Here is a 55,220-nt window from a genome sequence, read left to right as displayed (position 1 = left end):
GCTCGTCACCGACGCCATCATCCGCGCCCGCTCCGGCATCCGCGACCTGCGCCGCCCCATCGGCTCGTTCATCTTCCTCGGTCCCACCGGCGTCGGGAAGACCGAGCTGGCCAAGACCCTCGCCCGGACCCTGTTCGATTCTGAGGAGAACATGGTCCGCCTCGACATGAGCGAGTACCAGGAGCGGCACACCGTCAGCCGGCTCATGGGCGCGCCGCCCGGATACGTCGGCTACGAGGAGGGCGGCCAGCTCACCGAGGCCGTGCGCCGCAAGCCGTACTCGGTCGTCCTGTTCGACGAGGTCGAGAAGGCGCACACCGATGTCTTCAACACGCTGCTGCAGATCCTCGACGACGGTCGCATCACCGACGCCCAGGGCCGTACCGTCGACTTCCGCAACACCGTGATCATCATGACGTCCAACATCGGCTCCGAGCACCTCCTCGACGGCGCCACCGCCGAGGGTGAGATCAAGCCCGACGCCCGCGCCCTGGTGATGGGCGAGCTGCGCGGGCACTTCCGCCCGGAGTTCCTCAACCGCGTCGATGACATCGTGCTGTTCAAGCCGCTCGGTGAGCGGCAGATCGAGCGGATCGTGGAGCTGCAGTTCGACGAGCTGCGGCAGCGGCTCGCCGAGCGCCGCATCACCGTCGAACTCACCGAGGTCGCGAGGGAGGTGATCGCCCACCAGGGCTACGACCCGGTGTACGGGGCGCGGCCGCTGCGGCGTTACATCTCCCACGAGGTGGAGACGCTGGTCGGGCGGGCCCTGCTGCGCGGCGACGTCCAGGACGGCGCGACGATACGCGTCGACGCCGAACACGGAGAGCTCCTGGTCACGTACGACCAGCAGGCGGGGGACCGGGAAGCGAGGGCGGCGTGAACACCACCCGGACGACGACGGTGACCTGCCCGAACTGCGGGCGCGGCAACCGGATTCCCGTGGCCGCCGAGGGACGGCCCAAGTGCGGCCACTGCAAGCAGCCCCTGCCCTGGGTCGTCGACGCGGGCGACGACGACTTCGCCGAGGTCGCCGAAAACGCCACGGTGCCCGTCGTCGTCGACCTCTGGGCCACCTGGTGCGGCCCCTGCCGCATGGTCAGCCCGGCCCTCGAACAGGTCGCCCGGGACCTCGCCGGACAGATCAAGCTCGTCAAGGTCGACATCGACCAGAACCCGCGCCTCAGTCGGCGGTTCGAGGTGCAGGCAGTGCCGACCCTGCTCGTACTGGACCAGCGCGAGACCGTCGCCCGGCAGGCCGGCGCGGCACCCGCGCACGTCCTGCGCTCGTGGGTCGAGCAGGCGATGGCGCGCCGGCAGACCACTACGGGAGGGTGAAAACGACGGTGCTGAGGAAGACCATCGTCGGCCGCGGCCGATCAGGCCCATGCACGGAAGGAAAACCCTCATGGCCACGATTCCCGACGGGCGCCGGTGCCACGTTCACGAGGTCCTGGTCCGATGAGCACGGCCGAGCACGAGAACGCTGCCGTCCGCGAGACACCTGACCGGTACGGGGCGTTCCCCCGCCTCACGCCGGAGCAGCTCGAGGACCTGACCGCGCACGGCGAGCGCCGCAGGACCGCCGAGGGCGAGGTGCTCTACCGCGAGGGCGAGCCGTTCCGGGAGTTCCTCGCGATCCTCAGCGGGACCGTCGAAATCCTCCACGACCAGGGCGGCCCCGACGAGCAGACGGTGGCGGTCCACGGACCCGGCAGATTCCTGGGCGAACTCGGGCTGCTGGAAGGCCAGGCAGCGTTCAACACCGCCGTGGTGCGCGAGGCCGGCGAGATCCTGGCCGTACCGGTGGAGCGGCAACGCGCCCTGGTCGGCAGCGACCCCGTCCTCGGCGACCTGATCCTGCGCGCCTACCTGGGCCGCAGGTACCTGCTCATCGGCCTCGGTGCCGGCTTCCGGATCCTGGGGTCGTGCTACTCACGGGACACGCTGCGGCTGCGCGAGTTCGCCGCCCGCAACCGGCTGCCCCACCGCTGGGTGGATCTGGAGAGGGACAAGGAGGCCGAGGCACTGTTGCGCCGGTTCGCCATCCGTCCCGAGGAGACGCCGGTGGTCCTCTGGCAGGGTGAGCGGCTCCTGCGCAATCCGAGCAACGCCGAACTCGCCCGGCTCATCGGTCTGCCAGCCCCCTCGCCCGAGAAAGAACGGTGCGACGTCATGGTGGTCGGTGCGGGCCCCGCGGGACTCGCCGCCGCCGTGTACGGTGCCTCCGACGGCCTCACCACGGTCACCGTCGACGCCGTGGCCACCGGAGGGCAGGCCGCGACCTCGTCCCGCATCGAGAACTACCTCGGCTTCCCGTCCGGCATCTCCGGGGGCGAACTCATCGAACGTGCGGTGCTCCAGGCCCACAAGTTCGGCGCCCGCCTCATGGTGCCGGCGGAGGTCAGCGGGCTCGCCCCGCAGGACGACGAGTACGTCGTCACCTTCACGGACGGATCCCGCGCCCGGGCCGGCGCCGTGGTGCTCGCCTCGGGCGTGCGGTACCGCAGGCTCGAAGTTCCCGGCATCGACCGCCTGGAAGGCATCAGCGTCTACTACGCGGCGACGGTCCACGAGGCCGGCCTCTGCCGGGCGGACCCGGTCGCCGTGGTCGGCGGCGGGAACTCCGCCGGGCAAGCGGCGCTGTTCCTCGCCCACCACGCGTCCGGGGTCCACCTCCTCGTCCGGGGCAGCGACCTCAACGCGGACATGTCGCGCTACCTGGTGGACCAGGTGGAGCAGCACCCCAAGATCGAGGTGTTGCTCCACACCGAGGTCCGGGGCGTCGCCGGGGAGGAGCGGCTGGAGTCGCTGACGGTGGAGGACAACGCAAGCAATGAGCGCCGTGAGCTGCGGGCCGCGGCGCTGTTCGTGTTCATCGGGGCCCGGCCGCGCACGGAATGGCTGGGGGGCGTGCTGGCCCTGGACGAGCGGGGCTTCGTCCTCACCGGCGCCGACGCCCAGGTGCTGGCTGACGCGAACCGGTGGGCCTCGCTGGGCCGCGATCCGCTGCTGCTGGAGACCACCCTGCCCGGGGTCTTCGCCGCCGGCGACGTCAGGAGCGGTTCGGTGAAACGGGTGGCCTCGGCGACCGGTGAAGGCGCCATGGCGATCCGTCTCGTGCACGAGCACCGGGAACGAAGGGGAAACCTGGTCACCGCCGACTCCGAGGGACGCCGGCCGGTAGCGGGCGGGTCCGTGTGAACAGCGCGTCACCGCGGCTTCGCCTCTACGCCGGGGCATCCTCTGAACCCTTGCGATCGCGGAGGTGAGCCGAGGAGGATGGTCCAGTCGTGCGGGTGTCGTCGCAGGGAGTTACGGTCGTTGCTCTCCTGGCGGATCCGGACGCACCGACGGACATCGCGGAGCGCATGGCCCGCATACTTCCTGGTCTGCTCGCCGAAAATGCGGGCCAGGCCCGTCGGTTCGACGTCAAGGTGGTCAGTGAGCCCTTCACCTCGGGCGGAAGTGCGGAGGACCGGGACATCGTGGTGGCCCTCACCGACCTTCCGCTGCACTCCCACGGGCGCAAGATCGTCGTCGATCTGCGTCACGAACACGGCTTGGCGCTGCTGTCCCTTCCCTCCCTGGGGGCCCGCGACTGCAGACGAGGGCTTGGCGGGCCGTGGAAGAAGCCGTGCTCGGCTTGGCGGATCCGCAGGCCACCGGGGCTGAGGGGCATCCGCGGAACCAGCCGCTTCTGGGCCCTTTCGCCGCTCGTCTCGCGCCCATCCGTCCGGGCCAGGTCGGTGAGGAGGAGACCGCCGACCTGCGGTATCAGGTAGCGGCCCTGGCCCGTCGCCGGGACCTGCCGGCCGTCCTCGACGGGCACGTGCCGCTCGGCCCGGACCAGGCCGTGGTACGCCTCGGCGTCCGTCCATGCCGGCGGCGTCGTTGGTGGTGGTCGGCGCCGGACACCGCACGGTGCGGGTGCGGCTGAATGACCCGTACGTGCTCCTGGCCGACGTCGCCGAGGGGGAGGACGGGTTGTCCGGCTGGTCGAGCGCTACCGGTCGGGAGCGGGGGGCCTGCGGATCACGCTGGCCTGGCCAGTGAACATGCAGGGCACGGCTGCTCGGCTCGGGGGAGACGCCCACCACGTGCAGGGTGGGGGCACCCCGGCTACCCACTCCGCACGTGTGGGAGGTGCACTTTTTCACACACTGCAATGCGCCGCTCACTACACGCATCCATGTAGACCCTCATGCAGAGATACATGCAGAGATACATGCACGCAGCCATGCAGAGATGCATACGTAGATACCTACCTAGCTGGGTGCCTGCCCATATCCCTACCGGCCTACCTACGTCCGGGGAGGCCGGCATGCGGGCGTGCGCGCCCGTTCGCCTGTGCATGTGAGGGGCCGCAGGGGTGCCCGCAGTCAGGCATGAGGGACCGGACCGCGCACGGGTGGCGGGTCGGGACGGTCGAGGACCTGGCCGCGATGGTGGACGTCGTGCAGCACCTACGCATCGAGCTGACGGGGTGGGTGGGGACTCACCCGCACGACGGAGGGACATGCCGATGCTGCTGCTGTACCCCGCCGCGGGAACCGGCCCGGACCCGGTCAGCCCCGGCCGCGGGCACGACCGCCCCGTGCTGAGCGACGCGCGCACCGCGATGCTCGACCTGTTCGAGACGGGGGGCAGTCGAACACCCTCGTGGGAAGCCCGGTTCTGCAAGGGGCGGAGGGGGTTCCGGTGGCCCTCCACGCAAGCGTTGACCGGACGCGGTTCGAGCGGGTGGGGGTCCTGAACGGGATCCCCGGTCTGAACATGGGCGCGCCGGGCCGGGACCGGCAGGTCCCGTTGACGGGGGAGTGGTCCGCCGCGGCGCGCGTTCGCGGCCAGGCCGCGCTGTTCCTGTCACCGGTCCCGTGGAGTGGCCCTACGTCCCCGCCGCGTGGTGATCGCGAGCTGAACCTCAAGCTCTGGGCCGCCGAAGGGCAGCGCCGGGGCCGGACTCTTACGCGCTGAGTCCCGTCCGAAGGACGCACTCCTACGGCGGGCCTCACCCGCTGCATTGAATGGAAAAAGATTGAAGGAGCAATGGTCCGAAGGTGGTTGGTGAATCGATATACGGAATGGGGAACTTCTCGCGAATGTCTTCGGAATTTAACGGCTGCGTTGAGATCTGATGTTCTTATTTGATGGCATCATGGATCTATGGCTGAGAAGTCTGAGAAAGGCGGGGCGGATGGAGTGCGTCGGCGTTGGCCGATCGCCTGGATTCTCACTACGGCTGGAATCTCCATCTCCATTGCGATCGGCCTTACCGCGATCTTTCTCCTGCGAAGCCCCGCCTCGGCGGGGAAGAGCGACAACGCGCCCACCTCGCCATCAGCGCAGTACGACAAGCGGCACTCGACCGGTGCCAACGCCGCACCATCGGTCCCGGGCGGGTGCCCGATCGTGAAGGCCGGCGGCGTTCCCGCGCCTTCTGGTGGTGGGGTCCCCGCGCCACAGACGGCTCCGGCAGCGCCCCAGGCCCAGCCGCTGACGGCCTATGCGCAGCCCGCGGCAAGCGGGTGGGACCCCGCGTCGGTCTCCGCTGTCATCGCCGCTGTCTCGGGAGCCGCGATCGGTATCAGTGGACAGGTGATCCTGTGGAAACAGCGCTCCCGCGACGCGGTGCGGCAAAGCTGATCGAACGTCGAAGGCTCGGTCTGGGGGGGGGGCTGAGTCCGGCCCTTCGCAACTGGCGCTTCAGCTGGCCAGCGATGAATGCGTTTGACGAGGCGCAAGTATGGGAACAGGCTTCGCGCGGATCTTCCCGATGGCTTCCGTGAACCCGTCGCAGGGCAGGTTCACTTCGTCGGCTCGGTGAAGTAGCGGGAGTCGCAGCCGTTCGGCCGGCGTGAGTACGACGTGTCTCTTTGTGGTGTCGAGGACGATCTTTCTCTTCGTTCGCACCCGGCGGTAGTCAGGGAGCAGCCGGGTGTTCGGGGAGAGCAGTCGCTCGATGAATACGTGTACGCGCACGCGGCCCGCTTGGTGACCATGCCCATCCCGGTGACCCACGGATAGGCCGAGACCGTGGTCGAGTTGCTCGCCCGGGCGAGCAAGCCCGCGGCGAGTCGGCGGTTCTCCCTCCCCCGGCTGAAGCCCGTCGAGTTCTCGCGGAAGGCGTTGGCCCTTGCCTCTACTCCAGCCTGAGAACCGGCTCCGGATGATGAGCTGACCGCCCTCACGTGACCGGCCCGAGGCTGGGATGCGTTGGGCTGTACGGGGTGCGGCTCTGGCCAGCAGGGCCGCGACGGGGGCCGCACCCCGACAACATCAGCTCCCGCGCTGCATCAGCAGCGCGTCCAGCAGGTGCCGGATCGCCCGGCTACGCACTCAGGCCGGGGTCTTGTCGACCCGGCTGACAATGCAGTGCGCGTCGAGGCTGCGCATGTCCTTGTCGCGGGTCGCGGCCGCTTCGGTGAGGGTGCCGGCCGAAGTCTTTCCTGGCGCCAGGATCGGGACGGACACGGTGGGCACCGTCAGGACCTGCTTGTCCGAGGTCCGCAGGACCGCGAAGGTGATGTCGTACTTCGCGTTACCTTCGGAGTTGCCGTTGGTGATGCGATATGTAAGGCGGACGTCGCCGAGGACATCCGACCTTGGTGTGAGCTCGCACTTGTCAATGGTGACATCCTGTTCACCAAACGTCGTGGTGCTCTCGGGTGACGGAGTTGCCGTCGCCTGATTACCATCGTAGTCGCCGCTGTTGTCAGCCGTTCCCGAGCCGCCGCTCGACGCACTGGTACCAGACCCGGAACGGGTGTGGTTGTCGCAGCTGCCGCCGCGGGACCCCCGCCCTCCGGTCAGAGTGACGAGGGCGACGAGGAACACGGCTATCGAGCGCGCATGGCGAGACTTCACTGGATCCCCTGGTGAGTGAACAGACTGTCAAAACCATAATTGAGCACCGCGTCACCTTCGGTCTGCTTGCCGTTCGCAGAGCTGACGCAGGTGTCGCCCGACGGCGTCTTCTCGCCGCCGCACTCGTCAGGCGAACCTTGGAATCCGAACCGGACGAGGGCCGCGCTGATGGCGAGGAAGACGAGGCTCCCGAGGAAGTCCTGCGCGGGGGTGTTCCTTCTGCCTGCTGAGGTCATGACGTACAGCCTTCCGGTCCTAGGCGTGGGCGCCGACCACGAGAGTGGCGCTGACCAGGGGGGTCGTACAGGCCATGCGCCCGGCCATCGGTGACCGGCGGCCACAGAGCGTTCGGCGAACAAGCCCGTCTGGCTGTGGTGGTCGGTCACCAGCGCCGCCTGGCCTCTGAGCGGGATAGATGGCCCGCAGGGGCAGCTTCTGGATCAGCCTGATCAAGCTCTTTGACTGGGGAACTACGCTGGCACTCCTTCTGACCGTTCAGGGAGCAGCGTGCCGCCGTCCTACGTTCATCGCATCACCAAGTACGCCCCTGCCGACCGTGACCAGAACGGCTCCTACACCGGAGCCGAGGGCACGGTCAGCGACCACGGACCGGTCGAAGCGGCGTACCTGGCGGCCATCGCCGCCTTCGCGGAGGCCTCGGACATCGACCGGCTGGAGATCCGCGACCCTGAGGTCACCGTCTTCGGCCACTTCGGGTTGGAGCCGCCGGTTGGGGGGCACGGCCTCGGCGGGCTCTTCCCGCCCGACCTCACCGGCTACCACGACGGGGCCGAGATCTCCCTTCCGGTCGCCCTGGAGCTGGTCCGGGCCATGCTGCGCGAGCGGGGCGCCTGGTGTCGGCTGGAGGCGGACGACGAGTTCACCGTGCACGTCGGGTGGGATCAGTACGTGTATGTGGGCAGCAACCGGCCCTGCGAGGAAGCCGTGGCTCGTACGCGGGAACTCGGCCTCTTCCCGGAACCGCTGACGGCCTCCCCCTACGCGGCTGAGTTCGACGAGGCGGAAGTGACGGAGCCGGCCGACGAGGACTTCTGGACGCGCGTGCGCACCGCGCTTGCCTCACGGCTGACGCTGCTCCTCGAGGAGACCTACGTCCGCAACGCCGCACGCTGGCACCGCCTCACGCCGGACAACTTCGACACCGTGCGCGCCACTCTCGGCCCGCGTGCCCTGCTGACGATCTGGCCCGACCTGACCCCGGACGTCGGGTCGGTACTCGCCGCGCTGCCCGAGGAGGACTACGTGGAGTTCGTCTGGGAAGCGCAGGACAGGACGATCAGCCACGCGATCGTCGACAGCACCGAGTACCAGCAGCTCGCCACCCGAGTGGCCGATGCCCAAGCGGCCTGCGCCCTTCCCCTGTACCAAGACGAACGCCACCCGCTGCTCCGCGCCGTCCTGCCGGACAGCGACGGAGCGCTGCGCGCCCGCTGGTAACCCGGTTCGCGCCACTAACGAGCTCGTGCATGGTTGGCGGTGCGACACTGGCTCGTGATCCCTGATCACGTTTGTGTGGTGGGGAACGGGACTTGTGCACTGATCGTCAGCGACCGGAGGATCACAGGGCTGTCGCCCAATGTGATCGCCGAACTGGTCGCGGAGGTCGGTCCGTTATGGCATGAAGGGCATCAGGCGGGGCTGGAGTCCAGGCCACGTCAGCGGGCCGTCGGCGCCGGCGCGAAGCATCGGCTGGTCTTCATCGATCGGCTCCTGGCCACGCTCGTTCACCTTCGCCACGGTGTCACTCACGACGTACTGGCCTGCTGGTTTGGCGTTGACCGCTCCACGATCACCCGGGCGAGTGGCGAGGTCCGGCCCCTGCTCGCCACCCGGGGCTGCACCATCGCGGCCGGCATCCGGCTCCGCACGCTCGCCGAAGTCATCGACCACCTCGGCGTCAGCGGACAGACCGGGATCATCGACGGCACCGAGATCCGGGTCCGCAGGCCCGCGGCCAGCCGCAATGACCGGGAGAAGTTCATCTCCGGCAAGAACAAGCAGAACGCCGTCAAGGCCATGGTCCTCACCGACGCCGACGGCAGGTTCCTGTTCTGCAGTCCAGCCCAGCCGGCCTAAAGAACTGGCGAGCACTCGCCCGCCACCAGGCCCACGCGAGCACATGAGCGACACCATCCAAGCCATCGCCGGACTGCTCTCACACCAGCAGACCACTACAGGCGGCGGCTGGCAACGACAGTGACCACCAGGTCGAACCTCACCTTTCGACGTTGCACCGCCAACCATGCACGAGCTCGTTAGGGTGTCGGGGCCGTGTCGGGTTGTCCGCTCTTCTCCGGCGATGCACAGTCGGCCGTTTGGGATCGATCCCTGCGGTCATACGGGGTTCCGTAAGACTTTTCCGTTGAGTAGGGAGTGATCAGCTGTGTCTGGTGAGCAGAAGGCCGAGGCGAAGGTCGAGCAGGCCAAGGGCAAGCTCAAGGAGACCGCTGGGCGCCTGACGGGCAACGAGCGGCTGACCGCCGAGGGCCGCGCGGAGCAGGCGAAGGGCGACGCGCGCGAGGCCAAGGAAAAGATCAAGGACGTCTTCAAGCGCTGACCTTCGCGGGCACGGGGCCGGGACCGCATGAGCGGTCCCGGCCCCGCCGCGTTCGCGCCCAGCCGGGAGTCAGTCAGCCGGCGGCGTACGCGGGCTGTCGCAGCTGCGCCTGACCGAAGAGGAGAGCGTAGCCGTCGAGCAGCCGGCCAAGGATCCGGGCGAGGAGGTCGGGGCCGAGCAGGCGGGTGACGACGGCGCCGGTGTCCCAGCGTGCGACGGCCGGGCCGACGTGGGTGCGGGCCGCCTGGTCCTTCACGAAGCCCCAGCCGGTGAGCTGTTCGGTATTGGGGATCTGGGCAGTCAGGGAGAGGGCGGCCTCGACGGGCAGGCACTGCGCGAGGTCGACGCGTTCGTCGCCGGTCAGTTGGCGGCCGAGGGCGCCCAGGACGGTGCGGACCGCCTCTTCGGCGCGTTCGCGGGTGGGGTAGGCGCCTTCGTAGCGCACGCGTTCCAGCATCTGCTCGTAGGTCATGGCGTGGGTGGACTCGTTTGGTCGAGGCTGGTCGTACATGGCTGCGGTTGCCTTTCTTCTCGGAGGGCCGAAACGGCTGAGCGGGTGGGCCGGATGGCCCGGGGTCAGATCGGCTGGGGGTAGCCGAAGAGACGGTCGTAGCCGGGCGGGAGCTGGATCAGGACCTCGCGGGTGAGGACCTCGTCAGCGGCGGCCGCGACCGTGGAGAGGACCGCGCCGATGTCCCATAGGGCCGTCCGCTCGGTGGAGCCCTCGATCCAGGTCGCGGTCGCGCGGACGAACCGCTCGAGTGAGAGCGGTGCTGCGGCCTGCAGCGGGTTCAGCAGTTCGGGAAGCCGCGCGGCAAGCTCGGCTCGACGCTGCCCCCCAAAATGCGCACCCAGTAGGGCCAGGACGACGCGGGCAACGCGGTCGTCCTCATCCGCGGTTTCCTACTCGCCCTGTTCCTGGACGTGGGCCAGGAATGACTCCTGCGCGTCGACATCACCTCACCTCCGGGAACGGGAAGGGGCGAAAGGGGCGAAGGGGTCAAGGGGGGCGGAGGGCGGGGTGCCGAGGGGGAAGGGGCTCTTCCCGCCCTCCGCTACCGACTGATGAGTGAGTGTTCAGCCGAGGATCTGCTTGCAGCCGGACTCGCCGCCGATGCTGACCTTGCGGGGCTTGGCGCGCTCGGCGATCGGAATGCGCAGGGTCAGGACACCCGCGTCGTAATCGGCCGCGAGATGCGCTCGGTGTCGAGGGTGTCGGCCGGGACGATCTAGTGGGAGAAGACGCCTTCCGGGCCATGGGCGACGACACTGCCCGCCACCAGGTCAACCACGCCCAGGTCGAACGCGGCCGCCAGGCCCGCGAGAACTTCGAACGGACCAGCCCCGTCGCACCGGCCGTCAAGCAGATCAACCGCACGGTCGAGTTCCTCGACCTGGTCACCGCCTGCCATTCCTTCGTCGCCGCGGCCGGCCGGGCCGTCCCTGGACTGCGGGACCGCCAGCTGACCGAGGACGAACAGGGCATCGTCCACCAGAACATCGCCAAGGTCAGGGCCACCCTCGACTGGATCGAGAACGCCGTCGACACCGGCAAGGTCGATATGGACGACGAGCTCGCCGCTCTTCTCCGAGGCCAGTAGCCATGCCCCGCGCCTCACGGCGCCGGGGCGACGCCGCTCTGCGACACGCAGACACTCTCCGGTTCGTGCTCTTCGAAGCACGCCCGGCCGGACTCCTCTTCCACCAGCTCACCCGCGCCAGCGACCTCACCCCCAGCCAGGCGAGGGCCGGCCTGGCCGCCCTCAGGGACGTCATCGCAGACCAGGGGTGGCCACCACTGATCTGGAGCAGGTCCGACGGCTACCAGCTCGGAGCCGAATGGGCCGCGCTGGAAGCCTACGAACGAAAGGTGATCAAGGAGAAGCTCACCGAGTTCCGCCGGTTCATCACCGGCACCGTCGCACCCCACGCCGCCGCCCACCCGGGCGACAAGTGGGTCCGCCACATCACCGCCCAGCTCAACTCGATCGAGTCCACCCTCGACCTCGTCAACAGCTACTAACCCTGTTCGCTGCCCGGGTCCCGGCCTTCGGCCGGGCCCGGGCAGCACCAGTTTGAAGGCCCACAACCATGCGCCGACGCCTCTACCCCTCCGACACCACCGACGCCGAATGGGCCCTGCTCGAACCCCTGCTGCCCGTCCCAGCCTGCGAGACCACCGTCGGTGGCCGGCCCGAGAAACACGACCGGCGCGAGATCGTCGACGCGATCCGCTACGTCGTCGACACCGGCTGCAAGTGGCGAGCCCTGCCAGCGGACTACCCGCCCTGGCGGACCGTATGGGGCTTCATCGAACGCTGGGCCGCCCGCGGGATCATCAACCAGATCCGCGATGCCCTCGCGCAACGGATCCGCCGCGACATTGGCAAAGGCCCTCGCGCGGTCGCCACCGTCATCGACTCCCAGTCCGTCAAAGCCGCCGAGACCGTCGGCCGGAACTCACGCGGCTACGACGCGGGCAAAAAGATCAACGGCCGCAAACGCCACATGGTCGTCGACACCCGCGGCCTGCCTCTGCTCGTCATGGTCACCCCCGCCGACCTCCACGACAGCCACGCGGCCAAGGAAGTCCTCTTCCGCCTCCGCCTCATGCATCCCGAGATCACCATCGTCTGGGCGGACTCCGCCTACGCGGGCAAGCTCGTGACCTGGGCAAAGAAGTACCTGGGCCTGACGATCAAGACCGTCAGCAGGCCCAAGGGCTCCTCAGGCTTCGTCATCCTGCCCCGCCGCTGGGTCGTGGAACGAACCTGGTCCTGGATGATGCGGGCCCGCAGACACGTACGCGACTACGAACGGCTCATCCAGCACTCCGAAACGCTCATCACCTGGGCAGCCATCACCCTCATGACCCGCCGCATCACCAAGACGCGCAAGCCCCCAGAGCGATTCTCGCCCATGCTCTGAGCCGGCAGTCAGGAATCGGTGACCTCTGGGCTGACCGGGGGCAGGGCCCAAGGTTCCAGCGTTCCGTCACAGAGCTCGGCCAGGAACTGCACTACTCCACCTTCGTAGTGCCACCAGCCTCCGTTCCGAGACGCGACGGTGACCCGCCATTGCTGCGGGCCGTGCTCGATGGAGCTCCACAAGAACCGGTCGCCCTCGGCTGACTCACCCCAGGGCAGCAAGCCGCCAGGCGCCGGATAAGGGAGGCGCAGGTCGGCGGCATCATCAGAGTCCCACCAGTCCCGATCGTCCCGCATCGCCCGAAGGCGGTAGATCTCCCTGCCCGGATCGGGAAGGCTGACGAGGAGGAAGTCGTCGAGCGCGAAAGCGGGATACCGCTCGGCCAGGGACTTGAAGTCGGCAGGCAAGATGACGCCGAGGCCGCCCTCGATGACAGTCCAGTCAAGCCCCGCGGGCTCCGGCCTTCGGTGATCTACGAGCCCTGGAACAGCACCCTCCAACGTGGCGATCGCCTCGTCAGGATCAAGAATCCTGCGGACCGGTGCCTGAGTGCCGATGAAGTCGTCATCAATCATGGCGAGCAGAGTGCCAGATCGCTCCGACAAGCAGTTCAGCCAGGTCTGATCGCTCTCAGGATGGGCCGCCACCCACAGGCAGGGCACCCCGAGGGCGTCAGACCGTCCGGGCTCGGGCAGCTCCAGATTGCAAACAGGCAGTCAGCTTGCCGTTTAACGCCGTGGCCAGTTCGCGCATACCGTAGGTGCGTGAACTACATCAACACCGAGACCCTTGGGTGGGACCTCATAGGCTGGGACAGTGACGAGCAAGCTGCGCACGTCACCAGCCTCAACCGTGTCGAAATTTTGAGGATCCGGGACCTGTTTCCCGGCCGGGACGACGACTTCCTTGAGACGTTGGTCTACGAGGTGCCGCCCGCTCTGTACGCGGCAATGCAAGGGACCCTTTCGCACCTGGAGTTCCGCGAAGGGCTGGAATACCAGATCGGTGGCTTCCTCCTATAAGTCTGAACTCGCTGGTCCACCCGTGCGTCGGGGCTTGGTGCCGACCTGGTGGTGGGCGGGTCTGGTGTAGGGCTCGCCGGTGGCGAGGACGCGTCCGACGTCATAGCGGATGGCAGGTCGCTGGTTCTTCGAGCCGAGCGGGCGGCCAGGGCCGGGGCGGGTGGGTTTTGGTGCACCGGCTGGATTGCCGGTCTTCGCGCGCAGGTTCCTGAACCCGCGCCGGACCCGGGCAGGGGTGAGTCTGTTCGGTTCCGCCGGCCTCTCCCACGGACGGCGCAGATCACGCGCGAGGGGGCGGGCGAGGCGGAGTTGAGCGTGTGCGGCAAGGACGAGCCAGGTCCAGCGGTGGGCGGCTTGCGAGTCCCGGAGCTTGGGCCGGGTCCAGCCGAGGGTCTGCTTGAGGAGCCGGAAGGTGTGCTCGACGTCGAAGCGCCTCAGGAAGGACTGCCAGCACCGGTCGACGTCCTGCGTGGTGGCGCCGGTGCCAGACCACCACAGCCAGACGGGCTTGTTCACCCCGCCGCTGGGCAGCTTCTCGACCGACAGGCGGATCACGGTGCCCTCGATGACCGGCAACGGCCCCTCGTGGTCGAGCCATGCCGCTCGCCGGGTCAGCCGGGGGTGGAGCCTGTCCCAGGCCTGTGCGGTCGCCGCCCCGTACCGGTCGGTGTTGGTGACGGTCACGGCGGTGACCTCGCCCCAGGTCTCAGGCCGTCCGAAGACGAACTCGCCTCCGTGCTTGGGCGGGCGTCCGCCCTGCGGCGGGCAGATCCACGGCACCGGGACCGGCTTGCGCATCACCCGGTCCGAGCGCAGTCGGCCGAGAACCTCGACGGGCAGGTCGGCCAGGATGTGGGCGATGCGGGGCGCGTCGTAGCCCGCATCCAGCACGACCAAGACCTCTGGATCCCCGTCCCGCCACTGGCCGGCGGCCAGGAGACGTAGGACGACGTCGCGGACTTGCTCGGCGGTGACGGCGGCCAGGTCGGCGCCGGGCTCCAGCCGGATGGCGTCTAGAAGAGCGGTCCACGAAGTCCGGCCCTTCTCCAGCGCGGCGACGATCGAGTACGGCCAGCCGGGCACCATTTGATGCTTGCCCAAGCCCCGGCCGAAGGTATGGCAGAAGGAGCGGTCCGAGGAGGTGTCGGCGTCCGGCCGCAACCACGGCGAGACGTCCACCGCCAGTACCAGCCGCCCGTCACCGGCCCGGGGAAGCGGGACACTGGCCAGTGCCCGCCGCAGCCGTCCGACGTCGATCCGACCGCGGTTGATCCCGGAGTACAGGGCCCCGTGCCCACGCCGATGCTCAGGAGCGAGCGCCAGGTCCACCAGGGTGCGGACCGGACCGTCGGTACACAGCAACGCGTCGCACAGCTCAAACAGGGCATCGCCCCGCGCGGTCATGCACGCGTACAACTCCGAGCGGAACTCCGCCAGCACCGTCAATGCGTCTCGTTGAACCTCGTGCTCGACCAGTCCCACGATCCCGGCCTCCGTACTGCGCTGTCGCTCAGCACAGGATCGGCCCGCGGCGCCTCACACCGCTGGTGAACTGGGAAAACACCGAACAAGTTCGACCCTCGTTCGACGCCGGACCATAAACGACAAGGTCAGCGATTGCAGGGTGCGGTCCTTGGAGGTGATGCGCTTCTTCGCGGGCGCGGCCTTCTTCTCCGGCTGGCCGGCCGCGGTGGTGGCCTGTGTGCCGGTGTTTTTGGGGCTGCGGGCTCGTTCGATGCTGGCGCGCAGGGCTTCCATGAGGTCGATGGTGCCGGTTGCCTTGGCCGCGGGCTCGGCTTTCTCCACCATCTCGCCGGCCTTCTTCGCGTCGATGAGGGCGGTGACCTTCTCCTGGAAAGTGTCTCGGTAGGCCTCGGGGTCCCATTGTGCGGCGAGCGCGTTGATCAGCTGCTCGGCCATCTTCATCTCCTTCTCGGAGACCTTCGTGGTGGCGGGCAGGTCGGGGAGTTCCTTGTGGGGGTCGCGGATCTCGTCGGCCCAGTGGAGTGTGTGGAGGGTCAGGATCCCGAGGGTGTCGTCGGCTTTGAGGGTGACGAGGTACTCGCGGCCGCGCATCACGAAGGTGGCGACGCCGGCCCGGTTCGCCTTGGAGAGCGCCTTGTGTAGAGGGGCGTACACCTTGCCGTACTGCGTACTGCGTACTGCGTACTGCGTACTGCGTACTGCGTACTGCGTGCCGCGGGGGCCGAGGTAGTAGGTCTTGTCGAAGAAGATCGGTTCGACGTCGTCGGGGTCGACGAAGCTGGTGATCTCCAGGGCCTGGGAGCGGCCGGGGGCGATCTCGTCCAGCTCGGCCGGTTCGACCAGGACGTACTCCTCGCCGGTGTCGAAGCCCTTGACGATGTCGTCGAGCTCGACCTCTTTGCCGGTGCGTTCGTTCACGCGCCGGTTGCGGATCCCTGACCTTCGACGCAGGGGTTCGCCGGGAACACATCCCCGACTTCCTGGTGGCCACGGCGGGGGCGACGCCGCTGCTCGATGTCCGCCCGGCGCACCTCGTGAAGGAGTCGCATCTGCCCGGCGGGGCTGCGCCCCGGCGCCGGCCAGGGTTTCGCCCGGCCGGCGCTGGTGGGGGTGCGCGGTTGGCTATCCGTCAGGGGCAGCTGATGCGGGTGTCGCCGGTATCGGTGGTGCAGGTGTCGAAGCCGGAGCCGCCGTTGGCGGTGTCGTTGGCGCTCACGCCGTCGGTGGTGGTCAGGCGGTCGTTGCCGTAGTAGCCCGTGAGGACGTCGTTGCCGCGGTCGCCGTTCATGGTGTCGTCACCGAAGCCGCCGTCGAGGTTGTCGTTGCCCGGGCCGCCGTAGACAGTGTCGTTGCCGAACCCCGCACGCACGGTGTCGTTGCCGGAGAGTGCGCAGATGACGTCGTTGCCGTAGCCACCGGTGAGGGTGTCGGTGCCGGACGTGCCGACGATCGTGCAGCCCCGGGCGTTGTTGACCGAGGTGGTGGCGGTGGCGCTGTTGTCGCCGGTGTTCGGGTCCTGCGGGGAGCCGGTCACGGACGCGGTGTCCCGGAGGGTGCCGGTCGTGCGCGGTTCGGCGGTCACGGTGACCGTGGCGCTCGCGCCGGGGGCCAGGTTGCCCAGGGCGCAGGTCGCGCCCGTCGCGGTGGTGGTGCAGGTGCCCTGGGAGGGCACGGCCGAGATCAGGGTGCCGCCGGCTCCGGAGAGGGAGTCGGTCAGGGAGACGCCCGTCGCGGTCGTCGTGGAGGAGGCGGCGTTGGTCACCCGGACCGTGTACGTCGCCTGGTCGCCGATGCTCACCGTTGCCGTACCGGACTTGGTGACGGACAGGTCCGCCGACTGCGGCGGGGGCGTGGTGCCGCCACCGCCGAGGTAGCGGGCCACGCCGCGGTCGGCGGCGAGGCTGTTGGCCTGGCCGATGACCCCGCCGGCGACGATCTTCCCGTCGGGTTGCAGGGCCACTTGGGAGGCCTGCTCGGACGGGCCGCCGAAGTCGGTCGTCAGTCGGCCGTCGCCGTCGAAGGAGGTGTCCGCGGCGCCGTTGGTGTTGTACCGGGCCAGCGCCCAGTCGCCCGCGTATCGGCCCGCGACAACGATCCGGCCGTCGGACTGTAGGGCGACGTCCGAGGCGTCGGCGATGTCCGGTCCGAAGGTGGTGGTGACCCGGCCGGCGCTGCCGAACGTCGGGTCCAGGGCGCCTCCGGCGGTGAATCGCGCCAGCCCGAAGACGTTGTCATCGCCGGTCGCGACGACGATCCGGCCGTCGGACTGCAGGGCCACGCCCCGGGCCCTGGCTCCGAAGCCGGGGGTCGCCCGGCCGTCGCCGTCGAAGGTGGGGTCGAGGCTGCCGTCGGTGTTGTAGCGGGCGAGCGTGACGCCGCCGGGGCCGGCCCCGGCGACGACGACCCGGCCGTCGGGCTGGAGGGCCAGGTCGGCGGCCGAGGCGAAGGTTCCGCCCGGGAAGGTGGTGACGGCCTTGCCGTCGCCGTCGAAGGCCGGATCCAGGGAGCCGTTGGCGTTCCAGCGGACCACAACCCAGCTCGCGAAGCTCTGGCCGGCCGCCACGATGCGGCCGTCGGGCTGCACGGCCACGGTCATGGCGGTCTCGATCGCGTCCGGGTCGATGTCGGTGACCGCCCTGCCGCCGGTGCCGAAGGTCGTGTCGAGGCTGCCGTCGGGGTTGTAGCGGGCGGCCACCCAGTCGCCGTAGCCGGCGATCGAGGTGGACCCGCCGACCGCGATGATCTTGCCGTCGGGTTGCAGGGCCAGGGCCCTGGCCTCGTCGTTGTTGAAGTCGAAGTCGGTGTTGACGATGCCGTCGCCGCCGAAGGTCGTGTCCAGGCTGCCGTCGGCGTTATGGCGCACCAGTACGAAGTCGCCGCTGGTCTCGTCGAAGTAGCCGTCGCCCACCGTGATGATCTTGCCGTCGGGCTGGACGGCCATGCCCGAGACGTTCTCGTAGCTGGTCACGTCCGTGACGACCTTGCCGTCGCCGCTGAAGGCGGGGTCCAGATCGCCGGGAGCGGCCGCGGCCGCCGTGGGCAGGCCGAGTACGAGCGCCAGGGCGGCTGCGCTGGCGGCTCCGGCGCGCCCGGCCCGGCGCCGTGGGGAGTGCTGGGGCATGCGCGAACCACTTCCGTCCGTCGGTTCCTTGGGTGCCCCAGCTTTCTGGAACACCGGGTCGGGACGGGGCCGCGGCGGGCCGGGGCTGCGCCCACTGGACCGCCGTGTTTCACCCCCAGGAGTGACGGACCGGTCATCCGAACGGCCCGGTACGGGCCCGCCGTCAGCCGTAGCGGCCGGCAAAGGGACCCAGGTGCAGATCAGCGGGGCCTTTTGATGTTGGTTCTCACTGTCACGGAAGTGAGAGAACGGGGCCTGTCCACTGTCGTCGGGTGAGAGACGCGCAGGTAGCCCACCTCCACGAAGGCGAGAGGTCGCATACGCCGGTGCCGGGCTGCGACGTCTTCATTTGTGGTCGCGCATGAAGGTAGGGATCTCGTCGCGGGTCGGGTAGTTCGGCAGGGGTGCCGGCTTGTCCTGAAGGAACGCAGTGATGACGGCGGCGGCTCGGTCGTTGTTGTCGTCGAGGCCGTTCCACATGTGGTGTCCGACTCCGGGCATGTGCTGCGTGCGCTGGATGGCGGGGTCATTGGCGAGGACGGCGGTCGCCCATTGACGGACCTGGGAGGAGCATTCGGAGATCATCAGCATCGCGGGGGTCCGGGACTGGCTCAGTAGCGGTGCGACGGAGGGCGAGTCCTTGACTGTCTGCTGGACGCGGAGGCTGGCGGCGGGGCTGAAGGAGAAGCTCTGTTCGGTGTCCTCGCTGGGGATGCGGTGCGCGTCGCCCGCGCAGTAGGCGGATGCGGTGTCGCTGCCGAGGTCTGCGGCGGTGAAGGCGTTGGCGCCTTCGGCCTGTCCGATCAGTCCGGTGCCGGGGCTGAGGAGCCCGAGTCGCATGAGGCCGAATGCCACGGCGTACCGGGGGACATCCGTCGATCGCGGTCCGGTCGGGTTCGGGGCGAGGCCTTGTGCGGATGCTCGGCCCTTGTGCCCGGTGATGTGTGCGGTGGGGCCGTCCATGGGCCCGGGCTCGGCGATGATCGCCCGGTGCAGGCGTGCGGCGACGCCTGGGTCGGCCAGGGCTCGGGTGAGCACGACTCCGCCCCCGGAGAATCCGAGGATGTCGACCTCGCCCTTGTCCAGGCGGTCGACGAAGGCGCCGAGGTCACGGACCGCCCTGGAGATCGTGTACTGGTCCATGGGGAGCAGGTCGCTTCGTCCGCCGCCGGCCTGTTCGTAGGCGTAAACGTCGTAGCCGTGGCGTGCCAGGAGTTGCAGAAAGGTGTGGTCTTGCGCCGAGATGCCGCGGATGGGTCCTCCGTGGAGGTACACGAACGGGACGGGATGCCGGGGGCCGGGGTTCGCGGGCGGGTAGTGATACACCGCGACCCGGCTGCCCGTGGCCAGGCTCCAGTGCTGAGTGGACACGAACGGCAGCGCGGGCGGATACCGCCGGGCCGTCGGTGCGGTCGGGATGCAGACCGCCGCCGTCAACGCCGCCGCGACGACCACCGGCAGGAACGGCACGAGCCGCGCCGGCCGGGTGCGGTGCCGCCCCCGCCACAGCGCGAGGACGGTCCCGGTACCGAGGGTCGTCAACCACGCCGCGAGCCCCGAACCCGCCCCGTCCGTGAGTGCGATCAGTGCGAGGAAGACGACGACCAGCGCCGCAACGGCGGCCAGGGCCAACAGCAGGCGTCCGGTGAAGCGGACGAGACGTATGGCGGACGTGGGCACGGCGGACCTCCGACAGTTTCAGAACGCTGTTTCAAAACGACGTTATCAGAGGAGGTAGGCTGCTGACCGTGGGTAGGCCCAGAACAAACGACGAGGCCGTCAAAGAGCGGCTTGTGGAGTGCGCGACCGAGATGCTCGCCACCCGTCCGCGGGAGTCCGTCACGGTCCGCGCCGTGGCCACTGCCGCCGAGGCGTCGACGACGGCGGTGTACTCCTTGTTCGGCGGTAAGGACGGGCTGATCCGTGCGGTGCGCGACAGAGCCGTCGCCGGCTTGTTCCAGGACCTGTCGGCGGTGCGGACCTCCGCGGACTCTCTCGCCGACCTCTACGCACTGGCCGTCGCCTACCGTCGTTGGGGGCGTGGCCACAGCCATCTCTACACGGTGCTGTTCGGTGGTGTGCAGTCCTTCGACCCGTCGGGAGAGGCCGGTGCCAGTGACCCGATCCGCCCGCTCCTCGCGGCGATCGATCGCGCCTTGACGGCGTCCGTCCTCGCCGGCGAAGCAACGTCGATCGCCCTGTCGATCTGGGCTGCCCTGCACGGGCTCGTGACTCTCGAACTCGCCGGGGCCCTCGACGCCCCCACGGCCGAGGCCGCCTTCCGCTCGACGATTCACGCCACTCTGCGCGGATGGACGACCCCGGAGGTGTTCCGCAGTCTTCGCCAAACCGAACTCGCCCGGTGACCGGATCAGGGCCGGAATCCAGGCTCTCCCGACCCTGGCTGAAGCTGTGGTGCGTGGTCGGTGAAGACTGGCTGCGTCAGTGACAACCGACTCCAGTGGTGGGCCGGTTCTGACTCCACTGGGGGTATCCAGCCGGACGGCGAGACATCTGCCGGCCACGCACAGGTCAGATGCCTGCTGTACCTGCCGGCTCTCCGGCGACCACGGGCCGCACACGAGTCAGTAGGAGTTCCAGGAACCGCTCTGGCCGTCGGAACGCCGCGAAATGGCTGCAGTCCTCGATCAGCGCGAAGTCCTTGACCGGTGCCTGGACGTCGTCAAAGAAGCGGCGGGCGAGCTCCGGCGGCGTGAGGACGTCCTTGTCTCCCTGGAAGATGAAGAGGGGAAGCTCGAACTTCGTGCCCTCGGCCCAGTCGTCGAACCCGGTGGTGGCCTCAGTGATCTGCTCCGAGATGGTCATGCCCTTGACGAAGCGCCCCAGCTCGCGCAGCGAGTGCAGCGGCGAGAACCACAGGGACCCCATGACAACCTTCTTCATCGTGTCCAGCGTCAGCGGGTCGCTGGTGGCCACCAGCTTGGCGTGCATGGCGCGCTGGCGGGCGGTCCACTGCCGTTCGTCGGGGTCGAGCGCCTCGACTGCCGCCAGTTCCTTGCGCTTTCCGGTCGTACGCAGCCGGGTGAGCAGGGCCTGGTGCACGGAGTCGTCACGGCCGGCGTCGTGGATGTTCTGGTCGGTGCCGATGTATGCGGAGTAGCGTTCGGGGAACTCTCGGGCGAGCCGCAGGCCGAAGGCGCTTCCGTAGGACTGGCCGAGCAGGACGATCTTTTCGGCGCCCAGGCGCACGCGTATGTGGTCGGTGACCTCGATCGCGTCCGCGTGGATCCGGTCGAAGGTCATTTCCCCCTGGCCTTCCGGACCGCTGCGGCCGAGGGTCTTGAGGGCGCCGCGCATGTCCCAGCGGACGATCGTGAAGTGCTTCTCCCAGGATCTCGTGCGTGGTCCGAAGATCGCGGTCGAGGCTCCAGGGCCGCCGTGCAGTTCCAGAACCACCGGGTTGGCCAGATCCTCGCCACGGACCGAAATCCACTGGTCGATGCCGCCGATGCTGACGAAGCCCTGCTCGTCGATGCCGTTCGGAGTGTCGATCTCCATCAGTGAGGCGTTACGGGAACGCTTGATGGCGCGGTGGCCAAGGGCGCCGACCGCGGGTGCGGCAAGGAGGACAGCTGCGGACGTGGCGGCGATGGTGGCGATCACGATGACTCCCTGAAGCGAAACTGTATATGACGTAAGCGGTTGGCTATACGATATAAACAGTAGGGTGAGGTGTCAACGGGTTGCAGCAGAGGCAGAGGAGGCGAAGGTGGCCATGAAGAAGGTCGGGAAGCAGGCCGGCGTGAAGGAGAGCTTCGCGCTGCTGTGGGGCGAGCAGGAGCCGCCGAGCCGGGGCCCGAAGCCGTCCCTCACCGCGGGCCAGATCGCAGAGGCGGCCATCGAGATCGCCGACGCGGAGGGCCTGAGGGCGGTCTCGCTCGCGCGGGTGGCCAAGGAATTCGACGTCACCGCGATGGCGCTCTACCGGTACGTTCCCGGTAAGACGGAGCTCCTCGACCTGATGGTCGACCTTGCGATCGGCCCCCCGACCCCGGTCGCCGGCCTCCCCGGCGGCTGGCGCCCGCAGCTGACCGAGTGGGCCCGGCAGTGCCTGGCGACGTACCACCGCCACCCGTGGATCCTGGCAGCGACCGGCATGCGCCGCCAGATCATGGGTCCTCATCAACTCGGCTGGCTGGACGCAGCCTTGGCCGCGCTGGCCGCGACGGGGCTGTCGGCCGCCCAGCAACACGACACGTTCCTGCTGCTCGTCGGCCATGTTCGCAATGTCGCCCATCAGTACGTCGATGATGACGAGGCGGCGAACGAGGAGTGGGCCCACCTGACGGCCAAGGTCATGGAGCGGGACAAAGAGCGCTTTCCCGCCCTGGCGGCGGTGGTCGCGGCAGGCGGCTTCGCCCCGCAAGGCGGGAATCCGTTGGACTTCGGCCTGGAACGCATCCTTGATGGCGTAGCGGCCCTGATCCCCGGTGACCCGGTTCGGGATTGCCAGTAGGCAAGAACTCACCGGCCAAGCGATCATGCACCCTCCGCTCCGCCCTCCCCGACACGGCCAGGTGGAGTCGGAATCTGCTTCCCGCGCCCCTCACGTCAGATGTGAGGCGGCGGCCTTGCCCTACGGGACGTTCCAAGCAGAGATGACGGGTTGCCCGTCTTCGTGGCCAGGAAGCTGAGAGTGCCCGGATGCGGGTGGCCGAGCAGTCGGCTCGCGGACGCGTCGAGGCCGAGCCAGCGAACGGTGAGCACGCGCGCCAGGTGTCCGTGCGCAACCACAGCGACATCGCCCTCGCTCAGCAGTGGTCGGATGCGGTCCAGCACCGCGTCCGTGCGTGCGGCCACCTGCGCGAGCTCCTCGCCGGGGTGGTCGGCGTCACCGGGAACGACGCCGTCGCGCCACAGGTCCCAGCCTGACCTCGCCTCGCGGATCTGCTCGGCGGTCAGGCCTTCGTAGCCGCCGTAGTCCCACTCCAACAGGTCGGTATCGGGCTTGGCGCCGGTCAAGCCGGCAAGCTCGGCCGTCCGCATGGCGCGGCTCAGCGGGCTACTGAACACGGCAACCAGACGGCGGTGGGCCAGCCTCGGAGCAAGAGCACTGGCCGCAGCCTCGCCCGCTTCGGTCAGAGCCACGTCGGTCCGTCCAGCGTGCTGGCCCGACAGGCTCCACTTGGTCTGGCCGTGCCTGATCACTATCAGCTCACCCATAGCCACGCACACCATTTGATCTTGTGGCACGCCGAGACAGTTTCTTCGCCTTCGCCACCGTGCTACGCGGCGCTTGGTTGTCCATGAGGCCGCAGATGCTGTCCTGATGTGGCGGTGCTTGGTCTGTGCTGGTCAGGCTGGCGTGTGTGGTTCGTGGGGACAGCTTGATGCGGTTAGGTTGCTATTCGGCGTTGGTTCTTCAGTGGTTTGGTGTTTCTTTTTCAGTAGGTTTTGGGTGCTTTGATGTGCAGGTTTGTGGTGATGATGCGGTTCCTGTTCTGAGGGGTCGGCGCTGATTCGTCGCTGAAGAGTGCCGCCGAGTCTGGGGTGGAGCTCGTGCCGAGTCGTAGGCATTGGGCCGGTATGCGTGGTTGGGCGAGGTCTCGTGTTGCCCAGCCGGGTGGGAGCTTGGGGAGCGCGATGAGAGCGTCGATGTCGAGGTTTTCGAGGAGGAATACCTTGAGGTGGCGGCCGTCGATGAGTTCCAGCCGGTGGCCCACGTCCTGGTCTGCGATGAGGCGCAGTGGCTGTCGAAGATGTGGTGTGGATGAGCCGGTTGTTTCGTTGGTGGGGGTTTCTTTTCTTGTGGTGGGTCGTTGGGTTCGTTGGTGGTGGCGTGGTTGTTCAGGTGCTGCCTTGACTGAGCTTGCCGTTTAACCTCCGCTGCCCGTCGGGGCAGGTTCGATCGGCGTAGCGAGGGTTACTTGGGCAATCCATGACCAGGGCTCCGGGGGCGGATCCCAGGTCACCTCGACGGCGGTGTCGTGGACGTCGCGCGCGAGTTCCATGACCATGACTGCCGCAGCGGCTCGCGCGTCCTGCGGGGCGGTGTCGATCGGAATGTCCAGGCGCCCGCAGAGCATGCCGCCTTCCACGGGTTGGATCATGAAGCGCCAGCCTTCCGGTGTCGCCAGCAGGACGATCCCCTTCGGAATGCCCCAGGTGGGGCGCTTCTTCTTCGCGCTCTTGCATCTCACCATGCCGCTATCCAACATCGTCGGGATCGTGGCGACGAACGGGGGCAGGGCTGCTGCCTCGGCGCGGTCTGGTGCCCTTCTTGTGGTGAGCGGGGCGGGCGTAGGGCTCGCCGGTGGCGAGGACGCGTCCAACGGCGTAGCGGGTGGCGGGTTGTCGGTTCTTCGAGCCGACCGGGCGTCCGGGGCCGGGGCGAGTGGGTTTTGGTGCACCGGCTGGCGTGCCCGTCTTCGCGTGCAGGTTCCCGAACCCGCGGCGGACCCGGGCGGGGTGAGTCTGTTCGGTTCCGCGGGTCGTTCCCAGGCACGTCGGAGGTCGCGTGCGAGCGGGCGGGCGAGGCGGAGCTGAGCGTGCGCGGCCAAGACGAGCCAGGTCCAGCGGTCTGCCGCCGCCGAGTCCCGCAGCTTGGGCCGGGTCCAGCCGAGCGTCTGCTTGAGCAGGCGAAAGGTGTGTTCCACATCGAAGCGGCGGAGGAACGCTTGCCAGCACCGGTCGACGTCGGCGGGGCCTGCGCCGGTGCCTGACCACCACAGCCAGACGGGCTTGTTCACCCCGCCGCTGGGCAGTTTTTCGACTGCCAGCCGGATTACGGTGCCCTTGATGATGGGCAACGGTCCCTCGTGGTCCAGCCAGGCCGCCCGTCGGGTCAGCCGGGGGTGCAGCCGGTCCCATGCCTGCGCGGTCGCGGTCCCGTATCGGTCAGTGTTGGTGACGGTCGCCGCGGTGACCTCGCCCCCTACCGGCCGCGTCCGCGGCACCGGAACCCTCGGCTGGACCCGCGCCATGAAGCAGTTCAAAATCCGGTTCGGCGACCGACTCCCCCTCTAACCCACATCAACAGACAGTAACCACGACAGGAACCAGAACCAATGGAGCATCACACCGATCACACACAACCCAGTTGACATCCTCCGCGGCCGCGATGGTGCACGCCGCGGGCATCGCGGAGCACGGCGACGAACAGGCCTGCCGGTGGATCGCGGTGCGGCACGCGGACGACCACATCCACATCGCGGCGACCCTGGCCCGTCAGGACGGCCGGCACCCCCGCGTGCGCGGGGGACATCCTCAATATGCACACCGCCGCCCGCACCTTCGAAGCCCGCTGGGGCCTCACCCCGATGTCCCCGCTCGACCGGACTGCGCGCCGCCGCCCCGTCACCGGCGAGGCCGAGAAAGCCGCCCGCCGCGGCCTGGCGGAGACCCGCCCGGGAGTCCCTGCAGCGCACCGTCCGCACTGCGGCCGCGCTCGCCCACGGCGACACCGATTTCCTCGACCGGCTCCGTGACGCCGGATTCCGCGTGTGTGAACGACGCGACGACGACGGCGCGCTCGTGGGGTACTCGGTCGCGCTGCCCGGCGACCGGGCCGACGGCGGCAGCCGGCCCGTCTGGTTCGCCGGATCCACGCTCGCCTACGACCTGTCCCTGCCCCGCGTCCGCGAACGCGGCCCGCCTCCAGGCCGACACCTCCTGGAAGGACAGCCCGTCCTCCACCGCGGTCGGCCGTCTCGTGGACGCGACCCTGCACTCCCTGACGACCCCGCCCTCGGCGCCGGCCGCGCCCGCGTCCCGCACCCGGGTCTCCCCGGGGGCGGCTCGCGCCCGCTCCACGACCACGCTCGCCGCCGCGGCCCCCGGGCAGCAGGCCCCGACGGAAGCCGCCGTTCCCGCCCACCGGCAGCAGGCCGCACCGGCCAGGGGCGCGGCGGTGACGGCGGTAACTCCCGCACCCGGGCGGTGGGGCTTCCGGGCGGGCGCGGACCGGGTGCGGGCTGCTGGGGGGCGCTGCCGGGCCGGGACCGGATCGGGTTCGAGGGTCTGCTGCTGACCGGCGCGCTGTTCGCGGCCGCCTGGAGGACGGGCCACTTCGGTCTGGTGCAGGCGGACTTCGTCCTGTCGGTCCTGTCCGGCACGGTAGGTGTGGCCACGTTGTACCGGGGCGCCGTGTGGCGGCCGGAGCCCGCCCCACCTGTGGCGGAGCCGCTGGTGGCGCCCTCGGAGGAAGTCCAGAGGCACGCCGCACGCGAGGCGGGCACGGCCACCGGCGCCTGGCCGGGGAAGAACTGTGAGGAGGGGGGAGAGGGATGGTGAGGACGGGGAGGCAGCGCCGGGCCGGTGGCAGCGCGTTGGCGGGGCTCGTGCTGGCCGCGGCCGGGTGGTGGGCGCAGTGGTCCGGGTACGAGGTCGCGGGTATGGCCTTGACCCTGCTGGCCGGGGTTGTGGTGCTGGGCGGTGCGTGGCGCTTGGGCGCCTTGCACCTGCCGCAGACCGCCGAACCGGCGCCGGACGTCCCCGCGTTGGTGCCGCCGCCCTCGGCACGGGCCAAGGCGGACCAGGAGCGTTCGCTGCGGCTGCTGAAGGCGATCGACGAAGCCGCCGACGACGGGACGGTGGGGGAGTGGTCGGAGTTTGAGCGGATCGTGTTGTACGGAGTGGTGGAACTCCCGGGCCGGGCCGGGAGTATCCGCCGCCTGGGCAAGGCTACCCGCGCTCGTGAACGCACGGCAGCGCGTGGTGGAGAAAACCTGACGTCACAAAGGGGGAGTGCGATGTCGAAGACGAGTACCGGGCGGGAGCCGGCCGCGGTGGCCTTCGAGCTGCTGGAGGCGGTGGCGCTGGACGAGGCAGCCCGCGCGGGCGGCGCCCATCCGGCGCCGAACTGGGGGATGTACCGGGCCCTGACGGCCGCGCTGGAGCACTGGCACGACGCGGGGTCGCTGCGCGAGGGCTCCCTGCTGCTGGTGGAGCACCTCGCCGTCGAGCTGACCGCCCACCGCTACCAACAGCTCGGCGACCGGGCAACGGTCCAGCGCTGGCTGGCCGAGTTCGGCGACGACGTCGCCCGCGCCCAGCAGCACGCCCACCCGGCCGGGCCGACCGCGGTGGACATCCTCGGGCACATCGTCGGCGAAGGCCCGACCGTGCGCGGCGGGGGCGGTGTGCGGCTGGCCCGGATCGGCGCCCCGTACCTGCTGTACGTCCGCGACGACCATCAGGTCGAGGACGCCCGCGAGATGGCGCTCACCTTCGGCATGTGGGCAGCCGCCGCACTCGCGCAGCTCCTGCACGACGACCCGGTCCGCATCACCACCTACATCACCACCCGGCCGCGCACGCGGCGCGCGAGCGGTAGCCGGCCCCCGCCAGCCGGCCGGAGCCGGTTCGTTCGCCGGGGGTTCAGCCGGGCATGCCGAGCAGGTTGTCGGGGCCACAGTAAGGACATGGTTCGACGCCTTCGGCGAGCATCCGGCGCGCCTCTTGGTGCTCCAGGGGCTTGCCGACGCCCATCGTGCCCTTCATGCAGGCCTTCCCCGACGCTGCGGACTTCGCCACCGCTCGCGAGCAGACCGTGCGAGCGATCACCGAACTGGCCTGCCGCGCCCAGGAGTCAGGCCGGCTGCGCCCCGGGTTCGTCGTCGACGACCTGATCCTCATGCTCATGGCCCACCAGTGCCTTCACCACGCGCCGCGCCCTGCCCGGCTCGCGGCCTCCCGCCGCTTCACCGCCTATGTGATCGAGGCATCCCGCTCCACCCCCTCCGAGCAAGCGTCCGCACAACTGCCGCCGGCCCCGCACCTGCGGCACGCCCACTCATCCGGCACGTCGTGATCCCGACGCCACCGCAGCCCGGAGTGTCTGCCGACCGGAGCGTCCGTTGCCGGAGGAGCCAGGCTGCGGTCGGCAGGACGGCTGCGGGGCCGGATCCGAGCCGCCGCCCGTACTTGGGGCCGTCATCTGGTCTCGGTGTGCCCGGGCGGTGGTCATCAGCGCGTCGAGGCTGTCCCTGGTCCGCAGCAGCTCGGCGATGTGGGCGGAGAGACGTTCGCGCTCCAGCGCCATCCGCTCCAGCGCGGCATCGGAAGCCTCCTCGCTGGGCGTTTCGACGCAGGGCATCACCTCGGTGATGGTGCGGCTGGACAGGCCGGCGGTGTACATCCGCTGGATGAACGCGATCCGCTCGACCTCGCCTTCCGTGTAGTGCCGCTGCCCGCTGGGACTGCGGGTGCTGGTGAGCAGCCCCTGCTCCTCGTAGTAGCGCACCGACCGGACGCTGACTCCGGCGCGTGACGCGAGTTCCCCGATCCGCATACAGCCTCCCGACCGAATCCCGCGTCACAAGCCCTTGCCCCTGACATCGGTGTGAGGTTCTAGCGTAGCCGTTGCGCCGAAAGTGCGGACACAGCAACAGCTACGAAGGAGTCCTGATGATGAGTCTCTTCAGCAGCTACGAACTGGGCGGCCTCACGCTGCCCAACCGCATGGTGATGGCACCGATGACCCGGGTCCGGGCCGCCGATGGCGGTCTTGCGACCCCGTCGATGGCGGCCTACTACGCCCAGCGGGCCAGCGCCGGGCTGATCGTGAGCGAAGGGGTGCAACCGAGCCTGATCGGGCAGTCGAACCCGGGCACCCCCGGACTGCACACCGACGAGCAGGTCGAGTCCTGGCGCTCTGTGACCGCCGCGGTCCACACCAGCGGGGGACGGATCTTCGCCCAGATTGGCTTTGTTCATGTTCAGCGGTTCTGGCTCAGGTTGTGTGATCTGTTCACAGTGAGTGACCGCTGAACTCCGGGCACGGGCCTGGGAAGTTGCCTCAAAGCGAACAGTGGTAAGAGTGACTGGGCCGACAGTTCGGGGCTGTGAATGAGATCTTGCTCCGGCTGGAGGAGTTGCTGTTCCCGTCGATCGCCAATGTCGCGGTGCTATCGGTCGACGTGAACATCGCGATAGTGCGTGTTGATGTGCGGTGCACCGCCGCGGGCGCTTCGTGTCCGGTGTGCGGGTTATGGTCCGTCCAGGTGCACGGTTCCTACCTGCGGTTTCCCGCTGATGTTCCGAGTGCGGGACGCAGCGTCGTGCTCCAGTTGCGGGTTCGCCGATTCATTTGCGGGAACGCCGAGTGTCGGCGCCGCACGTTCGTTGAGCAGATACCCGGCCTGACCCGAAGGAACGGCCAGCGGACCGAGCGGCTGCGCTCGACCCTGGCCGCGATCGGTCTGGCTCTCGCGGGCCGGGCCGGCGCCCGCTTGGCTAGAGTCGTCGGGGTGCCGGTCAGCCGCAGCACCGTTCTGCGGCTGGTCGACGCACTTCCCGAGCCCGAGGTGCCCACTCCCCGAGTGGTCGGCGTCGACGAGTACGCCACTCGCAAGGGCCGCCACTACGGAACCGTCCTCGTGGACGTCGAAACCCGTCGGCCGATCGATCTGCTGCCTAACCGGGAGTCATCGAGCCTAGCCGCGTGGCTGTCCCAACGGCCCGGCATCGAGGTCGTCTGCCGCGACCGCGCCCCGTTCTTCGCCGAGGGCGCCACCGTCGGCGCCCCGCAGGCCGTACAGGTCGCGGACCGCTGGCACCTCTGGCACAACCTCAGTGAGGCCGCCGAGCGGAGCATCGCCCAGCACCGCCGATGTCTGGGTGTCCTCGTCTCCGAGACGCCTGAACCGACCGAAACGGAGCCCGACCCGGCGGAGGAGTCGTCCGGCTCGCCATGGCCGACCGGCCACCGGTTCGCCGACCGGACACGGACCATGCATGCCACGATCCACGCCCTGGTCGAGGCAGGACACAGCCGGCGTGCGATCCAGCGGCAGCTCGGCATGACCAGCCGAACCGTCAAACGGTACGCGGACGCCTCCAAACCGGAAGACCTCTTCACCGGTCAGTGGCAGGGCCGGACCTCGGTCCTCGACGAGTACAAGCCCTACCTGGACGACCGCTGGCATGCGGGCTGCACCAACGCCTGGAAGCTATGGGAGGAGATCGTGCCACTCGGGTATCAGGGCAGCTACCAGCGCGTTCGCGCCTACATCCGCCAGAAGCGCACCTCCCCACGACCGGTGACAGCCCGCCCACCCTCGCCCCGGACCGTCGCCGGATGGGTCCTCCGGCACCCCGAAACCCTCTCCGAGACCGACCAACTCCACTTGAAAGGCGTCCGGGCCAACTGCCCCGAGATCGACGCACTCACCAGACACGTCCGATCCTTCGCCACCATGCTCACCGAGCGCCAGGGCGAGCGCCTGCCAGACTGGCTCGACGCCGTCAGACAGGACCACCTCCCCAGCCTCCACACCCTCGCCGCGGGCATCGACCGCGACCGCGAAGCCGTCATCGCCGGCCTCACCCTGCACTGGAGCTCGGGCGTCGTCGAAGGCCATGTCAATCGCATCAAGATGATCAAGCGCCAGATGTTCGGTCGCGCGGGCTTCGCCCTCCTACGGAAACGGGTCCTCATGTCGTGATCACCGAACCATGCAGAAGGAACTCGATGGCAGCACCGTCTGCGGGTATGCGAGCCTCCTTGTCCCAGATGCCGATCGAGAAGACTGTGATGACCCGCGACGACGCTCTCAAACAGCTCAACCACATCGCGCGCGAGAGGGCCTTCGGTCGGCACGTCGGGTCTGACCGACTCATCGAGGCAGGGCTGGACGCGCTGATTGCCGGGATTGAGAGTCCCTCCCTCGCCATGCTGGCCGGCCTCCTCCGGAGCGAAGAGCCTGAAGCCTCGGCACTCTTCGACCAAGTGCTGGAGGAGTTGGGGCTGCTCTTCCACCCTCCCGCTGACCCTCGGGCCGCGAAGTGGGCGATGGCCTACTGGATCGCCGGTCAGATCGCCGACGGCTCCCTGGATCCCGCCGCCGGCGCCCACCTCATCTGGGCGGACATCGCCTACGACCTCGGCTACCCCGAAGAGCTGGAACCTCTCGTCCATTGCGCGCACAACCTGGACGGCTGGGAGGAGAGCTGGGGAGTTTCGTTCGGGGAACTCCAGAGCGAAGCAGTGCAGGCAGCGGAGCAGTTCCTCAGCAAGCGGTCGGCCGCAGAAACGGGCTGACCGCCGGTTCATTCTCGCCACCGGGATTGGGCGCCCACTACCTGAACCGTTCACTCAGCGTGGCCGCACCACAGAAGCTGAGCCAGAACCACAACCCGTGAATAAAGCCACGGGGCAGTCCCATTCGTCGAGCGATTCGATCACGACAGGGTGATTGCAAAAGACGCACGTACGCATGCCCTCACCGACCTGCTCTTCCACACACGCTTCATCGCTCATGACAGGTAGAGTGCCACCCGACCACCTTGACCAAAGACATAGGGGCCCCCGCCACGACGGGCGGAGCAGCCTGTCACGCACAGGCCACGCCGAGCCTCGCGGACGGCGAGCTGGTCGGCGGTGAGCTTGTCGCGCCGGCTTTTGGAGTTCGAGACCGATACGCCAAGTTCTGACAGCAGGGACAGACTGAGCTGTCCAGGGTGGGCGGAGCCAGCGTGAAGTGCCGCCGTAGGCGTCCTTGCTTGCTCGGCGCGTCCCGCACACACCGCCTGGAGCTGGAGCTGGAGTGGGTGGTGGTTGCCGCGGTGATGACGGAGGCGACCGTCTGGTCGAACCCGGTTCCGGTGGTGTGCGCGTCGAGGATGAATCGGGCGACGTCGGTAGGGCGGACGTCGAGGTGGCCCATCGCGGCCGCGATGTCCGGCTGGGCGCGGGAGGCCTGGGGCGCGTCGGGCACCAGGCCCTGCGAGGCATCTGGGCCATACCGTCGTCCTGTGGTGCTTGCGGGACCGCATGCGTGGGCTGGCCCGCGGCCGGGCACCAGCGGCAGGTCTGCTTGCCTCGCCCTGCTCCGCCCATGCAGTCGAGTCTGCTGCGCAGGTGTTCAGCCCGCTTCCAGCTCACGCGTCCTCGAGGACGCGGGGGCGGTGATCGCTGTGATCGCGGTGATGGTGCCTTCGACTGTGCCGGAGGCGCCGCTACCGGGCCGGGCGTGGTGCGGACACCGGGCGGGGCGGCGGAGCGGGCACTGCGGCTTCCGTTGGGGAGTTGGGCTGCGGGAGGGCTGGCGGACCCGGGGTGCGATGCGTGCGAGCTTGGCGCTGCAGCACGAGGGCCAAGGCGGGCGAGGTACCGGCCGCGGCTGCAGAGGCCGACGCCGACTCCCGTGTTGCGACGTATCCACAGGTACAAGGGGAACCGAGAAGATGCTGCTCCACCTCGGAGACGAGGCTCCCACCTGCCGGCGCTGAGCGCCCCGGGCCTGTGAGTGCGATCTGCTCTCCTCTGCGGCCGCCGAGTCTCCCCGGGTGGCCGGGCGCCCTGCTGCCCCCGGCGCCGGCGCCGCGGGATACAGCGGTGCCCGCCCCGGGCCCCGGGCGCCTGATCGGGCGCGTTGAGCCGACCGGCCACCGCTACCAGTAACTCGGAGGCAGGGGCCGGCCGGCCGTGGAGTGCCGGATGCGCGAGGTCGGCGATGAGGTGGCCCGCGCTCCGCGGCACGCCGATCCGAGGGCCGGCTGCGGTGGGGTTCCTCGTGCTGGTCATCGGTGAGGGCGTGGCCGTGGGCGCTGCACCACCTGCGTCGGTGATCCAGAGCTGCCACCTGCTGCTCCCGCCGACGACGGGAGTGAGCCCGACGGGCCGGGACGGGTGGCTTCGTTAGTGCAGGTCTGGGATGGGGCTGCCGTCGTAGGTGCGGTGGGAGGGTTCGCTGTGGCCGGTGAGGAAGGCGACGGCGTCGTGTGCGGGGGTGGTGAGGTGGGGGAGTGAGCTGTGGACATCGTCGTTGATGATGCTGAGGGAGCCGCCGATGGTGTCCTTCATCTGTTCGGCCCAGGGCAGTGGCGTGTTGGTTTCGGTGGAGTGGCCGAAGAGCTGAAGGGGGCTGGTGCCCTTGGCGAGCTGTTCGCGCTGGCCGGCGAACGGCCATCCAGAACACTGCGTGATGTTGGCGTTCGTGTAGCCGGCGACGGGGTACTTCTGCTGCAGGGTCAGGGACTGCTGCCAGTGGTTTTCGAAGGTCCGTTGTCCGGTGGCGCCGTTGCAGTTGAAGGCCCTGAGGACGAATTCGAGATCGCCGTCCTGCAGCGGCTGGCCGAAGCCAGAGCCGGGTCCGTTGGTCGGGGAGGGGGCGAGGGCGGGGCGAGGGGTGGGTTCGGGCGCGCGGCCCGCTGAGATCTCGCTCAGCTTGTGGGCATTGCTTGCCCAGTGGGCCCGGGGCGAGGTGAGGTAGGTGTTGAAGGCCTCGGCACTCACGCCTTCGTGAGGGTGGGTTTCGAGCTCGGTGCGCAGGTTCAGGAGCTTCTTCGACACTTGGGTGGCGCTGTCGCCGAGGTGCAGGCGGTCGTGGCGCTCGGCGATCCACGCGGCGAAGTTCTCAAAGCGTCGCTGGGTGGCGGCGACCTGGGCCTCGTTCTCATCGACGGACTGCCAGGAAGCAAGGACGGAGTCGAACACCATCCGCTGCACCCGGCTGTCGAACTGGCTGCGGTAAGAGGCGCCGAGAGCTGTCCCCCAGGAGTTTCCGAGGTAGCTCACCTTCTCCTCGCCGAGGGCCGCGCGGATCCGGTCCATGTCCCGGGCCGCGTTGGGGGTCGTCATCGACTGGCTGAAGGCGGGGTCCTTGCCCGCGCACTCGGCAAGGGCCTGGCCGTAGGCGGCGTCGAGGAGCTTGCTGCGTTCCTTGCCCGTGATGTGGGCGGGGGGCCGGGGGATGGTGTCGGCGGCCAGCTGCGGGCATCCTGGCTTGTCGCTGTGTCCGGTGCCGCGGATGTCGAACCCGATGAGGTCGAAGTGCGCTCCCAGCGCGCGCATCTCGCCCGACAGGACGTCCTTGGGCGCGGTGAGGCCCTCGACCCCTGGTCCCCCGGGGTTGATGAGCAGCACACCTTGGCGCTGGGCGGGGTCGCTTGCCTTGATCCGGGAGATGGCGACCCTGGTGAGGCGGCCGTCGGGGGAGCCGTACTCCAGGGGGACCTCCACCATCGCGCACTCGGTCGCTGTGTCCTTGGCGTCCCACTCCGCGGCGACCTGCGTACACGGCTTCCAGTCCAGCGAGCTGCCGTGCGGGGTGTCGGTGCCCATGGCGGCGTGTGCGAGCGGGGCGCAGGCCAGCGCGAGGGCCACGGCGAACGCGGGTGGGGCGGCGCGCACGGCTCGTCGTCCGGCGGCCCCGACGTGCCGTGCGGGGCTCGGCGGATGCTGCACGTGATTTCTCCTTTGTCGAGGGTCGTCTTCCCCCGCGGGAAGCGGGGGCGTGATGCGGCCGCCGCGATGGCGTTGGCCGTGGGATCAGGCGCCTACGGCGCGGGACGTTCCTGGGCTCCCGGCGCGGTGTTCCTGGGCATCGCGGCCGGGGGAGGTGGGGGAGCCCTGCCCGTGTCCGGGCAGGGCTCCCCGGGGACCCGACGAGGTGGCCAGGACGCCGAAGGTTGTGTGGCGTCCGGTGGCGTCTCGATCAGGTCGGGGTGCTACTTGACGAGTTCCCAGGCGCGGGAGTTGCTGGGGAGGACGTCTGCCCAGCCTGCGTAGCCCGCTGTTCCGTTGGGGTGGCTGTCGCTGTTGAATCCGATGACGCCGTTGAGCATGCCGCCGTTGGGGATGAGGTGGTACTTGTTGGTCTGGTCGGGGGTGTAGCCGATTTCGCGGTAGCGGATGCGGCTCTTGCCACCGCCGGCGTCTTCCAGCGACCAGAACGGGACGTTGTAGGCTTCGCCGCTCTCGGTGAAGCAGGGGCCGGTGACGACTTCGTGGTTGCCGGTGAGGAGCGGACGCAGGCACTTGCCCTGGTCGGGTCCGTCGGATACTTGGATCTGGAACACGGCGGCGTCGCCCTCACCGAACACCATGGGCTTGGCCGGCTCGATGGCGGTGATCTTGAAGTGGGAGCTGAGACCTGCGGCGTGTGCGTCGCTCCAGCCCTCGAGGTGGTGGTTGCCGTCCTTGACCCGCATGTACCAGCCGCTGCTGTTGGCGTCCGGGACCTTGATCCGGAACTCGTCGCGGGCCAGGACGTCCGCGCGCGGCGGGGCACCGGGGTCCTCGCTGCATCCCGCAGCCTTGTACTGGGCGTACAGCACGAGGTAGCCGATGGCCGTGGGGGTGCTGTTGCCGACGACCCCGCTGTTGCCCAGCGCGTTCATCTGGTCGCGGATGGTCGTGCACTTGGCGGGTTCCGCCGAAGCTGCGGTGGCCGAGAGGCCAACGGTGGCCAGGGAGGCCACGACGGCCATCGCCATGGTGGTGGCGGGGAGCCGGTTCGGTCGGTTCGTGGGGCGTGCTGCTCTCATGGGAAATTGCCTCTCCGCTTGTGTTTCAGGATTCGGGGCCGGCGGCTGTGTGCCCCCGGTCAGAGCTCGGGTGGGCTGCCTGGCGCAGGGCGGCGACGTCGTCCTGGAGCGCGGTGATGGTGCGGTGCAGGGCCTGCACGGCGAGGAGGGTGACACCGTTGATGTCGACGCAGTCGATAGCGCTATGGCCCTCGCCCAGGCCGAAGGCCGCTTTGAAGTCCTGCGACATGGGGCCGAGGTGGCGAATGCCCGGGGGCTCCCACGCGTAGCGCCAGGTGCTCACCGGCAGGACGGAGAGTTCGTGCAGGACCTCGTATGCGTTGACGGCCAGGAGAGTCTCCGCTGTGGTCGCCGGGTCTGCGAGGCTGTTGACGGTCAGCCGCGGTGGGCTCGCGCGGGAGGCTGTTCCAGGATCGGCGGGGCTGGTCACGAGCGGGTCCAGTCGGCCGGGAGGATGTCGGTCTTCAGGGTGCGGTCGCTGGGATTGCGGGAGGGCTGACCGGCGGAACCGTCGCCGAGCTGGTCGGTCGAGCATGCTCCGCCGGGGAGGCTGTCCAGGGGACCGCAGGAGGGCTTGGGCTCCTCCGCTGCCCGGAGGCTGAGGTCAGGGCTGGCGGTGTCAGTGCCCCCGGGGATGGAGGCCAGGCCGGCGATCCCGAGGAGAGCAGCACCGGCGCCGCACGCGGCAATCTGAAGGGCTTTCTTCTTCATCGAATACTCCGTCGATACATGTGGGTGGGTCGGGGTGGGTGAGTGCGTCCCCCGGGGCAGGGCACGGATCTGATGTCGGCCTGCCGAGTGCCGAGCAGCCGCGATAGCGCGGCGGGCGAGGCGGCGCGTTGGACTCCCCGGCGCGTCGCGATGACCAGGCGCGTCACGTCGCGGGATGACGCGCGAGCGCACCGAAGGGGAAGGCGTGATGCGGGGGCCGTAGGCGTGACCGGGGCCGACCCGATAGAGCCGTACAGGGCATGGCGGCCCGGGCAGCTGGCGCAGCCTCCCGCACCGGAGCAAGCCCCAGGGCAGCATCGCGCCCTGTCCGCAGGCCGGGCGTGAACGCCGAGGGGTAACTATTCGGCTCCTCGTCTCGCAGCGGTCTCGTGTGATTGAGGGAAGGCGCGGGCACGCGGCGGCGGGATGAATTCGGACGACTACCGTGCGGCGGCGATGGTGGAATCGATCCAGTTCCGGAAGGCCGGCACGCTGCTGTAGATGGTGGGATCGGTACCCACTTCGCCGCCGCTACCGGACGTCGCGCCGGCCAGCGACCAACTGCCGTTTTCGCGCACGAGGGCAGGCCCACCCGAGTCCATGTTGGCCGCGCCACGCCCTCCAACGGAGGCGACGCAGATCTCCTTCACGGCCACCAGGCCGGATTCGTGACAGACTCCGTCGTCGAGTCGGCTGGTCGTGAGCTCGCGCAGGTCGTCCGGCCAGCACGAGGGCCCGGACTGCTGGCAGGTGTTGCCCCAGCCGAGGATGTGGACCGCTTCGCCGGTGTCCGCCGCATGGGCCGCGACGGCGACAGGCTGAGCCGCGGACGGGTTCTTGAGCTTCAGCAGGGCGATGTCACCCCCGTGCACGCCGTCCGGGTGGCGCACATAGCGTTCCACGTCGATGAGTTCACCGCCCGAGGACACTGACGTCGAGCCAATCCGCACCTTCCAGCCGTTGAGCTCGCCGCGCACGCAGTGCCCAGCCGTGACCATCCACTCGGGAGCGATGAGGGTGGCGCCGCACACGTGGTGGTCGGGGCGGGGCGAGTCGGGACGTTGCAGGGACCCCATGAAGGGTGCAGGCGTGGTGGCCGGTGTCCCGTTGATGATGGCGTGCGCTGACGTGACGCTCAGACCGAGCGAGGTGACGGCCATCAAGGCAGCGAGCGAAGCAATTCTCTTTCGGTTCATGAAGTGATCTTCGTGAGTCTATGTTTCTCGCAGTGCAATGCCGCGTTTCACATTCCCATCGGAATGGTTTCAATCCCTGGCGGCGATATGAGGAGAATCCTGGAAGAAAAGACGGTTAGGCCGCCTCCATGTTCGGAGGCGGCCTAGCCGTCACGTTTTCAGTTCTGCCCTGCGGGTCGCGCTCGTCCTACAGTGGATACCAGGGTTCGGCGAGGATTGTGTCGAGGTTTATTTCTGCTCCGCGGCGATTGTCGTGTGAGGACTGGGAGAGGGCTGTGGCGAGCACGCGGCGGATGGCCTGGGTATCGGATTCCGCGCCGAGGACCCAGTACTGGCGTCCGTGGGCCGGCCCGTCGCCGGTGGTACGGACGGTGGCTGCGCTGATGTACCAGAGAGGCATGGGAATCCTGGGAAGTGGTGCGGTTGGGGGATTGCGGCGCCGCGCCCCGGCCGGGGAGGGCCAGGCCGGGGAGGGCCACTGGTCGGCCGCCGATTGAGCTGCTGGTGGCCAGCAGTCCGGGTCGAGGCGATCTGGTCTGCAGCTGTCCGCGGGAGGGGGCCTGCCGCATTCAAGTCTCCGGTAGAGATACGGAAGTACCCGGGTGCCTTTCGAGAGAGGTGAGCCCTCACTTTTGTATCCTTGCGGCCGCAAGCTGATCGGCGGGGCGATAGAGGGACCTCAGTGCCACACGACCCGGACCGGAGAATTCTCCTGCCGCGGATGTGGTATTCGTTGATTTTTGCTGATGGCGTAAGACTTGCCGGGAAATGTGCATCACCTGACGTGCGGGTACCGAAATTTACTAGCGAGATTGCGCTGTGAACAACTGGCGGGGCGGATTACGCGGGGGCGTCGCGCCCAACATCTCCATCGTGTGCATGGCGCGCGTGGCGGGTGGGCAGGGTCAGTGCGAGGGTGAAGCCGCCGGTGGGGGTGGGGCCGGCCGTGAGGGTGCCGTGGAGGAGGGCCGCGCGTTCGGCGAGGCCGACCAGGCCGTTGCCGCCGCTGGGCAGCTCGGTGGACGGCGGGACGTCGGAGTGCGTGTTGCTGATGTAGAGGTGGACGCCGTCGAGTCGGCAGGCCAGCTCGATGACGACCGGTGCGCCGGGTGCGTATTTGGCGGCGTTGGTCAGGGATTCCTGCACGGTGCGGTAGAGGGCGCGCTGCACGGGAGGCGTGAGGGTTTCGGGATACCCGTCGATGCGCAGCTCGACCGGTTGCCCGCGTTCGACGGCGTGCGCGACGAGTACCGGCAGCTGGGTGGCGTCGGGCTGCGGTGCCTCGGGAGGACTCGCGTCGCCCGGGCTCCGGCTCGGGTTGAGGATGCCGAGGACTTCTCGCAGTTCGTCGAGAGCGAGGCGTCCGTCGCTGCGGATCTGTTCGGCGGCCTTGGCGAGGCGGGGGTCAGCCGCGGCCGAGCCGACTTGAAGCGCTCCCGCGGTCAAGACCATGCTGCTGACCCGGTGGGCGACGACGTCGTGCATCTCCCGGGCGATGCGGCTGCGTTCGGCGGACCGTGCGCGTTCGACCAGCAGGCGCTGCTCGCGTTTGAGGCCTTCCAGCCTGGCGTGGGTCGCTCGCGCGAAGTCGTGGCGGACCGCGACGGCGTATCCGGCCACCAGCGGGCTGAGGGTCAGCACGAGCGAATAGGCGGCCTCGCGGGGCAGGGTTTGCGGCAGACTGCCGCGGATCGCGATGAAGTCGGTGACGCAGGCCGCCGCGGCGAACGCGGTCAGGACCCGGGTACGTCGTTCGGCCGTGCCCAGGGTGTACATGGCCACAGCGAGCGCGGCGGGGGTGAACGCGGCCATGTCACCGATGATCACGGCGATGGCGACGGCCCGCGGGTGTTCGCGCCGCCACCACAGCAGCAGACCGACAACGGCCACGACGGGGTAGACGACGGTGTGCGGCAGACCGGTCAGCAGCCCGTTGGGCGCCTCGGCCCAGACGTTGCCGAGGTCGAGGGTGATCGCCGCGAGCATGACCGCCACATCGGTGCGACGGGGTGTCCACGACGATTCGAACGGCACCTTCACCTCGCCACGGTAGGCCACGCTCCCGTCCTGGCAGCGCAACCGCTCCCCGACACCCGGGGGAAGGGCGGAGGGCGGGAGCGGATTGCTCAACGGGCGGGGGCGTGGTGCTGGACCGTAGGGCCGGCGGCGAGGAAGGAGGCCCGGACCTCGTGTCCTCGGCCGGCTATCGGATAGCCCTGCTCGGACGCCCATCGTCGGATGACGGCCTCGGCCGTCTCCAGCCGCCTGCGCGCGGTCAGGATCGTCGGTGCCTGGAGCGTTCCGAGTTTCTGTGCGGCGCCCAGGTAGCGGCCCAGGACGTCGAGGAACTCGTCGTAGCTCTCGGGCGTGAGATCGATCGCGTAGGTGATCCCGTCGAGGCAGAAGGTGTGCGCGGCTACCTCATCGGATTCCTCACCCGTGAGGTCGTCGATCCGCACGATGACGGTCTTCTTGGCCATGTGGGTTGCTGCTCCTTGAAGATCAGGTCGGTTGGGGGAATGCGTTCCCCGTGGGGTGCGTCAGGCCGCGGAGAGCAGCTCGGTATCGCCTGGGTCCGCGCGCCGCGATCGGCGGGACGGGCAGGAGGCGTGGCGGGGGGCGATGCCGAAGGTGCGCAGCCGTTCCTGCTGGCTTTCGCCGCCCCAGGTACCCCACTCGCGCTGCTCTGCCGCCCATTGCCGACAGGGATCCTGCAGCGGGCACGGACCGCACACCGCGCGGGCGCTGCGGGCGGCCTCACCGGAGCGGATGGCGGTGGTGTCGGTGGGGAAGAACACCTCGTCGGGGTCGACACCGGCCCGGGCGCAGGGCAGCACGCCGACATCGGCGGCCGAGGGCACGAACGAGGGAGTGAGCGGCTGCGCCGGTCCCACCAGCGGGCGGGGCGGGGCCGCCTGCGTGCGGACACCGGAGAGCCGGGTGGCCAGACGGGGAGAGATCATTGGGGAGGGCACAGCGCGCGCCTCCTTCCAGGAGAACCAGGGGCTGGTGGGAGCGGGGACAAGAGCAGGTGTGCTCTCTCATCCATGCTCCCGGTGCCCGCGGGCCTTTGAGGGCTGGCCTTCGTCATGCCGGTCCACTGCCGAAGGTCGCCCTCCGGCCGACCAGGTCTGCTACCGCTCGTCGTGGATGGCGATACCCGCCCGGTAGGCGAGGTTCGCCGCCTGGACCCGGCTGGCGGCGCCGAGCTTGTCGAGGATCAGCCCCACCCGCCCCTTGACCGTCCCCTCGCTGATCCCCAGGCCGGCCCCGATCGCCGCGTTGCTCAACCCCTGAGCCAGCAGCACCAAGATCTCGCCCTCGCGCGGCGTCAGACCTTCCAGGCGGCGGCGCTCCTCGGGGGTCAGGCGCGAGGAGCGCTCGCTGAGATTGTCCACTAGCCGCCGAGCGACCTCCGGGTCCAATGCCCAGTGGCCGCGGTGGACAGCCCGAATGGCCTCCAGCAGGTCCGCAGGCGCAGTGTCCTTCAGCAGGAACGCCGCCACCCCGGCCTCCAGCGCTGCGTGGACCTGCCGGTCCTCATGGAACGTCGTGAGTACCACCACACGGGGCGGCTGCGGCAGATCCACCAGGGTCCGCGCCGCCGTCAGCCCGTCCAGGCGCGGCATAGCCAAGTCCAACAACGCCACATCCGGGAGAGCGATGCGCGCCTTCTCCAGAGCGTCGTGGCCGTCCACGGCCTCGGCCACGACGACGATGTCCGCACTGGACTCGATGATGGCGCGGATACCCCACCGAGTAATCGCGTTGTCGTCGGCGAGCAGCACGCGGATGACCACAGGAGATCCCTTCTGAAACAGCACAGCTCGAGAACAGGCAAGAAAGGCGGTCCCAAAGCTGTATAGCGCCAAGATCATGGTGGACAGCGTGAAAGTAAGCAGAAACTGCCATACTCTGACGAAATATCACCCCGAACGGGGTTAAAGAGACAACACGATGGCAGCACCCGCAAGAGCGGGCACACCATGGGTGGGAGCGCGTCATGACCAGTGTGCTGCTCGTCGACGACGACACCGCAGTCCGCACGAGCCTGCGCGACATCATCGAGTCCAGCACCGACCTCACCGTGGTCGGCGACGCCTGGAACGGACACCAAGCACTCGACCTCGCACGCCGCCTCCAGCCCGACATCGTCGTCATGGACATCCGCATGCCCGGCATGGACGGCATCGCAGCCACCCGCGCACTACGCGCCCTGGCATCCCCGCCAGCAGTACTGGTGCTGACCACCTTCGGACACGAGGACCACTACGTCGAACAGGCCCTGGACGCGGGCGCCGTCGGATTCCTCCTCAAAGACACCCCACCCCAGGACCTGGTCCGCGCCCTGCACGCGGTCGCGGCCGGAGCAGCGATGTTCACCCCCGAGCTCACCGACCGGGTGATCGCGGCCGTCACCAGCGATGCGCCGCGCCCGCACTCCACACGGGAAGCCGCACTCGTAGCAGACCTGACTCCTCGCCAGCGAGACGTGCTCGCCCTGCTCGCGCAGGGCATGTCCAACGCGGCCATCGCGACCGCGCTCGGCATGACAGAGGGAACCGTCAAGGGCTACGTCAGCCAAGTCCTCAGCCGGCTGGGCGCCGACAACCGGGTCCAAGCCGCCCGCATCGCCTACCTCGCCGACCTGGACCCCGACCACACCTGACCCCGACCCCCTTTTTCAAGCCCCGGGCACCGCGGTCAGACGGTGACACCGAGCCCACGAAGGTAGGCGACGGGGTCGATGTCGCTGCCGTAACCGGGACCTGTGCGCACCTCGAAGTGCAGGTGCGGTCCCGAGACGTTGCCCGTTGCGCCGGACAGGCCGATCTCCGCCCCGGTGAGCACGTGCTGACCCCGGCTCACCTCCAGCCGGGAGAGGTGGGCGTACTGGCTGTACTTGCCATCAGCGTGCCGGATCACCACCTCGTTCCCGTAGGCGCCCGCGTTCCCGGCAGACACGACCTCCCCCGCGGCCACGGCCTTGACCGGCGTGCCCACCGCCGCCACGAAGTCGACTCCGGTGTGATAGCCGCTGGACCACATGGCACCCGCCTGCCGGTAGGGCGTCGTCACCGAAGCCTGCACAGGAGCGACCGCACTCACGGCCGTACCGATCTCGGACGCGGGCCCCACTGCCTTTGCCACCGCAGCCGGGGCTTGCTCCCCACCGGTGGCTGCTGGAGCGGCCCCGGTGTCGTCGTCCCCGGCCGGTGTGCCGGTCTCCTCCGTGAGGAAGGAGGGGGCGGTGTCGATGGCGGTACTGCCGACCGAGAGCCGGGCGCCCTCGGGCAGGACCAGCGGGTTGCTGCCGATCACCCGCTGGTTGCAGTCGTAGAGGTGCTGCCAACCACCGGGCGTGTGCAGGCGCTCGGCGATGCTACGCAGGCTGTCACCCTTCTTGATCTTGTAGGTGGCCGTCGGGGTGTCGACCGCTTGCGGGCCCTGCTCGGGAGCCCCAACTGCCGCTGCGTCCGCGCCCGCGGCCGGAGCCTGCGCCGCTGTCTCCGAGCCCGCGACTGCAGCCGCCCCCCGGGTGAGGCCGGCCTTGGCCGAACATACCGGCCAGGCCCCCGGCCCCTGAGCGGCCAGAACCTTCTCCGCCACCGCGATCTGATCATCCCGGCTCGTCAGGTCTGCCCGAGGCCCGAACCGCGTTCCGCCGAACTCGGCCCACGTGGCCGCGGTGAACTGCAGGCCCCCGTAGAAGCCGTTCCCGGAGTTGATCTGCCAATCACCGGTGCTCTCACAGTCCGCGACCCGGTCCCAGACCTCAATACTGGCGGCGTGGGCCCCTCCGGCGAAGAAGGACACCAGCGCGGCGGCCGAACCCGTCGCCACGGCGACGGAGCGCCGCACCCACCGGGATATACGGGGACGCAGGGGGGACTCGGGCAGGGTGGACAGCATGAGCAAACTCCGAAATCAAGAAGGGGAGAAGAGGCATCGGTTCCGCGCGCTCGATTCCCAAGCGAGAACAGTGGGCCCTCAGACACCGCACTGCTCACGGACACGACGCCCGCGCGGGACAGCCCGAGGCCAAGGGCCTGAGTCGGGATGCCTCACGCGGTCCTTCCAGCGTGAGGCCCGATCGGGGGCCCCCTTGGTGACTTCCGTCAGCTTCCGCCCCCCACGAAAGTCAATCCCGGCCCGCGCATCGTGCCGCTCCGCGCGCATCCCGGCGCCGTGCGTGCCACGTCACCAGGGCGCCGAGAAGACCCAGCCCTGCGGCGGCGATCCCGAGCACAGCAGAACGCCCCCACTTCGGGCCGGGCGTCGTGTTGGCCGTCTGAAGAGCCGAGGCCCCCGGTGGGCGGGCGGCGGGGTGTTCACCCGCAGTGCGCGCGAACGTCTCGTTCTTCCGTAGATGGGCCAGCGTGAGCAGTGCCTGCTTGAAACAACCGAGCCTGCGCCAGCGCGACGTCACCTCGCGCCGCCGTTCGTAGATGAGCCAGGAAACGTGCTCCACGAGCTCGTGCGGCAGGTCGAGCATGGAAAGATACGGAACCAACAGAGCCCCCGGGCCGTCGGCGGTGTCGAGTGGAATCAACACCGCCAACGACCAGGGGCTCTGCCGTCACCCACCGGCTGACCAGCCCTTTCACTCCTCAGAGACGGGATGAAAGAGGCCCACTGACTTACGCTCTGTTTCCAGCCGCGCGGCCACCACGGTGTTGTTCCACCATCACGCGCACGCAAGTACGATCTGCCCTCGCTGAGCCAGGCCCTGCGCGGTGGAACGGCGCCTGGCCCAGCTCTCCAACGTCAGCCGCTCAGCCTCCGACAGCACCGCCGGCGGCAGCCTGTTATCGCCCATGCCGCCAGTACACCGGACCGAATCCGGCTCTGTCAGGAAAATCCCGAGATCTGAAACAGAACATGCGTCATGGGGCGAGCCCAGAACTCAAAACCAGATCACTAGGTCGGCTGACCCGGCGGGCGGTAGTGGAACCTCTGATCGGAGTTTCCGTCCCAGTGCTCGATACTGAAGTAGTTGTCGCGGTGAGCATTAAGGACGCCTTGAAACCCCCAGTCCAATCCCTTATTGTACTTGTAGGTGTCCAGAGCGTCGTCTTTGCTACCTTCCGACGGAGCAAACCAGATGACGTTCTTGTCATCCGTACATTCCGCCGTGCCTACGACATCACCATGCAAGGGCGCGCCATCCCAGAAGGACAGGCACTTTCCAGCTTCATTACCGCTCTCAATCAGCATCTTGTAAAGGAAGCGACCGCCCTGCGTCGAGCCGGTTGCGATGTAAGAGAAAGTACTTGCCGGGACCCTATTATCGGACGAGTTGCATCCGCTCGGGTTTGACGCCCCCTTGAGCGCCATGAGGGAGTCGATTGCCATCGGCTTGTCCTGCGGAAATCCCATCTGGGCGATGGGCCCACGGCACACACTGCTGTGTGCGGTTGCCTGGAGGGAGAATTCCTTGCCGATCCCGTCGGCGTGAGGGTGGACGCCCGTCTGGTGGTAGGGGTTGGTATCGCCGCCGAGGTCACAGCCCATGGTCTTGGCCGTGATGTAGGCAGCTATCCAGCCTCCGGATGCGGTTGAGGTCCCGTCACCGCTGAGAGGGTTGTAGAGGTGGGCGTCCAGAGTCTTCTTGAGACCGTCGCACGTAAACGTATCCGCAGAGGCGGTCGATGAGGTGGCAGCGATAGCCAAGGGAGCACCAATGGCCGCAGCGAGTGCGATGGTGATCGCTCGATGGCGGAACGAAAACTTCACAGTGTCTTTTCCTTCTTTTTGGCCAGGTTGCGGGTTGATGAGCCGGACTCTTCCGAATCTCAGGCCCGCCTGCCGACGTGTGCGTCACTAATTCTTCCGGTGCCCGCTGGCAGATTTCCCTGACCATCGTCGGGTCGGATGGGTGACTTAGGGCTGTCACCACCGCCTGCAGGGCATGCGGTTCAGGTCTTGGGCCCCGGTAGAGGCCTTCTCCCTGTGGGCACCCGCCGGGGGAGAGAGGAACTTTCGGACCGCCGGTGTACGGGGTGGGCTGGGGGTGCTGGATCCGGCGGCCGTCTACAGGCGCGCCTGTCCGGGCGCGGACGTCCTTCGTGAGCTGGTCCAGGCCCGGGTCGAGCTGCGGGAGACCGTCGCCGCGCTCCGCGCCCTGACCGCCACCGGCCCGCCCGGGGCTGGTGCCCCGGTGTCGGCCGCCACCGTCGTGGAAGAGGCCCTCAAAGCGGTGGCGCGGGTGGATGAGGCGACGGTCCAGGTGATGCGGGAGAGGCGTCCGCGGTCGTGATGCCGAAGAAGGCGGAGACGGGTTCGACCACCGTCGATCTCCTGGACTACCTCTTCGGTCCGGGCGAGCGCGACGAGCACGTCGACCCCCACTTGGTTGCCGCCTGGGACCGGGATCTGCCGTGCCCGGCCCGCACCCCGGCCCGCATGACGCTCGCCGACCTGGCGCTGCTCCTGGACGCCCCGGTGGAGGCCCTGCGCGGCCCGAAACCGGAGGAGCATGTGTGGCACGTTGCGGTCCGTAACGCCCCCGGCGACCGGCTGTTGTCGGACACCGAGTGGGCGCAGGTCGCGGCCGCGATGGTGCACGCCGCGGGCATCGCGGAGCACGGCGACGAACAGGCCTGCCGGTGGATCGCGGTCCGGCACGCGGACGACCACATCCACATCTTGGCGACCCTGGCCCGCCAGGACAGCCGGCACCCCCGCGTGCGCGGGGACATCTTCAACATGCACGCCGCCGCCCGCGCCTTCGAGGCCCGCTGGGGCCTCACCCCGATGTCGCCCCTGGACCGGACCGCGCGCCGCCGCCCGGTCACCGGCGAGGCCGAGAAGGCCGCCCGCCGCGGTCTGGCGGAGACCGCGCGGGAGTCCCTGCAGCGCACCGTCCGTACCGCGGCCGCGCTCGCTCACGGCGACACCGATTTCCTCGACCGGCTCCGCGACGCCGGGCTGCGCGTGCGCGAACGCCGGGACGATGACGGCGCCCTCGTGGGGTACTCGGTCGCGCTGCCCGGGGACCGGGCCGACGGCGGCAGCCGGCCCGTCTGGTTCGCCGGCTCGACGCTCGCCTACGACCTGTCGCTGCCCCGCGTCCGCGAACGCTTCACCCCGCTCGTCACCGAGGCCGACTGGGCGCTCGCCGAGCACCGGATCCGGGAAGCGTCCGAACTCCTGGGCCGGGCCGGGCAGGACGAAGGCGCCGGGGATGTCGCAGCCCTCGGCGACCTCCTGGCCGTCGCCGCCGCGCACGCCCCGGCTCTGGTCCGCGACCGGGTACAGGCGGCGGCCGACGCGTTCGAGCAGGCCGCCCGCGCCCCCGGCGCCCGCTCCCTTGAAGGCCGCGCCCTCGCCGGATGGCGCGCCTCGACCCGGGCACTGGGGCGGGCGCCGCGCGCTGCACGCGGGGGTGGCGCCGCGGTCGTCCTCACGCTGCTGCTCGCGCTCGCTCAGGCGGTGGAGGCCGCCGCCGACTGGCACCGCGCGCAGGAGTACCGGGCACAGGCAAGGGCCGTGGCCGAGGCCGCGGTCCTGCTGCGGGAAGCAGCCGGCCTGACCGGCGCCCCGCCCCCGACGGCGAAGCCGCGTACCGGTCGGGTGGTGCGCACGCCACACCGTGGCCTGCCGACCGCCGCACCCGTTACCGGTGTACCGGCCCGCCCACGCCCCGATCCCGGACGGCCGGGCCCGTCCCGTACGCGCTGACCCTCACCCGAGGGAGCTTCCTGCCGATGACGTACCCGCCCCAGCCCGAGCCGTTCGCCGAAGCCCTCGGGGAGGCCGCGCAGACCGCGGCGATGGCCTACCGGCTGGTGATGACCATCACCGACGCGGTCCGCCGCGCCACGCAGAAGCGCCTGACGGGCAAGGAGTAGGAGCTCGGCGAGGACGCGGCCACGATGGCGCCGGGCTGGTCGGCCGACCAGCTGCGTGGTGTCCTGGACGACGACATCCTGGCCGAGCTGATGCAGGGTGCGGACTGGCCGGTGATGGCCCGCCAGCTCGTCGGTCTCCAGCAGGCCGGAGTCGACCTCGGCACGTTCCTGCCGCAGATGGGCCGCATGACCGCCGCAGTCCACCAGGCCGTCGCCGCGAACATCGCGCGGACGAACGCGGAAGGCACCGACCGGTGGGCTGACCTCCTGACGGCGACGATGCCCGAGGGCCTGGTCCGCGACGCGATCCTCGCTTCCCCGGCCTGGCCGGACATCGCGGCCCAGATGGGTCAGCTCGACGCCAGCGGCATCGACGTCGCCCGGATCCTCCTCGACGCCCACGCCGCGGGGGCCGGCGTCGACTAGGCCGTCGCCGCCGTCACCGCCGCGGCCGCGCCCGCCCCCGCCCCGGTCCCGACGTCGGCTCCGGCTCCGGCCGACGCCCGTGTGCCCGCCCCCGCCGCTGCGCCGGGTACCGCGCCGACGCCCGCGCCCGCCCCCACTCCTGCGGCGCCGGTGCGGGAGGCCGTCGATCCGTGGGCGCCGCCCGCGAGCCGGGACGCGAAGCGCTCCTGGGGACCACTGACCGAGGGCCTGGAAGTGCCCCGGGACCTCGACCTCGGCGACCGCGCGAAGGCCTTGGAGCAACTCGGCGTGAACCGGCTCGGGCACGCCACGATCGTCGGACTCGTCAAGGACGTGCTGCCCGAGACGCAGGTCGGGCTCCTGGTCGGCTCGCGCCCCTGGCCCCTGCTCGCTCACCGCATGAACCAGATCCGCGAACAGGGCGGCCCCGCACTCCTCGGCGCGCACCTGGCCCGCCTGAAGGACGACACCTCCTTCACGGAGGCCTCGGGCGCAGCCGCGGTCGGACGTCTCGTGGACGCGACCCTGCACTCCCTGACGACACCCCCCTCGGAGCCGCCCGCGCCCGCATCCCCGGCGCGGATCCGGGTCTCCGCGGCGGCGGCCCGCTCCCGCTCCACCATCACAGCGACCGCGGCCACCGGGCAGGCGGGCGCCGCCCCGGCCGAACCCGCGCTGCCCGCGCACCGTCAGCAGACAGCGGGGCCCGTGCGGACGTCGGGCCGCGGTAGGTAGCGGATCCGGGAACGGTATGGCCCGAAGAGGGCCTTCGTCTCCCCTATGAGGGACACGAAGGGCCCGGGGTGTTCCATCGTTCCCGTATGAGGGACACGAGCCCCCTATGAGGGACAGGTACCGGCCGGAAGGGGGATTTGCGGTGGTGTGGTCGGGCTGGCAGCGCCGCGTCGGGTGGGGCACGTGCGTGGGCGTGGTCTTGGCGGCGGGGGGCTGGTGGGCGGACTGGTCGGGGTATCCGGTGACCGGTCTCGTCCTGTCGCTGTTGGCCGGCGCCGTGGTGGTGACCGAGGCGTGGCGATCCGGAGCTCTGGAACGGGCCCGCACCGCACCATCGAGCCCGCACGACGCCCGTCCGCGGGCGCGCCCTTCGGTGGAGCGGGCGGACCAGGAGTGCTCGCTGCGTCTGCTGCGGGCGTTCGACGACGCCGCCGAGACGGGGACGGTGGGGGAGTTGTCGGTGCTCGAACGGGTCGTGCTCGACGGGGTGGCGGCGCTCCCGGGCCGGGAGTAGCCGCCGCCTGGGCACGGCTACCCGCGCCCGTGAACGCGCGGGAGCCCGCGGTGGAGAAGACCTGACGTCACAAAGGGGGAGTGCGATGTCGAAGACGAGTACCCGACCCGAGCCGGCCGTGGTGGCCTTCGAGCTGCTGGAGGCCGCGACGCTGGACGAGGCCAACCGAGCCGGCGGCGCCGAGCTGCCGCCGAACTGGGGGATGTACCGGGCCCCGACCGCGGCGCTGGAGCACTGGCACGAGGGCGGGTCGCTGCGCGGGGACTCGCTGCTGCTGGTGGAGCACCTCGCCGTCGAGCTGACCGGATGCCGCTACCAGCAGCTCGGCGACCGGGCGGCGGTTCAGCAGTGGCTGGTCGCGTTCGGCGACGACGTCGCCCGCGCCCAGCAGCACGCCCACCCGGCCGGACCGACCGCCGTGGACATCCTCGGCCACATCGTCGGCGAAGGGCTGGCCGGCCGCGGCGGGGACGGGGCGCGGTTGGCACGGATCGGCGCCCCGTACCTGCTGTACGTCCGCGACGACCATGAGATCGAGGACGCCCGGGAGATGGCGTTGACCTTCGGCTTGTGGGCGGCTGGTGAACTCGCTCAGCTGCTGCACGACGACCCCGCCCGGATCACCGCCTACCTCACCGCTCGCGGCGCGCACGCGGCGCGGGTGCGGTAGCCGGACCCGGCTCGTCCGCTGGGGGTTCAGCCGGGCATGCCGAGCAGGGTGTCGGGGCCGCAGTAAGGACAGGGTTCGACGCCTTCGGCCAGCATCCGACGGACCTCCTCCCGGTCGAGGGGCTTGCCGACGCCCATTGTGCAGTCCCCGGCGTGCACCCGGAGCGCCTTGGGCCCGGTCGCGGTTCGGATCGCTTCGAGCTTCCAGTCCGGTGGCGGAGGCGGCGGCCGGTGCGCCGCCTCGGCGGCGAGCTCCGCCTCCAGCGCGCTGATCGCCCGCTCGGCCACCTTCTGCTGCCACCCCAGCCACGCCGCGACCGCCCGCCAGCTCTCCAACCGCGCCGCGGCGCCGCTTATGAGGACCACGGCTCCGGCTCGACGACGGTGAACTTCTCACCGTTCCACCGCACGAGCAGCTCCCGCACGCCATCGGGCCCGTTGCGGGCCGCCCGGTACAGCTCGATGCGCCCCGCGGTGCTCCACCCGCGCTCCGCCCACTACTGGTGGGCGCTGATCAGGCAGGACAGCCGGATCAGCTCCCGCCGCAGCTCGGCCACGCCGAGCGCGGGACGCACGGCGAGAGCGTTGTAGACACGGGTCTGGCGCCGCTTGAGGGTCGCAGGCGTGATCCGCCCGCCGCCCCATAGGGGCAAGTGACTCGCCCCGCCACCTCTCGGTAAGGATGGCGGGGTCGAGAAGCGCACAACTACGGGGTCGGGATGTCGTCCCAGCAGTCGTCGTGCATGTGCGGCCAGGAGTAGGTCTGGTAGTGCATCCACAGCGCACCGCCGGTCTCCCTGCCGACGACGCCGTCGATGTCGAGACGGCCCTTCGCACGCTGGAAGTCCTCCACCAGGCTCCTGGTCGCCGGCCCGAACTGGCCATCGATCGCGATGCGGCGGCCGAGCCCGGCCTCGTTGAGGAATATCTGAACGCAGGAGACCCCGTAGCCCGACGATCCGTACCGGAGGGTGGGAGCCGTGTGGGCAGCTTGCGCCGTCCCGCTGAGGCCGATCACAGCGGACAACGACAAGGTCAGGCCGGCGGCAACCCGCACGACCCTCGAACCAATCTTCATGTAGTACACCCATCGGGTCAGCACCATGTGAATGCGGTGGCGCTAGGGCGCGCCACCGGCCCAGACCCTACAACAACATGATCATGTCTCAGATTCGATTCTTCGAGCGCGCGATCAGCAGGATGAAGGCATGGCGAGGCATCGTCCCCTCTGTTGGGCATGGACGCTGACCTTCGAGGACGGCGCCCGCTACGAGAGCCTCACCCAGCTACGAGCCCTCGCACGCGATGTCCAGCCGGAAGCGCCGCTCCCGGGCACCTTGAGCAGCGCCGGGCACGCGGGCGCCGGGCGGGGCCGCAGTGGTGCGGCTCAGGGCCGGTGCAGGATGTCGTGGCTGCCGACGCGGCGCCAGATGACGTGGCAGCCGTGGTGGCGCTGACGGCCGTAGGTGAAGGTCGCGCGGCCGTCGGGTGCCCAGGTGAGTTCAAAAACGCCGGGAGCGCCCCCTACGCCCTTCACCCGCAGTCCGGGGCGCAGGCACCCGGTGCGCAGGTCCGGGACGAAGACGTCCTTGACGACGCGGAGGAACCGCCGGCGCTGGCCGGGGGTGAGGCGTTTGAGGTCGGCGGTGAAGGGGGTGAGGGTCTCATAGGTGGGCACGCGCGGGGCCTCCTGCGGGCAGCACGACGAAGCCCCGGCATGGGCCGGGGGCGTGAAGGGGGTCTTCGGGTACGTCCCGCAGAGGTGTCCGGGCTCTGTCTTCGGGCACGTTGCGTGGTGATCGCTGGTGTCGGGCCGGGAAGATGCCGGGTCTCGACGCCCGCGCGCGGAGTACTGCCTTGGCGCGGGCCGCAGCCGACTACCCTGTATGCAACCGGTGCATAGATGATGGGGGTTGCCCATATGTCCAGTTCAGAGGCCCTGCTGCGGTTGACGGTCGCGGCCCTCATGTACGCGACGGGGGAGACGCAGGCCGATCTCGGCCGGGGCCTGAAGCTGAGTCAGGGGCAGGTGTCGCGCAAGCAGTCGGGGGAGTCTGGGGGGTCGTCATGGACGCTGGCCGACCTCGACCGGCTGTCCGCCCACTACGGCATCGCGGTCTCCGACCTGTTCTGCGGGGTGGACCATGCGGTGAAGTGCCTCCCAGCCCGCCGCCGCGCGGCTACGGTCGGCGGGTTGCAGACCACGATCACCCCGTAGGAGGCGCCGTGGACAAGGGCCCGGTGTCGTACTGGGCGTGGACGCTGACGTTCGAGGACGGCGCCCAGTACGCCAGCCTCACGCGGGTGCCCGCCCCCGCGCGCGACGTCCAGCCGCAAACGCTGCTCCCGGGCGTCCTTGAGCGTCTTCAGGGCCAGTGGCCGCGGCTGCGGGGGCACGCGCCCCGGGACTGGTCGGCCGTGGAGCTGAGCGAGAGCGACTACCGGGCGCGGGAGGGCGCGGCCCTGGAGGACATGGTGGGGACCGCCCGGCCGGGCCGCCGGTGCCGTGCACTGCGGTGGCGGCGCTGTTGCTGGGGGTGTGCCTGCTGGTCCTGGCCGTCACGCTCCCCGGCGGCCGGGCCCCGGGTGGGCTGCTGGCGGGGGTGGCGTCCTCGCACTCGTTGTGGGCGGAGGCCGGCTGTTCCTGTGGAGCGCGTTCCGCGGGGATCCGCGGAAGGGCGAGTGAGACGCGGCGCCGGGTCGGCCGTACGCGGTGACCCCCGGCCACGGCGGCGGATCCCGGGATCTCACACAGCCGACCCCGCCCAGTCGATACCGAGTTCGGCCAGCGCCCGCAGTTGCCCGGCGTCCAGCCGGTCGCGGCGCTGGCGCTGGTTGGCCAGCCACACCCCGGTGCGGTGGACCGCACCGGGCAGGTGCTCGACGTGCTGGCGGCCGGGCAGGCCGCCGCCCTCCCGCTCGACGTACTGCGCCAAGGCCAGGATGCCGGTCTCAAAGGCCGCCGCGCCGCGCCCGGACCCTGTGGCCGTCCTGGTCTTCGCGGGCGCCTGGCGGGCCCGTACAACCCGCGCCGGGGTGACCCCGAGCGCGGTGAGCCGGGCCTACTGCTCGGCGTTCAGCTGGGCCCAGTCCTGCCGTTGGACGGCCAGCCACCGGCCGATGTCTTCCCCGTGCCGGGTGACCCCGGCGGTGACGGCCTTCAGGCGGGCGCCCTCGGCGAGGAGCTGGGCGAGGTAGGCGTAGTGCCGTTGCCAGTCCACCGTCCACCCGCGCTCGGCGGGGTTCCAGTCCTCGTCGAGCGCGGCCAGGGCCGCTGCCCGCCGCCCGGCGCGCACCGGGTCCTTCCCGAGCCCGCCGGGCCGGCGGACGTTGGTGAGCCACTGCCCGACCTGGACGTCGAGGATCGCCGCGCCCCGCGGGGCGGCCAGGGTGCCGTGGAGCCGGTGCCAGGCCCGTGCGGCGGTGAGGTTGGTCTCGAAGGCAGCGTCGGCGGTGTCCCACACGATCCCCAACTGCTCCAACTCGGCCGCCCGTTCCCCACTCATCTGCCCGGCGCGGAACGCGCGGCGCTGGTCGGAGAGCCACCGCCCCAGCGGGTACGGGCCCTCGGTGTGCTCGTAGGGCACCTGGAGGTCCCCCTCGCGCTCCCGGTACCGGAACGCGGCCTCCACGCCCCGACGCCAGTCCTGCCGCTCGGTGTTGAACACCTGGTAGCTGATCCACTTCGCGATCAGCGCCGGGTCCCGGGGGGCCGCGAACCGGAGCAGCAGCCGGTTCTCCTCCTCGCCCTCCTCGGGCGGCTTCCCGACCAGCGGCGACGGCTGCACGATGCGCTTCTGGTTCTCTTGGGGAATTGCCAGCATCTCCACGGCACGCTCATCGTGTGCACGAAGCCCATTCAAAACCCGAATAAGGGGGCCATACGACTTCGAAGTGAGAATGTCCTCGGGATTCTCGTCCTCCCGCAAAAAGACGGGAACGATCAGGGTGGCCATTTTCCCTTCCCCCGGCTTCTGCCGTAGGGCCCGGCCGATGGCCTGGACGATGTCGACAGCTGACCCCTTGGGGTCGATCAGGGCCACCGAGTCCACCGCCCGGATATCAACGCCCTCCCCGAGAACCCGACAATTCGCGAGCACGGCGCGCCCGGCGCGGCGGCCGAAGTCGGCGAGGACGCTGGCCCGGTGCTCCGCTTCGTGCTCCCCGCGCAGCCACCCCGTCCACACCTTGGGCGGGTGCCGGACCGGATCCACGGCGTGCAGGCGGGCCGCGACCCGGTCCAGGCCCTCGGCGAAGGCCTGCGCCTCCACGGTCCGGTGGTGGAAGGTGATCGTCGTCTTCAGGTCGTGCTCGGCCATCGCCTCCAGCAGCGTCGTCTGCAGGGCCGCGAGCCGTTGCCCGCGCAGCCGCTCCTCGTGCCGTTCCTCGCTGTAGAGCCGGGCCGGGGTCACGACCGGGTCGACCAGCTCGGCGACGACGACCTGATACCGCGCCAGGAGCCCCCGGGCGATGGCGTCGGCGAGCGACAGCTCGTAGACCACCGGCCCGAACACCCTCGTGTCGTCCATGGAACAGGCCATGTCCTTCGGCAGCCGGTCCCACCGCGACCGCGGCACATACCTCCGCCCCTCGGCCTCCGCCTCCTCCCGCCGCTTTGCCTCTTCACGGCGCCGTTCCGCCGCCTGCTCCAGCTCCTGCGCCCGCGTCCTCGGCGGCCGCTCCGCCCAGATCCGGGGCGTGGCCGTCATATACAGCCGGCGCCGCGCGGGGATCACCTCCTGGCGGTGCACATCCGCCCACGCCTTCCCCGCCGACCCGCTCGTACGGTGCGCCTCGTCCACCACGATCAGGTCGAAGGCCTCCATCGACAGCCCGTACTCCCCGCGGTGCGCCTCGCCGATGACGCCGAGGGAGGCGTAGGTGGCGTAGACGGTGACCGGGCCCCGGCCGTGCCACAGGGCGAGCTGAGGCGCCGACGTCGTCGTGCGGACCTTCAGTCCGTAGAGCTGGGCGTTGTCCTCCAGCGAGCACACCGCGACCGCGGGCCCGTCGTGGCCGGCCGTACGCCACTGCTCGGCGGTCTGGGTCAGCAGATCCAGGGTGGGCAGCAGTACCAGGACCCGCCCGCCCCGGGCCAGCCGGAGCGCGGCAGCGGCGGCGATAAAGGTCTTTCCGGTCCCGCACGCAGCTACAAGCGTGGCCCGCAGACCTGCTTTCGGAATCCGCTTTCCCGGCGGGATATCGAGCCCCCGGACAATCGCCTCCACCGCTTCCTCCTGATGAGGTCGCAGGGTGATTCCACCAGACTTCTGCATCGCTTTCTCCGTCGGATAGAGGCGTCTCGGGCCGGGGGCAGTCACGGGTTTCTCGGGTTGGTACACAGCATCCGAATTCCGCGCACCGGATGCACACCGAACAGCAGCACATCAGAACCGCCGGGAGGGAGTGAAAGGTTTCCCGGGATCCTACACACCTGCATTTGTTCCTGATGTAGACTCGACTCTACCGCGACGACACACCCCCGCGGGCTCGATTCCCGAACCCTCCCCCTCTTTCGGGGGACCCCACGGGCCGTCAGTCGAGTGAGACCGCCACCCCCTTCCGCTGCCAGCCGGGCCCGCTTGCGGGCCCTCGGCCTGGAGGCGAAGCCGGAAGGACGGGGGTGGAAGCGAAGCGGACACCCCAACAGGCCGAAGGCCTGGACCCCGTGAAACGGGGTCACCTCCCGCGCGGAGCGCGGGAGCCCCAGGGCCCGCTTGCGGGCCCGCTCGGGTGGAGCGCAGCGGAACCCGAGCAGTCCGCAGCGCAGCGAAGGACCCCGGCCCGAAGGGCCGGCCCTGGCCCGGCGAAGCCGGGCCCCGCTGAGCGCAGCGAAGCGGTTCTCTCCTACGCGCGCAGCGCGTAGGTACCCGCTCCGCGGG

At 69.7% G+C, this 55,220-nt stretch carries 57 protein-coding genes and 8 pseudogenes (1 of these 65 running past the window's edge); 28 read left to right on the top strand and 37 right to left on the bottom strand.

Annotated elements, in window-relative coordinates:
* The 4 genes and pseudogenes from ACIBEA_RS30630 to ACIBEA_RS30615 all read left to right on the top strand — a co-directional run.
* Positions 1-883: pseudogene (locus ACIBEA_RS30630) on the top strand (AAA family ATPase); its annotated part reaches 755 nt to the left of the window's first position; the annotation flags it as partial.
* The gene (gene trxA / locus ACIBEA_RS30625) at positions 880-1,338 is read left to right on the top strand and encodes a thioredoxin (protein WP_399266435.1); all 459 of its coding nucleotides are present in this window, start codon (positions 880-882) and stop codon (positions 1,336-1,338) included. The pseudogene ACIBEA_RS30630 and the gene trxA, both read left to right, overlap by 4 nt.
* 123 nt (positions 1,339-1,461) lie before the next feature.
* Complete coding sequence (locus ACIBEA_RS30620; protein WP_399266434.1) at positions 1,462-3,204, top strand: FAD-dependent oxidoreductase; 1,743 nt, start codon at positions 1,462-1,464, stop codon at positions 3,202-3,204.
* A gap of 1,962 nt (positions 3,205-5,166) precedes the next feature.
* Positions 5,167-5,646, top strand: a complete 480-nt coding sequence (locus ACIBEA_RS30615; RefSeq protein WP_399266433.1) for a hypothetical protein — start codon at positions 5,167-5,169, stop codon at positions 5,644-5,646.
* 60 nt (positions 5,647-5,706) lie between these two features.
* On the opposite strand, the gene ACIBEA_RS30610 is transcribed toward ACIBEA_RS30615, so the two are convergent.
* From ACIBEA_RS30610 to ACIBEA_RS30600, 3 genes are all read right to left on the bottom strand, one after another.
* Positions 5,707-5,982, bottom strand: coding sequence for a hypothetical protein (locus ACIBEA_RS30610; protein WP_399266432.1), 276 nt, complete (start codon positions 5,980-5,982; stop codon positions 5,707-5,709).
* A gap of 357 nt (positions 5,983-6,339) precedes the next feature.
* Positions 6,340-6,837 carry a hypothetical protein gene (locus ACIBEA_RS30605; protein WP_399266430.1) on the bottom strand — a complete coding sequence of 166 codons (498 nt, stop codon included), beginning with the start codon at positions 6,835-6,837 and terminating at the stop codon, positions 6,340-6,342.
* Positions 6,838-6,863: 26 nt separating this feature from the next.
* Positions 6,864-7,103, bottom strand: coding sequence for a hypothetical protein (locus tag ACIBEA_RS30600; protein ID WP_399266428.1), 240 nt, complete (start codon positions 7,101-7,103; stop codon positions 6,864-6,866).
* A 271-nt stretch (positions 7,104-7,374) separates the two neighbouring features.
* Between ACIBEA_RS30600 and ACIBEA_RS30595 the strand changes: the two genes are divergently transcribed.
* From ACIBEA_RS30595 to ACIBEA_RS30585, 3 genes are all read left to right on the top strand, one after another.
* Positions 7,375-8,325 (top strand): RNA-binding protein, encoded by a 951-nt coding sequence (locus ACIBEA_RS30595; RefSeq protein WP_399266426.1) that lies wholly within the window; start codon positions 7,375-7,377, stop codon positions 8,323-8,325.
* A 141-nt stretch (positions 8,326-8,466) separates the two neighbouring features.
* Positions 8,467-8,964 (top strand): transposase family protein, encoded by a 498-nt coding sequence (locus tag ACIBEA_RS30590; RefSeq protein WP_399266424.1) that lies wholly within the window; start codon positions 8,467-8,469, stop codon positions 8,962-8,964.
* Between the two features lie 307 nt (positions 8,965-9,271).
* Entirely contained in the window at positions 9,272-9,445 is a 174-nt protein-coding gene (locus ACIBEA_RS30585) for a CsbD family protein (protein WP_399266422.1), read from the top strand.
* 73 nt (positions 9,446-9,518) lie between these two features.
* On the opposite strand, the gene ACIBEA_RS30580 is transcribed toward ACIBEA_RS30585, so the two are convergent.
* From ACIBEA_RS30580 to ACIBEA_RS30570, 3 genes and pseudogenes are all read right to left on the bottom strand, one after another.
* Complete coding sequence (locus tag ACIBEA_RS30580) at positions 9,519-9,956, bottom strand: DUF2267 domain-containing protein (protein WP_399266420.1); 438 nt, start codon at positions 9,954-9,956, stop codon at positions 9,519-9,521.
* Positions 9,957-10,021: 65 nt separating this feature from the next.
* A pseudogene (locus ACIBEA_RS30575) lies at positions 10,022-10,378 on the bottom strand (DUF2267 domain-containing protein).
* Between the two features lie 144 nt (positions 10,379-10,522).
* Positions 10,523-10,698, bottom strand: a pseudogene (locus ACIBEA_RS30570) (Hsp20/alpha crystallin family protein); the annotation flags it as partial.
* Here ACIBEA_RS30570 and ACIBEA_RS30565 point away from each other — a divergent pair.
* From ACIBEA_RS30565 to ACIBEA_RS30555, 3 genes and pseudogenes are all read left to right on the top strand, one after another.
* Positions 10,690-11,046: pseudogene (locus ACIBEA_RS30565) on the top strand (DUF6192 family protein); the annotation flags it as partial. The pseudogenes ACIBEA_RS30570 and ACIBEA_RS30565 sit on opposite strands and share 9 nt — an antisense overlap.
* Positions 11,047-11,048: 2 nt before the next feature.
* Positions 11,049-11,468, top strand: coding sequence for a RacP protein (locus ACIBEA_RS30560; protein ID WP_399266417.1), 420 nt, complete (start codon positions 11,049-11,051; stop codon positions 11,466-11,468).
* A gap of 68 nt (positions 11,469-11,536) precedes the next feature.
* Entirely contained in the window at positions 11,537-12,373 is an 837-nt protein-coding gene (locus tag ACIBEA_RS30555; RefSeq protein WP_399266415.1) for an IS5 family transposase, read from the top strand.
* Between the two features lie 8 nt (positions 12,374-12,381).
* Here ACIBEA_RS30555 and ACIBEA_RS30550 read toward each other — a convergent pair whose 3' ends face one another.
* Positions 12,382-12,948 (bottom strand): SMI1/KNR4 family protein, encoded by a 567-nt coding sequence (locus ACIBEA_RS30550; RefSeq protein WP_399266413.1) that lies wholly within the window; start codon positions 12,946-12,948, stop codon positions 12,382-12,384.
* Between the two features lie 189 nt (positions 12,949-13,137).
* Between ACIBEA_RS30550 and ACIBEA_RS30545 the strand changes: the two genes are divergently transcribed.
* Complete coding sequence (locus ACIBEA_RS30545) at positions 13,138-13,395, top strand: hypothetical protein (RefSeq protein ID WP_399266412.1); 258 nt, start codon at positions 13,138-13,140, stop codon at positions 13,393-13,395.
* Here the strand turns inward: ACIBEA_RS30545 and ACIBEA_RS30540 are convergent.
* From ACIBEA_RS30540 to ACIBEA_RS30525, 4 genes are all read right to left on the bottom strand, one after another.
* Positions 13,390-14,877 carry an NF041680 family putative transposase gene (locus ACIBEA_RS30540; protein WP_399266410.1) on the bottom strand — a complete coding sequence of 496 codons (1,488 nt, stop codon included), beginning with the start codon at positions 14,875-14,877 and terminating at the stop codon, positions 13,390-13,392. The two genes, ACIBEA_RS30545 and ACIBEA_RS30540, sit on opposite strands and share 6 nt — an antisense overlap.
* Positions 14,878-14,931: 54 nt before the next feature.
* Entirely contained in the window at positions 14,932-15,813 is an 882-nt protein-coding gene (locus tag ACIBEA_RS30535) for a Ku protein (RefSeq protein ID WP_399266535.1), read from the bottom strand.
* A 196-nt stretch (positions 15,814-16,009) separates the two neighbouring features.
* On the bottom strand, positions 16,010-18,001 hold the full coding sequence (locus ACIBEA_RS30530) for a calcium-binding protein (RefSeq protein ID WP_399266408.1): 1,992 nt from the start codon (positions 17,999-18,001) through the stop codon (positions 16,010-16,012).
* A gap of 345 nt (positions 18,002-18,346) precedes the next feature.
* Positions 18,347-19,681, bottom strand: a complete 1,335-nt coding sequence (locus tag ACIBEA_RS30525; RefSeq protein ID WP_399266406.1) for an alpha/beta hydrolase — start codon at positions 19,679-19,681, stop codon at positions 18,347-18,349.
* A gap of 68 nt (positions 19,682-19,749) precedes the next feature.
* Here ACIBEA_RS30525 and ACIBEA_RS30520 point away from each other — a divergent pair, with 68 nt between their 5' ends.
* On the top strand, positions 19,750-20,367 hold the full coding sequence (locus ACIBEA_RS30520; protein ID WP_399266404.1) for a TetR/AcrR family transcriptional regulator: 618 nt from the start codon (positions 19,750-19,752) through the stop codon (positions 20,365-20,367).
* 166 nt (positions 20,368-20,533) lie between these two features.
* Here the strand turns inward: ACIBEA_RS30520 and ACIBEA_RS30515 are convergent, their stop codons facing one another.
* Positions 20,534-21,625: an alpha/beta fold hydrolase gene (locus ACIBEA_RS30515; protein WP_399266402.1), complete on the bottom strand. Its 1,092-nt coding sequence runs from the start codon at positions 21,623-21,625 to the stop codon at positions 20,534-20,536.
* A 112-nt stretch (positions 21,626-21,737) separates the two neighbouring features.
* Here ACIBEA_RS30515 and ACIBEA_RS30510 point away from each other — a divergent pair, with 112 nt between their 5' ends.
* Complete coding sequence (locus ACIBEA_RS30510) at positions 21,738-22,478, top strand: TetR/AcrR family transcriptional regulator (RefSeq protein ID WP_399266534.1); 741 nt, start codon at positions 21,738-21,740, stop codon at positions 22,476-22,478.
* A 95-nt stretch (positions 22,479-22,573) separates the two neighbouring features.
* On the opposite strand, the gene ACIBEA_RS30505 is transcribed toward ACIBEA_RS30510, so the two are convergent.
* Positions 22,574-23,185 carry a histidine phosphatase family protein gene (locus tag ACIBEA_RS30505; RefSeq protein ID WP_399266400.1) on the bottom strand — a complete coding sequence of 204 codons (612 nt, stop codon included), beginning with the start codon at positions 23,183-23,185 and terminating at the stop codon, positions 22,574-22,576.
* 371 nt (positions 23,186-23,556) lie between these two features.
* Here ACIBEA_RS30505 and ACIBEA_RS30500 point away from each other — a divergent pair, with 371 nt between their 5' ends.
* The gene (locus ACIBEA_RS30500; RefSeq protein WP_399266398.1) at positions 23,557-23,736 is read left to right on the top strand and encodes a hypothetical protein; all 180 of its coding nucleotides are present in this window, start codon (positions 23,557-23,559) and stop codon (positions 23,734-23,736) included.
* Positions 23,737-23,838: 102 nt separating this feature from the next.
* Here ACIBEA_RS30500 and ACIBEA_RS30495 read toward each other — a convergent pair whose 3' ends face one another.
* Both ACIBEA_RS30495 and ACIBEA_RS30490 read right to left on the bottom strand, forming a co-directional pair.
* Complete coding sequence (locus tag ACIBEA_RS30495; RefSeq protein ID WP_399266396.1) at positions 23,839-24,180, bottom strand: hypothetical protein; 342 nt, start codon at positions 24,178-24,180, stop codon at positions 23,839-23,841.
* Positions 24,170-24,927 (bottom strand): annotated as a pseudogene (locus tag ACIBEA_RS30490) (transposase); the annotation flags it as partial. The pseudogene ACIBEA_RS30490 and the gene ACIBEA_RS30495, both read right to left, overlap by 11 nt.
* Positions 24,928-25,462: 535 nt before the next feature.
* On the opposite strand from ACIBEA_RS30490, the gene ACIBEA_RS30485 reads away from it, so the two are divergent.
* Positions 25,463-26,254 carry a hypothetical protein gene (locus ACIBEA_RS30485; protein WP_399266394.1) on the top strand — a complete coding sequence of 264 codons (792 nt, stop codon included), beginning with the start codon at positions 25,463-25,465 and terminating at the stop codon, positions 26,252-26,254.
* Positions 26,255-26,694: 440 nt separating this feature from the next.
* Here ACIBEA_RS30485 and ACIBEA_RS30480 read toward each other — a convergent pair whose 3' ends face one another.
* Together ACIBEA_RS30480 and ACIBEA_RS30475 are read right to left on the bottom strand one after the other, a co-directional pair.
* Positions 26,695-27,231, bottom strand: coding sequence for a hypothetical protein (locus ACIBEA_RS30480; protein WP_399266392.1), 537 nt, complete (start codon positions 27,229-27,231; stop codon positions 26,695-26,697).
* Positions 27,232-27,340: 109 nt separating this feature from the next.
* On the bottom strand, positions 27,341-27,409 hold the full coding sequence (locus ACIBEA_RS30475; protein WP_399266533.1) for a hypothetical protein: 69 nt from the start codon (positions 27,407-27,409) through the stop codon (positions 27,341-27,343).
* Positions 27,410-27,461: 52 nt separating this feature from the next.
* Here ACIBEA_RS30475 and ACIBEA_RS30470 point away from each other — a divergent pair, with 52 nt between their 5' ends.
* Complete coding sequence (locus ACIBEA_RS30470; protein WP_399266390.1) at positions 27,462-27,773, top strand: hypothetical protein; 312 nt, start codon at positions 27,462-27,464, stop codon at positions 27,771-27,773.
* Between the two features lie 123 nt (positions 27,774-27,896).
* Here the strand turns inward: ACIBEA_RS30470 and ACIBEA_RS30465 are convergent.
* Positions 27,897-28,253, bottom strand: a pseudogene (locus ACIBEA_RS30465) (MerR family transcriptional regulator); the annotation flags it as partial.
* 116 nt (positions 28,254-28,369) lie between these two features.
* Here ACIBEA_RS30465 and ACIBEA_RS30460 point away from each other — a divergent pair.
* From ACIBEA_RS30460 to ACIBEA_RS30450, 3 genes and pseudogenes are all read left to right on the top strand, one after another.
* A pseudogene (locus ACIBEA_RS30460) lies at positions 28,370-28,666 on the top strand (alkene reductase); the annotation flags it as partial.
* 140 nt (positions 28,667-28,806) lie between these two features.
* On the top strand, positions 28,807-30,408 hold the full coding sequence (locus tag ACIBEA_RS30455; RefSeq protein WP_399266388.1) for an ISL3 family transposase: 1,602 nt from the start codon (positions 28,807-28,809) through the stop codon (positions 30,406-30,408).
* Between the two features lie 68 nt (positions 30,409-30,476).
* Positions 30,477-31,004: a hypothetical protein gene (locus tag ACIBEA_RS30450; RefSeq protein ID WP_399266386.1), complete on the top strand. Its 528-nt coding sequence runs from the start codon at positions 30,477-30,479 to the stop codon at positions 31,002-31,004.
* Positions 31,005-32,603: 1,599 nt separating this feature from the next.
* Here the strand turns inward: ACIBEA_RS30450 and ACIBEA_RS30445 are convergent.
* The 10 genes from ACIBEA_RS30445 to ACIBEA_RS30400 all read right to left on the bottom strand — a co-directional run bounded on the left by ACIBEA_RS30445 (position 32,604) and on the right by ACIBEA_RS30400 (position 40,940).
* Complete coding sequence (locus ACIBEA_RS30445; protein WP_399266384.1) at positions 32,604-34,151, bottom strand: alpha/beta fold hydrolase; 1,548 nt, start codon at positions 34,149-34,151, stop codon at positions 32,604-32,606.
* Positions 34,152-34,414: 263 nt separating this feature from the next.
* Positions 34,415-35,233, bottom strand: coding sequence for a hypothetical protein (locus tag ACIBEA_RS30440; protein WP_399266382.1), 819 nt, complete (start codon positions 35,231-35,233; stop codon positions 34,415-34,417).
* A gap of 25 nt (positions 35,234-35,258) precedes the next feature.
* Positions 35,259-35,663, bottom strand: coding sequence for a tail fiber domain-containing protein (locus tag ACIBEA_RS30435; RefSeq protein WP_399266380.1), 405 nt, complete (start codon positions 35,661-35,663; stop codon positions 35,259-35,261).
* Entirely contained in the window at positions 35,660-35,944 is a 285-nt protein-coding gene (locus ACIBEA_RS30430) for a hypothetical protein (protein WP_399266378.1), read from the bottom strand. Before ACIBEA_RS30430 ends, ACIBEA_RS30435 begins: the two co-directional genes overlap by 4 nt.
* Positions 35,945-36,384: 440 nt before the next feature.
* Positions 36,385-37,140, bottom strand: a complete 756-nt coding sequence (locus ACIBEA_RS30425; RefSeq protein ID WP_399266376.1) for a S1 family peptidase — start codon at positions 37,138-37,140, stop codon at positions 36,385-36,387.
* A 187-nt stretch (positions 37,141-37,327) separates the two neighbouring features.
* A complete protein-coding gene (locus ACIBEA_RS30420; RefSeq protein WP_399266374.1) occupies positions 37,328-37,540 on the bottom strand; it encodes a hypothetical protein in 213 nt (70 codons plus the stop codon).
* Between the two features lie 440 nt (positions 37,541-37,980).
* Positions 37,981-39,180 (bottom strand): sensor histidine kinase, encoded by a 1,200-nt coding sequence (locus ACIBEA_RS30415; protein WP_399266372.1) that lies wholly within the window; start codon positions 39,178-39,180, stop codon positions 37,981-37,983.
* Between the two features lie 86 nt (positions 39,181-39,266).
* Positions 39,267-39,620 carry an Lsr2 family protein gene (locus ACIBEA_RS30410; RefSeq protein WP_399266370.1) on the bottom strand — a complete coding sequence of 118 codons (354 nt, stop codon included), beginning with the start codon at positions 39,618-39,620 and terminating at the stop codon, positions 39,267-39,269.
* 60 nt (positions 39,621-39,680) lie between these two features.
* Positions 39,681-40,103, bottom strand: a complete 423-nt coding sequence (locus tag ACIBEA_RS30405) for a WhiB family transcriptional regulator (protein ID WP_399266368.1) — start codon at positions 40,101-40,103, stop codon at positions 39,681-39,683.
* Positions 40,104-40,274: 171 nt separating this feature from the next.
* Positions 40,275-40,940 (bottom strand): response regulator, encoded by a 666-nt coding sequence (locus ACIBEA_RS30400; protein ID WP_399266366.1) that lies wholly within the window; start codon positions 40,938-40,940, stop codon positions 40,275-40,277.
* Between the two features lie 203 nt (positions 40,941-41,143).
* On the opposite strand from ACIBEA_RS30400, the gene ACIBEA_RS30395 reads away from it, so the two are divergent.
* Positions 41,144-41,809: a response regulator gene (locus ACIBEA_RS30395; protein WP_399266364.1), complete on the top strand. Its 666-nt coding sequence runs from the start codon at positions 41,144-41,146 to the stop codon at positions 41,807-41,809.
* A gap of 35 nt (positions 41,810-41,844) precedes the next feature.
* On the opposite strand, the gene ACIBEA_RS30390 is transcribed toward ACIBEA_RS30395, so the two are convergent.
* The 3 genes and pseudogenes from ACIBEA_RS30390 to ACIBEA_RS30380 all read right to left on the bottom strand — a co-directional run bounded on the left by ACIBEA_RS30390 (position 41,845) and on the right by ACIBEA_RS30380 (position 44,877).
* Positions 41,845-43,053, bottom strand: coding sequence for a transglycosylase family protein (locus ACIBEA_RS30390; RefSeq protein WP_399266362.1), 1,209 nt, complete (start codon positions 43,051-43,053; stop codon positions 41,845-41,847).
* Positions 43,054-43,483: 430 nt separating this feature from the next.
* Positions 43,484-43,696 (bottom strand): annotated as a pseudogene (locus tag ACIBEA_RS30385) (IS5/IS1182 family transposase); the annotation flags it as partial.
* A gap of 365 nt (positions 43,697-44,061) precedes the next feature.
* Positions 44,062-44,877, bottom strand: coding sequence for a hypothetical protein (locus ACIBEA_RS30380; protein ID WP_399266360.1), 816 nt, complete (start codon positions 44,875-44,877; stop codon positions 44,062-44,064).
* Positions 44,878-45,154: 277 nt separating this feature from the next.
* Here ACIBEA_RS30380 and ACIBEA_RS30375 point away from each other — a divergent pair, with 277 nt between their 5' ends.
* From ACIBEA_RS30375 to ACIBEA_RS30345, 7 genes are all read left to right on the top strand, one after another.
* A complete protein-coding gene (locus tag ACIBEA_RS30375; protein WP_399266358.1) occupies positions 45,155-45,400 on the top strand; it encodes a hypothetical protein in 246 nt (81 codons plus the stop codon).
* Positions 45,400-46,824: a mobilization protein gene (locus tag ACIBEA_RS30370; RefSeq protein WP_399266356.1), complete on the top strand. Its 1,425-nt coding sequence runs from the start codon at positions 45,400-45,402 to the stop codon at positions 46,822-46,824. The genes ACIBEA_RS30375 and ACIBEA_RS30370 overlap by 1 nt, the downstream gene beginning before the upstream one ends.
* Positions 46,825-46,850: 26 nt before the next feature.
* Positions 46,851-46,994 (top strand): hypothetical protein, encoded by a 144-nt coding sequence (locus tag ACIBEA_RS30365; protein ID WP_399266354.1) that lies wholly within the window; start codon positions 46,851-46,853, stop codon positions 46,992-46,994.
* Between the two features lie 24 nt (positions 46,995-47,018).
* Positions 47,019-47,420 carry a hypothetical protein gene (locus ACIBEA_RS30360; protein WP_399266352.1) on the top strand — a complete coding sequence of 134 codons (402 nt, stop codon included), beginning with the start codon at positions 47,019-47,021 and terminating at the stop codon, positions 47,418-47,420.
* Between the two features lie 81 nt (positions 47,421-47,501).
* A complete protein-coding gene (locus ACIBEA_RS30355) occupies positions 47,502-48,155 on the top strand; it encodes a hypothetical protein (RefSeq protein ID WP_399266350.1) in 654 nt (217 codons plus the stop codon).
* 187 nt (positions 48,156-48,342) lie between these two features.
* Positions 48,343-48,669, top strand: coding sequence for a hypothetical protein (locus tag ACIBEA_RS30350; protein WP_399266348.1), 327 nt, complete (start codon positions 48,343-48,345; stop codon positions 48,667-48,669).
* An 85-nt stretch (positions 48,670-48,754) separates the two neighbouring features.
* A complete protein-coding gene (locus ACIBEA_RS30345; RefSeq protein ID WP_399266346.1) occupies positions 48,755-49,339 on the top strand; it encodes a hypothetical protein in 585 nt (194 codons plus the stop codon).
* Positions 49,340-49,365: 26 nt separating this feature from the next.
* Here the strand turns inward: ACIBEA_RS30345 and ACIBEA_RS30340 are convergent, their stop codons facing one another.
* From ACIBEA_RS30340 to ACIBEA_RS30325, 4 genes are all read right to left on the bottom strand, one after another.
* Positions 49,366-49,704, bottom strand: coding sequence for a DUF6233 domain-containing protein (locus ACIBEA_RS30340; protein WP_399266344.1), 339 nt, complete (start codon positions 49,702-49,704; stop codon positions 49,366-49,368).
* Positions 49,705-49,835: 131 nt separating this feature from the next.
* Positions 49,836-49,991 (bottom strand): hypothetical protein, encoded by a 156-nt coding sequence (locus tag ACIBEA_RS30335; RefSeq protein WP_399266342.1) that lies wholly within the window; start codon positions 49,989-49,991, stop codon positions 49,836-49,838.
* A gap of 53 nt (positions 49,992-50,044) precedes the next feature.
* Positions 50,045-50,443: a peptidoglycan-binding protein gene (locus ACIBEA_RS30330; protein WP_399266340.1), complete on the bottom strand. Its 399-nt coding sequence runs from the start codon at positions 50,441-50,443 to the stop codon at positions 50,045-50,047.
* A gap of 282 nt (positions 50,444-50,725) precedes the next feature.
* Positions 50,726-51,016 (bottom strand): hypothetical protein, encoded by a 291-nt coding sequence (locus tag ACIBEA_RS30325; protein ID WP_399266339.1) that lies wholly within the window; start codon positions 51,014-51,016, stop codon positions 50,726-50,728.
* A 243-nt stretch (positions 51,017-51,259) separates the two neighbouring features.
* Here ACIBEA_RS30325 and ACIBEA_RS30320 point away from each other — a divergent pair, with 243 nt between their 5' ends.
* Positions 51,260-51,556 (top strand): acyltransferase, encoded by a 297-nt coding sequence (locus ACIBEA_RS30320; RefSeq protein ID WP_399266337.1) that lies wholly within the window; start codon positions 51,260-51,262, stop codon positions 51,554-51,556.
* 529 nt (positions 51,557-52,085) lie between these two features.
* Here the strand turns inward: ACIBEA_RS30320 and ACIBEA_RS30315 are convergent.
* Both ACIBEA_RS30315 and ACIBEA_RS30310 read right to left on the bottom strand, forming a co-directional pair.
* A complete protein-coding gene (locus tag ACIBEA_RS30315) occupies positions 52,086-52,274 on the bottom strand; it encodes a hypothetical protein (RefSeq protein WP_399266335.1) in 189 nt (62 codons plus the stop codon).
* Between the two features lie 126 nt (positions 52,275-52,400).
* Positions 52,401-54,614: a Helicase associated domain protein gene (locus ACIBEA_RS30310; protein WP_399266333.1), complete on the bottom strand. Its 2,214-nt coding sequence runs from the start codon at positions 54,612-54,614 to the stop codon at positions 52,401-52,403.
* Positions 54,615-55,220: the final 606 nt, after the last annotated feature.

The sequence above is a fragment of the Streptomyces sp. NPDC051555 genome (genome assembly GCF_044454405.1).
Classification (GTDB): domain Bacteria; phylum Actinomycetota; class Actinomycetes; order Streptomycetales; family Streptomycetaceae; genus Streptomyces.
This window is presented reverse-complemented; position numbering and strand designations above follow the sequence as displayed.

Bases quoted from the DNA above. Each gene is read 5' to 3' on its own strand.
- ACIBEA_RS30620 (WP_399266434.1), top strand. From the start codon at position 1,462: ATGAGCACGGCCGAGCACGAGAACGCTGCCGTCCGCGAGACACCTGAC.
- ACIBEA_RS30615 (WP_399266433.1), top strand. From the start codon at position 5,167: ATGGCTGAGAAGTCTGAGAAAGGCGGGGCGGATGGAGTGCGTCGGCGT.
- ACIBEA_RS30600 (WP_399266428.1), bottom strand. From the start codon at position 7,103: ATGACCTCAGCAGGCAGAAGGAACACCCCCGCGCAGGACTTCCTCGGG.
- ACIBEA_RS30580 (WP_399266420.1), bottom strand. From the start codon at position 9,956: ATGTACGACCAGCCTCGACCAAACGAGTCCACCCACGCCATGACCTAC.
- ACIBEA_RS30560 (WP_399266417.1), top strand. From the start codon at position 11,049: ATGCCCCGCGCCTCACGGCGCCGGGGCGACGCCGCTCTGCGACACGCA.
- ACIBEA_RS30555 (WP_399266415.1), top strand. From the start codon at position 11,537: ATGCGCCGACGCCTCTACCCCTCCGACACCACCGACGCCGAATGGGCC.
- ACIBEA_RS30550 (WP_399266413.1), bottom strand. From the start codon at position 12,948: ATGATTGATGACGACTTCATCGGCACTCAGGCACCGGTCCGCAGGATT.
- ACIBEA_RS30530 (WP_399266408.1), bottom strand. From the start codon at position 18,001: ATGCCCCAGCACTCCCCACGGCGCCGGGCCGGGCGCGCCGGAGCCGCC.
- ACIBEA_RS30510 (WP_399266534.1), top strand. From the start codon at position 21,738: ATGAAGAAGGTCGGGAAGCAGGCCGGCGTGAAGGAGAGCTTCGCGCTG.
- ACIBEA_RS30505 (WP_399266400.1), bottom strand. From the start codon at position 23,185: ATGGGTGAGCTGATAGTGATCAGGCACGGCCAGACCAAGTGGAGCCTG.
- ACIBEA_RS30495 (WP_399266396.1), bottom strand. From the start codon at position 24,180: ATGTTGGATAGCGGCATGGTGAGATGCAAGAGCGCGAAGAAGAAGCGC.
- ACIBEA_RS30470 (WP_399266390.1), top strand. From the start codon at position 27,462: ATGCAGGCCTTCCCCGACGCTGCGGACTTCGCCACCGCTCGCGAGCAG.
- ACIBEA_RS30450 (WP_399266386.1), top strand. From the start codon at position 30,477: ATGCCGATCGAGAAGACTGTGATGACCCGCGACGACGCTCTCAAACAG.
- ACIBEA_RS30440 (WP_399266382.1), bottom strand. From the start codon at position 35,233: ATGAGAGCAGCACGCCCCACGAACCGACCGAACCGGCTCCCCGCCACC.
- ACIBEA_RS30430 (WP_399266378.1), bottom strand. From the start codon at position 35,944: ATGAAGAAGAAAGCCCTTCAGATTGCCGCGTGCGGCGCCGGTGCTGCT.
- ACIBEA_RS30425 (WP_399266376.1), bottom strand. From the start codon at position 37,140: ATGAACCGAAAGAGAATTGCTTCGCTCGCTGCCTTGATGGCCGTCACC.
- ACIBEA_RS30420 (WP_399266374.1), bottom strand. From the start codon at position 37,540: ATGCCTCTCTGGTACATCAGCGCAGCCACCGTCCGTACCACCGGCGAC.
- ACIBEA_RS30410 (WP_399266370.1), bottom strand. From the start codon at position 39,620: ATGGCCAAGAAGACCGTCATCGTGCGGATCGACGACCTCACGGGTGAG.
- ACIBEA_RS30405 (WP_399266368.1), bottom strand. From the start codon at position 40,103: ATGATCTCTCCCCGTCTGGCCACCCGGCTCTCCGGTGTCCGCACGCAG.
- ACIBEA_RS30395 (WP_399266364.1), top strand. From the start codon at position 41,144: ATGACCAGTGTGCTGCTCGTCGACGACGACACCGCAGTCCGCACGAGC.
- ACIBEA_RS30390 (WP_399266362.1), bottom strand. From the start codon at position 43,053: ATGCTGTCCACCCTGCCCGAGTCCCCCCTGCGTCCCCGTATATCCCGG.
- ACIBEA_RS30370 (WP_399266356.1), top strand. From the start codon at position 45,400: ATGCCGAAGAAGGCGGAGACGGGTTCGACCACCGTCGATCTCCTGGAC.
- ACIBEA_RS30365 (WP_399266354.1), top strand. From the start codon at position 46,851: ATGACGTACCCGCCCCAGCCCGAGCCGTTCGCCGAAGCCCTCGGGGAG.
- ACIBEA_RS30360 (WP_399266352.1), top strand. From the start codon at position 47,019: ATGGCGCCGGGCTGGTCGGCCGACCAGCTGCGTGGTGTCCTGGACGAC.
- ACIBEA_RS30345 (WP_399266346.1), top strand. From the start codon at position 48,755: ATGTCGAAGACGAGTACCCGACCCGAGCCGGCCGTGGTGGCCTTCGAG.
- ACIBEA_RS30330 (WP_399266340.1), bottom strand. From the start codon at position 50,443: ATGGTGCTGACCCGATGGGTGTACTACATGAAGATTGGTTCGAGGGTC.
- ACIBEA_RS30320 (WP_399266337.1), top strand. From the start codon at position 51,260: ATGTCCAGTTCAGAGGCCCTGCTGCGGTTGACGGTCGCGGCCCTCATG.
- ACIBEA_RS30310 (WP_399266333.1), bottom strand. From the start codon at position 54,614: ATGCAGAAGTCTGGTGGAATCACCCTGCGACCTCATCAGGAGGAAGCG.